A 57,671-nucleotide genomic window follows, 5' to 3' on the forward strand; every position below is an offset into this window, starting at 1 on the left:
CAGAATTAGCGCCTGATCCCCCCCCTATTTCCCTGTTTAAACACTGCCAGTTGTCGATAAAGTAGCCGTTGTGTTACAGATTGATTTCGCATCAAAAAAACCTATAAAAATTTATATAAAAGCACTCGCCACGCGGTCTGTAATCGGTTAACCTCAAACGCAATTGGTAAGTGTGCAGCATAAAATTCGGTTCCAGAGGCAACAAAAATGTGTGCATTAACACATTTTAGTAATTAAGGAATTGTCTTAGCGCGTCGCTCTTATTAATCTCAACCCGTTTTGTAATCTGGCTGGCGACATTTTGTCGTAAGGATTTCGAAGGAAAACACCCATAATGGTCAAGTCTCAACCAATACTGAGATACCTCAGGCGGATAATTCCCGCAGTAGCTTTAGCAGCACTCTTATCGGCATGTAGTAGTACCCATAACGGACAGAACGCGAATAACGAGAAACATGAAGTTAACAACCAGAATGGTTTTTTACTTCAGGCGTCTCAGGATGAATTCGAACAGATGGTGCGGAACGTGGATATCAAATCCCGCATCATGGAACAGTACGATGACTGGAAAGGCGTGCGTTACCGCTTAGGCGGCGAAACCAAGCGCGGCATCGATTGTTCTGCTTTTGTTCAGCGCACCTTTCGCGAGCAGTTTGGGTTAGAGCTTCCGCGTTCAACCTATGAGCAGGAAGACACCGGTAAACAGGTTTCACGCACCAAACTGCGTCCGGGTGATTTAGTGCTGTTCCGCGCCGGTTCCACCGGTCGCCATGTCGGCATCTATCTGGGCAATGATAATTTTGTCCACGCGTCCACCAGCAGTGGTGTGATGATTTCCAGCTTAAACGAGAGTTACTGGAAAGCGCGTTACCGTGAAGCACGACGTGTTTTAGGGCGAAATCCGAGCTAATCAATACCCTTTGAAGATCCTCTCAGCCAGAGAATCAGAAAACGCTGCCCCGGCAGCGTTTTTTTTCGTCTGTCGGTTTTTCTCCTAAGCTAAATTCATAAAAAGTAATTGAGAATCAAAAATATAACGAGACTTTTCTCGCGCTCTCGTTATATTCTCGTTTACTCACTTACCCTAACTAATTCAGGTTGAACCAGGGTGATAAACGCAGCAGCAACCTGAATGATGACGGGAAAACACCAGAAAGCAGTAGTGCGCAGTTAACATAATAAAATGGCAAGACAAGGGGAATTCACTCCATGCCACTGTCGGGGACGTTAAAACGTCATGCAGCCTATTCGCGCCGAATCGCCTGGAGCAGCGTGATTGTCGGTGCCGTGTTCTTTCTGTTGTTTGTCATTGTCCTGTTGACACTGACCTGGCAAAAAAGAGTACAGCAGCATGAACTGTTACTGACGCACAGTCGGGACGATTTACAACAGGTGATGACGACCCTGGTGGATACCCTTTATCCGCTCCAGCAATATACCCAGCTGGAGTGCAACAGCGTTGGCCGGGAACTCACCTCACGCGCCGCTTTTGCCGGTAACATTCGCGCCATTCTGCTGGTGCGCGACGGCAACGCCTATTGTTCTTCCGCCACCGGTTCCTTCCTGTTGCCGGTGGGTGATATTTCTCCTGAGTCTGAACTGGAACGCGACCGCGACCTGCGCCTGCTGGAAGGCACGCCGTTGCAACCCACCAAACCGGCCGTGGCGCTGTGGCTGAAAAATCCCGGTAAAGCTGAAACCGGCATTCTCACCACCATGAATCTCAGCCTTACCCCTTATCAGCTGCTGGCCTCCTATCACCCGGAGATCACTGGCATGGCGCTGATTGTCGGTAACCGGGCCTTATTAAGCGGTACCAATCAGGTGGTGCGCACCCGCGATTTGCCACCGGCACTGGCAACCACCACGCTCAACAACGGTATGATGCAGTTTGTGGTTTTCGGCTCCACACTCGCGCTGCGTGACTATCATCTGATTTTGCTCAGCGGCATTCTGTTCTCTCTGATGGTGGGCGGTGCCTGCTGGCTACTGCTGACCCTGCATCAGCACCCCGGCAAAGAGATTATGCAGGGCATCAAGCGTGGTCAGTTCCATGTGGAATATCAGCCGCTGGTGACCGCACATGACGGCCAACCCTATGGCGTGGAGGCCCTGCTACGCTGGACCCACCCCACCGAAGGAATGATCCCGCCCGATGCCTTTATCAACTACGCCGAAGCACAGAACCTGATTATCCCCCTTACCCGCCACCTGTTCTCGCTGGTGGCGCGTGATGCCCACGCAATGTGCGATCAGCTGCCACGCGGCACCCGCATGGGGCTGAATCTCTCGCCGCTGCACCTGGCCTCCGACAGTTTTCGCCGTGATGTGCAGAACTGGATCGCCGCAATGCCCGCCAACCACTTCAATTACGTGTTTGAAATTACTGAACGCACCATGGTGACGGAAAAAAATGCCGGTGAAATCTTTGCCTGGCTGCATGATAACAACATCAAAATTGCCATTGATGATTTTGGTACCGGGCACAGCGCGTTGATCTATCTGGAAAAATATCCCTTCGATTATCTGAAAATTGACCGCGGCTTTGTGCAAAGCATCGGCACCGAAACCGTCACCTCGCCGGTACTCGATGCCGTGCTGCTGCTGGCGAAGAAGCTGAACCTGAAAACCGTCGCCGAAGGGGTGGAAACCGGTGATCAGGCCGCCTGGCTGATTAACCGGGGCGTCACGCATTTGCAGGGCTACCTGTTCAGCCGCCCGCTAAAGCCAGAGAATCTGGTGAATTATTATCAACAGCAGCTGGCTGCCTCCGCTTAACGTCACGCAAACTTAATGAAACTGCTACCATAAGGTGCGGATAACGAAAGGAGAGCGTCCCTCTTATGCTGCTTCGTTTAGTCACAGCGTTGCTTATTGGCTGTGCAATGTCGCCATTGCATGCGGAAACCATCAACGAAAGCTATGCCTTTGCCAAACTGGGCGAGCCGAAATATGCGGTGGATTTCACCCATTACGATTATGCCAACCCGGCAGCCCCAAAAGGCGGCAGGATGACGCTGGCGGTGATCGGCACCTACGATAACTTCAACCGTTTTGCGTCACGCGGCAACCCCGGTGCAGCAACTAACACGCTGTATGACGGCCTGTTTACCACCTCTGACGACGAGCCAGCCAGTTACTATCCCCTGATTGCCGAATCGGCGCGCTATCCCAGCGATTATCACTGGATGGAAGTCTCGATTAACCCGCACGCGCAGTTTCAGGATGGCACGCCCATCACCGCGCAGGATGTCGCCTTCACCTTCCAGAAATTTATGACCGAAGGCGTACCACAGTTCCGCGTGGCGTTTCGTGGCGTGCAGGTCAGCGCGCTGAATCGCCTGACGGTGCGTATCGATATGCCCAGGCCGGATAAGGATTTGGTACTGAGTTGGCTGACGTTGCCGGTTCTGCCGCAAAAATTCTGGCAGGACAAAAAGTTTAACGAACCGCTTGGCTATCCGCCGCTGTCCAGCGGGCCTTACCGCATCACCGCCTATAAACCCGGCCAGTTTATTCAGTATGGTCGGGTAAAAAATTACTGGGCCGCTAACCTGCCGGTCAATCGCGGGCGCTTCAATTTCGACGTCATCCGTTATGACTATTACCTCGACGACAACGTGGCGTTTGAGGCATTCAAAGCCGGTGCTTTCGATTTACGTGAAGAAGGTTCCGCGAAGAAATGGGCGACGCAATATCGCGGCCGCAATTTCGACAGCCACGCCATCGTCAAAACGGAAACCCCGAACGATGTCTCCACCGACACGCAATGGCTGGCCTTCAACAATGAGAAACCGCTGTTTGCCGATCGCCGGGTGCGCCAGGCGCTAAGCCTCGCCTTTGATTTCGAATGGATGAACAAGGCGCTGTTTTATAACGCCTATAAGCGCAGCAGCAGCTATTTCCAGAACACCGTCTATGCCGCGCAGGGATATCCGGATGCCGCGCAGCTGATTTTACTGGCGCCGTACAAAGCCCAGCTGCCGCCGGAAGTATTTAATAATGCCTATGCCCCGCCCCACTCCGATGGCAGCGGATTCGATCGCGCCAACCTGTTGCAGGCGATGAGCCTGTTAAAAGCGGCGGGCTGGCAGATTAAAAACCAGCAGCTGGTGAATGACAAAACCGGCCAGCCATTCCGCTTTGAATTGTTAATGCGCAGTGGCACCAACAATGACTGGGCTTTGCCGTTCCAGCACAGCCTGGCGCGGCTGGGCATTCAGGTCTCGCTGCGTGAAGTCGATAGTTCGCAATATCTGCGGCGCCTGCGTCAGGGGGATTACGACATGATCCCGTCGCTTTATTACGCGATGCCGTGGCCATCTACCGATATGCAGTACACCTGGCAGTCGCAGTTTATCGAGTCATCGTGGAACACCGCGCGGGTGAAGGATCCTATCGTCGATCACTTTGTGCAGCAGATTGTCGCGCATCAGGGCGATCAACAGGCGCTGTTGCCGCTCGGTCAGGCGCTGGATCGCATCCTGCTGTGGAACGCCTATATGATTCCGATGTGGTATAACGCCGCGCAGCGCCTGGCCTACTGGGACAAGTTTTCCCATCCAGAGATCAAGCCCGCCTTTGCCACCGGGCTGGAAAACTGGTGGTACGATGTCAACAAAGCCGCGCGTTTGCCGGCGGCCCGACGCTGAGGAGTGTGGTTTGGGTGCTTATTTCCTGCGCAGATTACTGCTGATCATTCCCACGCTGTGGGCCATTATCACGCTCAACTTCTTTATCGTGCAGATTGCCCCCGGTGGTCCGGTGGATCAGGCGCTGGCGAATATTCAGTTCGGCCACAGCACCGGCATTCCCGGCACCAGCGATAGCGGCGGCGCACGCGGCGGCCTGAATCACGATAATCCCGGTGATAGCCAGTATCGCGGCGCGCGGGGACTCGATCCGGAAGTGATTGCCGAAATTAAAAAGCGCTACGGTTTTGATAAACCGCTGTGGCAACGTTACGTCGACATGCTGTGGAACTACGCACGCTTCGATTTTGGCGACAGCCTGTTTCGCAGCGCCTCGGTGCTCCAGCTGATTAAGGAGAGCCTGCCGGTATCCGTCAGCCTCGGGCTGTGGAGCACCCTGATTATCTACCTGGTGTCGATCCCGCTGGGCATTAAAAAAGCGGTGCGCAACGGCAGCGCGTTCGATATCTGGAGCAGCAGCTTTATCATCATCGGTTACTCGATCCCGGCGTTTCTGTTCGGCGTGATGCTGATTGTGTTGTTTGCCGGGGGCAGCTACCTCGACTGGTTCCCGCTGCGTGGTCTCACCTCACCGCAGTTCGACCAGCTGCCGTGGTACGGCAAAATCACCGATTATCTCTGGCATATCACGCTGCCGGTACTGGCAACGGTGATTGGCGGTTTCGCCACCCTGACGATGCTGACGAAAAACTCATTTCTCGATGAGATCCGTAAACAATATGTGGTCACCGCCCGCGCCAAGGGTCTGGATGAAAAACGCATTCTCTACGGTCACGTCTTTCGCAACGCCATGCTGCTGGTGATCGCGGGCTTCCCGGCCACCTTTATCAGCATGTTCTTCACCAGTTCGGTGCTGATTGAGGTGATGTTCTCGCTTAACGGCCTTGGTCTGCTGGGCTACGACGCCACCATTCAGCGCGATTACCCGGTGATGTTTGGCACGCTGTACATTTTTACGCTGATTGGCCTGCTGATGAATATTCTCAGCGATTTGACCTACACCCTGGTCGATCCGCGCATTGATTTCGAGGGTCGCTGATGCGCTTGTCTCCGTTAAACCAGCAGCGCTGGCAGCGCTTTCGTCACAACCGTCGTGGTTACTGGTCGTTGTGGATTTTTCTGGTGATTTTCCTGCTGTCGCTGGGGGCCGAGTTGCTGGCCAACGACAAGCCGCTGCTGGTGCATTATCAGCAGCGCTGGTATATGCCGCTGCTGTTTAACTACAGCGAAAGCGATTACGGCGGCGATTTCTCAACCCCGGCGGATTATCAGGACCCGTGGCTGAAACAGCGTATCGATCAGCAGGGCTGGGCCATCTGGGCGCCAATTCGCTTTAGCGACAGCACCATCAATTTTGCCACCAACGTCCCCTTCCCTTCGCCCCCTTCGGCGCAGAACTGGCTGGGTACGGATGCTAATGGCGGGGATGTGCTGGCCCGGCTGCTGTACGGTACGCGTATTTCGCTGCTGTTCGGCCTGTTGCTGACGCTGTTCTCCAGCGTGATCGGCATTGTGGTGGGCGCAGTACAGGGCTACTTCGGCGGGCGCGTTGATCTGGTCGGCCAGCGCCTGATTGAAGTGTGGTCCGGGATGCCGTCGTTGTTTCTGTTGATCCTGCTCTCCAGCGTGATTCAGCCCGGTTTCTGGTGGCTGCTGCTGGTGACGGTGGTGTTTGGCTGGATGAGTCTGGTGAGCGTGGTGCGCGCGGAGTTTCTGCGTACCCGCAATTTTGACTACATCCGCGCGGCGCGCGCCCTTGGCGTCAGCGACAGCCGCATCATGCTGCGCCATATGCTGCCGAATGCCATGGTCGCCACGCTAACTTTCCTGCCGTTTATCCTGTGCGGATCGATCACTACCCTGACCTCGCTCGATTTCCTTGGCTTTGGTCTGCCGGTTGGCTCGCCCTCGCTCGGTGAGCTGCTGTTGCAGGGTAAAAATAATTTGCAGGCGCCCTGGCTGGTGCTGTCGGGCTTTTTTGCGCTGGCGATTTTGTTGTCGCTGCTGATTTTTATTGGTGAGGCGGTGCGTGACGCCTACGACCCAAGCCGGGGGAGCTGAATGAGTAACTTACTGACCGTCAATCATCTCGCCGTCGCCTTCCGGCAACGCACCGTGGTGGAAGACATTTCGCTGCGGGTCGACGCCGGTGAAACCCTGGCGCTGGTGGGTGAATCCGGCTCCGGCAAAAGCGTTACCGCGCTGTCGATTATGCGCCTGCTGCCACAGCCGCCGGTGAGCTATCCGCAGGGCGAGATTCTGTTTAATGGTCAGAATCTGTTGCAGGCCAGCGAGCGTACCCTGCGGGGGCTGCGCGGCAACCAGATGGCGATGATTTTTCAGGAGCCAATGGTGTCGCTCAATCCGCTGCATAGCGTGGAAAAGCAGCTGTATGAAGTGTTGTCGCTGCACCGCGGCATGAGACGTGAAGCGGCGCGTGCGGAGATCCTCAGCTGCCTCGATCGCGTGGGCATTCGCCAGGCGGCAACGCGTTTGCAGGATTTTCCGCACCAGCTCTCCGGTGGTGAACGCCAGCGCGTGATGATCGCCATGGCGCTGCTGACTCAGCCTAAGCTGTTGATTGCCGATGAACCCACCACCGCGCTTGACGTCACGGTGCAGGCGCAGATCCTGCAACTGCTGCGCGAGCTGCAACGCGAGCTGAATATGGGGATGTTGTTTATCACCCATAACCTCAATATCGTGCGTCAGCTGGCCCATAACGTCACTGTGATGCGCAATGGTCGTGAAGTGGAACATAACCGCAGTGCCAGCCTGTTCAGTCAGCCTCAGCATCCTTACACCCGCGAACTGCTGGCCGCCGAGCCAGATGGCCGCCCCGCTCCGATCAGCGACAGCGCGCCGCTATTGCAGGTGAAAAATTTACAGGTGGGCTTTCCGATTCGACGCGGCCTGCTGAAACGCACCGTTGCCGAGAAGATGGCGGTGCAGGATCTGAGCTTCTCCCTGCGGCGCGGCGAAAGCCTCGGGCTGGTGGGAGAATCCGGCTCCGGTAAAAGCACGACCGGGCTGGCGCTACTGCGTTTGATCGCCGCACGCGGTGAAATCTGGTTCGACGGTCAACCGCTGCATCAGCTGTCAGCGAAGCAATTGCTGCCGCTGCGGGAAAAAATTCAGGTGGTGTTCCAGGATCCAAACTCGTCTCTCAATCCACGCATGACGGTGCAGCAGATCATTGCGGAAGGTCTGGCAGTACATCGTCCCACGCTGAGCGCCACAGAGCAGGAGGCGAAAGTGATCGCGGTGATGCAGGAAGTGGGACTGGATGCGGAGAGTCGATCACGCTATCCGGCGGAATTTTCCGGAGGCCAGCGTCAGCGTATCGCAATTGCGCGCGCGCTGATCCTCGAACCGCAATTGATGGTGCTGGATGAACCCACTTCCTCGCTGGATCGTTCGGTGCAGAAACAGATCCTCAATCTGCTGCGTCGCCTGCAACAGCAACATCAGCTGGCGTATCTGTTTATCAGTCATGATTTGCAGGTGGTGCGCGCCCTGTGCCACCAGCTGATTGTGCTGCGTCAGGGGGAAGTGGTGGAACAGGGTGAATGCGATACGCTGTTCAATGCGCCCACCCAGGCGTACACCCGCCAGCTGCTGGCTTCGGCCCAGGGTGAAAGCCTGATTTAGCGGCCGTCAAAGGTCTCGGCGATCGCCACACCCTGATTCTTCAGACAGCAGTTGGTGGCGCTTTCGTCGCCGCGCTGGATCAGCAAACAAGGCTGCCCCTCGCACTGCGCAATTTTGCACTCAACCTGAATCTGCGCCAGCGTGTCCTGCAACTGGCGCAAAATTTCCATAGCCGGGTGACCATCGTGGCTCAGCAGCCGCAGCGCGACCAGATCCTGGTCATTTTCAGCATCGGCAGTTTCCTGCCGTTCAATTTCACCAGCATGGTCAGGTGACCAGCGATAGTGTTGCGGCAGGCGATGCACAACGGAAAGTTGCAGCATAGATACGTAATCCCCAGAGACGTTAACTTCATTCACGACGAATGGCGCACGCTGTGAATCCCTTTTCCTGGCTAACTCAGAATACGGACGTCAAGGTTTGCCTTCTCGTTTTAAGCACAAAAGATGTAGCAGATTTATTTTTTGCGAGGATGCTCGCATTTGTCGCTATATTTACCGTGTTCAGCGGTAGTTAACAATCATTTTAGACGCAATATCGTTACTTTTTTACTTATTAATTTTCACAATATAGAAACATCAAGATCCGCAAATGATTCAGGTGTGGGGATTAGGGGGAATTTGGTGCGGATAAGTGCCTGGTCGGCATTAATGCCGACCCTACAAAATTAACAGCCAGATCAATATGGTAGGGCCGCCATTTATGGCGACCAGACGAAGCAGACACGATACCCGCAGGGCCGCCATTTATGGCGATTAGACGAATCAGACATGATACCCGTAGGGTCGCCATTTATGGCGACCAGGGTGAAGCAGGCACGATACCCGTAGGGTCGCCATTTATGGCGACCAGGGCAAATCAGACGTGATTATGACGCGGTCTTGAGGCGTAACTAAACAACACAATTGAAACCGTGGCACACAATGCAATGGTTGCCACCATCGGCCAGGCGCTGTTAACACTAATCAGCGACAGCAATGCCCCTACCAGCGCACCGACGCCAAACCGCAACGTACCGGCCAGCGATGACGCCGTGCCAGCCATATGCGGGAACTCATCCAGAATCACCGCCATCGCGTTGGACGAGACCGTGGAAACGCAGCCAATAAACATCGCCACCCCAAACACCAGCGGCAGAAAACCAAGATTGAGCGCGCTCACCACCAGCAGCCAGATGCCCATCGCGAACTGAATCACCAGGCCAATACGGAACATCGCCAGCGGACCAAAGCGGCGCACCGCGCGGCTGTTAATCAACGTCATCACAAACAGGAACACCACGTTGAGGCCGAAGTAGTAACCAAAATTCTGCGGCGAAACGTGATTAATCTCGATGTAAACGAAAGGACCGGCGTTGAGAAAGGTGAACAGACCGGCAAAGGAAAAACCACTTGCCAGCATATAACTGAAGGCGCGTTTATGACGCACCAGCGCGACAAAATTACCCAGCGTAGTGCGCAGATGAAAGCGCTGTCGCTGCTCGGGTTTAAGCGTCTCACGGATCTGCGTGACCACCAGCACCGTGGTGACGATCGCCGCGATCGCCAGCGTCCAGAAGATGGCGTGCCAGCTCCATAACAGCAGCAGCCAGCCACCGATAATCGGGGCCATCAGCGGCGCAATGGTGGTGATCAGCATGACGAACGACATCATGCGCGAGAAGTCCTCTTTCGAGTAGCTGTCGCGCATCAGGGCGTTAATCACCACGCTGGCCGCCGCCGCCGACAGGCCGTGCAGAAAACGCATGAAGATCAGTTGATCGATCGACTGCGACAGCGCACAGGCCGCTGCCGCACAGGCGAAGATCAGCGTACCAAGGGCAATCACCGGTTTACGGCCGTAGCTGTCAGCCAGCGGGCCATACACCAGCTGACCAATAGCAAAACCGAGAATGTAGAGGTTGAGCGTCATCTGCACGCTGCCGGACGAAACGGCAAACTCACGCGCGATTTGCGGCATCGCGGGCAGATACATATCGATGGAGAGCGGCATCAGCATGGCCAGCAATCCGAGAATAACCACTAAGCCAACCGGTGAATTCTTTTCCTTTGGCACCACAATCTCCCGCTATTTCTGCTGTTTTAATTCTTCAGGTAAGCCAATGCTGGCGACTTCTTCTGCTGTCAGCTCACGGTATTCGCCTTCCGCGAGGTCTGCATCAAGGGCAATCTCACCGATACGTTCGCGATGCAGGCTAACCACATGATTGCCCGCTGCGGCGAACATGCGTTTCACCTGGTGATAACGTCCTTCACTGATCGTCAGCAGCGCTTCCTGCGGGCCAACGATTTCCAGCGTAGCCGGTTTGGTCAGATCTTTTTCACCGTGCAGCTGCACCCCGGCGGCAAAGGTTTCCACCAGCGCCGCATCAATTGGCGCTTCCACGCCCACTCGATAGGTTTTTTCACAGTGATGACGCGGTGAGGTAATACGGTGCGACCACTGGCCGTCATCGGTCAGCAGCACCAGGCCGGTAGTATCGATATCCAGACGTCCCGCTGCGTGCAGCTTCCACGCCATAGGTTCTTCGATAAAGAACAGAATGGTTGGATGATCGGGATCGTCGGTGGAGCAGACATAGCCCTGCGGCTTGTTCAGCATGAAGTAACGCGGGCCGTGCTGCTGCACCAGCGGATTGCCGTCGTAGGCTACTTCGTCATCCGGCAGCACTTTGTAAGAGGTATCGCGCACCACTTCACCGTTGATGGTGATTTTCTTCGCGCGGATTTCACGTGCAGAGATGGCACGGCTGATTTCCAGTTGCTGAGATATGAATTTGTCGAGTCGCATGAATTCGCTTTGCCTGTTACTGCGGAGGGAAACTGAAACGGTGTTTTTATCCGTTGAAAAAGTGCGGGCAGTATAGCCTGAACCATCGGCGGCTAACAGAGCCTATCCTGCGTTTCAGGCGCTTTCATGGCATAATGCGCGCCCGTTCCAGAAAAAAGTTTTGTCCGATGTCTTTCACGCTGCGTCCCTATCAACAAGAAGCGGTCGATGCCACCGTTGCGCATTTTCGCCGACATGCCACGCCCGCGGTGATTGTTCTGCCCACCGGCGCGGGAAAAAGTCTGGTGATTGCCGAACTGGCCCGGCTGGCGCGCGGGCGGGTGCTGGTGCTGGCCCATGTGAAAGAACTGGTGGAACAGAACCACAGCAAATATCAGGCTTACGGCCTCGAAGCGGATATCTTCGCCGCCGGCTTACAACGCAAACAGAGCGAACGCAAAGTGGTGTTTGGCAGCGTACAGTCAGTGGCGCGCAATCTCGATCGCTTTGACAGCGCCTTTTCACTGGTGATCGTCGATGAATGCCATCGCATCAGCGACAACAGCGAGAGCCAGTATCAACAGCTGTTCGCCCATCTGCGGCAGCATAATCCACAGCTGCGTCTGCTCGGGCTGACCGCCACCCCGTTCCGCCTCGGCAAAGGCTGGATCTATCAGTTTCATTATCACGGCATGGTGCGCGGTGACCAGCACGCGTTATTCCGCGATTGTATTTATGAACTGCCGTTACGCTATATGATCAAACACGGCTTTCTGGTGCCGCCGGAACGGCTGGATATGCCGGTGGTGCAATACGATTTCAGCCGTCTGATCCCGCAGAACAACGGCCTGTTTAGCGAAGCCGATCTCAATCGCGAGCTAAAGCAGCAGCAACGCGTTACGCCGCATATCATCCAGCAGATTATTGAATTCGCGGAAGAACGGCGCGGCGTGATGATTTTTGCCGCCACCGTCGAACATGCCCGTGAGGTGCTGGCCCTGTTGCCGCCGGACAGTGCGCTGGTTTCGGCAGAAACGGCGGCAAAAGAGCGCGACCGGTTGATTCACGCCTTCAAAGCGCAGCAGCTGAAATTCCTGGTTAACGTCGCGGTGCTGACCACCGGTTTCGACGCCCCGCATGTGGATCTGATCGCCATCCTGCGCCCCACGGAATCCGTCAGCCTGTATCAGCAAATTGTCGGGCGCGGTCTGCGCCTCGCCCCCGGTAAAACCGACTGTCTGATCCTCGATTATGCCGGTAATCCACACGATCTTTTCACCCCGGAAGTGGGCGCGCCTAAAGGTGCCAGCGACAATCAGCCGGTGCAGGTGTTTTGTCCGGCCTGCGGCTTCGCCAATACTTTCTGGGGCAAAACCACCGCCGACGGCCATGTGATCGAACATTTTGGCCGCCGCTGCCAGGGCGTGCTGGAAGATGACGATGGCCTGCGCGAGCAGTGCGACTACCGTTTTCGTTTCAAAAGCTGCCCGGATTGTGGGGCAGAAAACGATATCGCCGCACGCCGTTGCCACCAGTGCGACAAGGTGCTGGTGGACCCTGACGATATGCTGAAAGCCGCGCTGAAGCTGAAAGATGCCCGCGTGCTGCGCTGCGGCGGCATGACGCTGGCCCACGGGCGTGATGAGAAAGGCGAATGGCTGAAAGCCACCTATTACGATGAAGATGGTCTGGACGTCAGCGAACGTTTTCGTCTGCACACGCCCGCTCAGCGCAAGGCGTTCGAACAGCTGTTTATGCGGCCGCACCAGCGCGCGCCCGGCGTGCCTTTAGGATGGCAGACCGCCGCTGATGTGATCGCGTTGCAGCCCCTGTTACGTCACCCCGATTTTGTCGTGGCGCGCGCCAAAGGACATTTCTGGCAGGTACGCGAGAAGGTGTTTGATTATCAGGGCCGTTTTCGCCGTGCCAATGAGCTGCGTTAGTCCACGGAATCATTTGCCCGCAGCGGGTATAGCGGCTATAATGCTGCCCGCTTTTGCATTCGCAATGGCGTTTGAATAATCGTTCTGTTGCTGGGTCGCCTGTAACAGGAATCAACGAAGAGACATTAAGATGTTCACTATCAACGCAGAAGTACGTAAAGAGCAGGGTAAGGGTGCGAGCCGCCGCCTGCGCCACGCTAACAAGTTCCCGGCCATCATCTATGGCGGAACTGAAGCACCGGTTTCTATCGAACTGGATCACGATTCAGTAATGAACCAACAGGCTAAAGAAGGCTTCTACACTGAAGTTCTGACTCTGGTTGTTGACGGTAAAGAAACCAAAGTAAAAGTTCAGGCTGTTCAGCGTCACCCGTTCAAGCCAAAACTGCACCACATCGACTTCGTTCGCGCTTAATCGCCTGACGAGTTGAAAAAAAACGCCGCATCTGCGGCGTTTTTTTATGGGCAAAAATCAGTTGCCGCCGGTGCGACGTTGCAGCTGATCGCGCAGATTGGGCGGCGTGCCCTTGATGGTCAGCGTGTCGGTTGCCGGGTCCCAGAAGATACGTTCGCCCAGCAGCATGGCATCGAAATTCAGGGTTAAGCCACCGCCGCTGCCGGTAAATTTGGTCAGCTGACGCAGCGTGCTGCGGTCGGCCGGAAAATGCTCTTCCAGCTCGTAGCCCTGCTCCTGAGTAAATGCCTGAAAAGTCTTCTCGCCGAGCGGCGGCAGTTCGCTGGAGAGATCTTCCAGCGCAATCTCCTCACCGGCCTGCAACTGATCGTTGCAGTAGCTGTAAACCTGCTGACGGTAATTCTGACGCTCGTTTTTATCCAGGCTGGATTCGGCGCAGTAATCATCCACCGCCTGGAGCAAACCCCGGTTCTGCGCTTTGGTATCCAGACCTACGCTGGCGCCGAGGAAATCCATAAAGAAGTCGGCGACTTTGCGCCCTACCCGTCCACGCAGGAACGTCAGATAGCGGGTCGATTCCGGGTTGGTTTCCCACTCGGTGAGATCAATACGCGCCACGATATCGGCATGGTTGATGTCGAGGTAATGGGTGCTGCTGATATCCAGCTGTTCATTGACGCGCATACTCGACTGGCTATTCAGCACCGCCACCAGCAGGTACTCCACCGCCAGATAGCGATAATGGATGAACAGCACGATGCCGCCTTCAGCAAACGGGTATTTGCCCAGCTCATCACGCAGACGACCGGTTGCCGCACGGCTGAAGGCCAGAAAGTCATCTTCCCCTTTGCGGCAATTACGCAACGCCGCCGCCAGTTCGCTCTCTTCATTGAACAACCCGTAGGCCTTGCTCTTGGCGCTGTACACCCGATGTAACTCTTCCGCCATCTCTTCAACCGCCTTAGTTGCAGGCAGCAGGGTGTCGCGCAGCACCAGTTCAAGCTGGTTTTCATCGCGTTTGATTAACTGATGCAGGGCAATCTGGTCGATATCCAGACTCATGGTAGACTCTCCTTTAGGCTGAGGCGCGTATTCAAACACCGCCCGCCGCGGCTTTCAACTCCATGCACAACATGAACGTTCTGCTTTCGATAAAATTGCGGAAAAAATCGCGTCGTTACGGTACTATACCGCCTTTTGATACTTGAATTAGTCGACGATATGCCACAATCATCCCGTTACAGTGACCAACGCGTGGAGCAGCTCCTCGCGCAACTGGCGCAAGTTCTTGAGAAAGACAAAGCGCCAACCGACCTTTCCCTGATGGTACTGGGAAATATGGTAACCAATTTGATCAACACCAGTGTGTCTCCGGCGCAGCGCCGAAGCCTGGCACGATCCTTTGCCGATGCGTTGCAAGCGTCGGTTCGCGATGATAACGCCCATTAATTTGCAGACCTGACCTCATAATATGGTAACCAACCGGCAGCGCTACCGTGAAAAAGTCTCCCAGATGATCAGCTGGGGGCACTGGTTTGCCCTGTTTAATATTATCTTCGCGTTAATTTTAGGCAGCCGCTACCTGTTGGTGGCCGACTGGCCCGCGTCGCTGGCCGGTCGTGTCTATGCCTACACCAGCTGGATTGGTCATTTTAGCTTCCTGGTGTTCGCCGGTTATCTGCTGATTCTCTTCCCGCTCACCTTTGTGGTGATGTCGCAACGGTTACTGCGAGTCCTGTCGGCGATCATCGCCACCGCCGGGCTGACGCTGATTATTGTCGATAGCGCGGTGTTCAACCGTTTCCACCTGCACCTGAATCCGGTGGTGTGGGAGCTGGTGATCAACCCCGATCAGAGCGAAATGGCTCGCGACTGGCAGCTGATGTTTATCAGCGTGCCGGTGATTTTCCTGGTGGAGATGCTGTTCGCCACCTGGAGCTGGCAGAAGCTACGCAGCCTGAACCGGCGTTCGTTCGGTAAACCGCTGGCGGCGCTGTTTATCTGCGCCTTCTTCGCCAGCCATCTGCTCTACATCTGGGCCGATGCCAATTTCTATCGCCCGATTACTATGCAGCGCGCCAACCTGCCGCTCTCCTATCCGATGACCGCACGACGTTTCCTTGAGCGTCACGGCCTGCTGGATGCGCAGGAGTATCAACGCCGTCTGGTGCAGCAGGGTGACCCGGAAGCCTTGTCGGTGCAATATCCGCTGAGCGACATCACCTTCCGCGACGGCGGCTCACGCCATAATCTGCTGGTGCTGACGGTGGAGGGCCTCAACAACGCCACGGTGGCGAAAGCCCTGCCGTCGCTTGATCAGTTTGCCAGCGAAAACGTGCGCTTTACGCAGCATTACAGTGCCGGTAACCAACCGGAAAAAGGGTTGTTTGGCCTGTTCTACGGTATCTCGTCCAGTTATATGGATGGCGTACTGTCCGCGCGTATGCCATCGGCACTGCTGAGCGCCCTGAACAGCCAGGGTTATCAGTTCGGTCTGTTCTCCTCGGATGGCTTTAATCAGCCGTTGTACCGGCAGGCGTTACTGGCGGATTACTCCCTGCCCTCAATGGACAGCCAGCCCAATAGCGCGACGGTCACACAGTGGCAGAACTGGCTGAATGGCCAGAAAGACAACAACGCGCCGTGGTTCTCATGGATAGCGCTGAACGGCGTAACCGTGACCGGTGACAGCGCCAAAGCGCAACAGCGCAGCTATCTGCGTCAGGCGCCCGGTGTTGACGCGCAAATTGCCGCGGTGCTGCAAACGCTGCAACAGCGTGATTTGCTGAAAAATACCGTCGTGGTGATCACCGCCCAGCGCGCCGTTCCGCTCGATGGCGGCGACGATAATCCGGGTAATCGCGCCACATTGCAGGTACCGCTGGTGGTGCACTGGCCGAATACGCCAGCCCAGACCATCGATCGTCTGACCGACCAGCAGGATGTGATGACCACGCTGATGCAGCGTCTGCTGCATGTGCGTACCAATGCGGGAAGTTATTCGCAGGGTGAAGATCTGTTTGCCGCCCAGCGCAGCCACGATTGGGTAGCGAGCAGCGAAGATGGCAGGCTGGTAGTGACCACGCCGCAGGTGACGCTGGTGCTGAACAACAACGGCAGCTATCGCGCCTATGATGCGCAGGGCAAACCGATTCGCGACCATAAGCCGCAGCTGGCGTTGCTGTTGCAGGTGCTGACGGAAGAGAAGCGTTTCATCGCAAACTGATTAATTATGAGGCAGTTAAATCCCGTGCATCTTGCAATCGCGCGCGGAAACGTTACTATATGCCTCCACGTTCGGCACGTAGCGCAGCCTGGTAGCGCACTGTCATGGGGTGTCAGGGGTCGGAGGTTCAAATCCTCTCGTGCCGACCAAAATTCCCAATAAAAAAGCAGCCTTTTGGCTGCTTTTTTGTTTTAGCGCGTCAAACCGCGCTGTGCCAGCCACTCATCACGGGTGATTTCCCAGTTGCCAGCCAGCATCTCGCCGCCGACAAAGGCTTTGCTGTAGGTGGCGATAAGCCGCATTCCGCTGCGTTCAGAGATGCGTTTTGATGCCTGATTATCCATCGCTTTCGGTACGCGTAAACGTGGCTGGTTGAGCGTCATAAACCAGAAATCCGTCACCCGATTGCTGGCTTCACTCATCAAACCCTGCCCCTGCCACTCCGGCACCAGCCAGAAACCGCGGTTATCTTCTTCACCGGCCCGCAGGGAGATCAGACCAATCAATTGCTCAGGCGCCGAGCGATGACGCAGACTCCAGTGCCAGGCCTGTTCGGCCGCCATCGCCGGTAACGCGATATCATTAATATAATGGCTGGCACCGTCCGGTGGGTACGGCCAGGGCACCAGGTTAGTCAGATGACGCACAATTTCCCAGTGCGGAAATATCTGCTGTACCTGTTCAGCATCGTGGCTTTGCAAAGGTTCGAGAATCAAACGTGACGTTTCAAATCGCGGGACTGTCATATCAACCTCCTGTTGCGTAACCGCTTAAGAAATATCAGATCATCGCCATAATTAACATTATTTTCACCAAACATTCAGTAAGTTACCGTACGCAACCAATTCTGCTGGCGATCACATTTTTGCCGAATTGTGACAGCAATTCATCTAACTGAAACAAAAATGTCACACACTTACCCTACCCTTAAGTCTCCTGTTTTTCGATGGAAAACCGTTATGGTCATCAAAGCAAAAAACCTGCAGGATGCTGAAGAACTCCTGCACTCTGGTATCAATAAAGTCGAGCTGGCTTACGATATCGGCAGCGACGATTTCTTCCGCCTCGCATCCCGCTGGTGCGATCGCGGTGCCCGCATCAGTAAAGGTCATCAGCACTTTGTCGTCTCCATCAAGAGTTTTGCCATTCCCCCTAATGATTAAAAACGGTAAGCGCTAAGCTTGCCCTCTCGCCGGCTGACTGATTTAATGCCCTTTTCCGTCAGCCGTGATAACTATGTTTACGCCTGCATCGCCGCTCACTCTCCCCGCATCCCCCTTTTTCACCGCTGCTGGCTTCACGCCCGGTTCGCCCCTGTTCGCCTGGTGTCAGTTTGATAAACAGCACTGGCAGGCTGATTTGTCTCAGCGCTGGCAATTGCCGCTGCCGCAGGCCCTGGAAAATGCCGTGCCCAAACGTAAATCCGAGCATCTGGCGAGCCGCTGGCTGGCGCGCGAAGTGATGGGGCAACTTGGTGTGAATGATTTTCTGTTGCTCAACGCGGCAGATCGCTCCCCCTGCTGGCCTGCCGGTGTGCAGGCGTCGCTATCGCATAGCCAGGATATGGCGGTGATTGCCGCCACGCGCACGCCGCTATGTCTGGGTGTCGATGTGGAGCACATCATGGCCGCTGAAACGGCGCTGGAGACGGCGGAGATGCTGATGAACTCACGCGAGCGCGCGCTGCTGCGCCAGCTGCCGCTGCCATTCGCACAGGCCGCGACGCTGCTGTTTTCGCTGAAGGAGAGTTTGTATAAAGCCTTGTGGCCGCAGTTGCGTCAGCCAATGGAGTTTTTGCAGGGGGAAGTGATCGCTATCCACCCCGACAGCGGGACTGCGCAGCTGCGCTTAAGCGAAGATTTTGGCGCAGGCTATAATCAGCACCTTATTTTATCCGCGCGTTTTCACTGTGAAGGTCAGCGGGTAGTTACGCTGGTCGCGCACCCTTTTCCCGGACAATAAAAAACCGGCTCAGAAATAACCAGAGCCGGTGGACAACACAAGACGACAGAAAGTGTTCCAGGGAGGCAGAAACCGGAGTATCTGCTGGATTAAACCTTACCTGGTCATCGCCTTTCTGCCCAATAACCCTTTTCGCTAAGCTTTGCCAGCTGACGTTAATGGCCGGTGTCGGTGCGTTTTACCGCATCCAGCGTCGCCATTTCGCGCTCGCTGCCAGTCAGTTCGCTCAGCTTACCGTCACGCATTTCCAGCAGACGATCGGCGTGAATAAAGTAGTGATCATCATGACTGATGGCGAACACGGTTTTACCCGACGCCTGCAACCACGGCAGCAGCTCGCGATAGAAGATACGGCGGAAGTGCGGATCCTGATCCGCCGCCCATTCGTCGAGCAGCAGAATGTCGCGCTCCTCAGCCGCCGCCAGCAGCAGCGCCAGACGCTTGCTCTGCCCTTTCGATAACTGAAGATTCAGCACCTTGTTGCCTTCCAGCTTCAGCTTGTCCTGCATCTTCAGACGTTCCAGCCACTGCTGCACCAGCCCTGGATTGGCAGGCTTACCGGCGCGGCTAATCAGCCGATCAAACAGATGGACATCGGTGAACACGGCGGAGAAATGCTGGCGATAAGCATCAAGGTTATGCCAGTCGACGGCTTTGCCATCCAGCAGCAGCGTGCCGGATTGCGGCTGATAGAGGCCCGTCAGCAGCATCGCCAGCGTTGATTTACCGCTGCCATTGCCGCCAATGAGAAATACCAGCTCGCCGCGACGCAACGTCAGGTTGATCGGCCCGACCTCGAAGCCATGCTCGCCATAATGGAAACAGACATCGCGCAGTTCGAGGGTTTGCCAGTCACTGACTGCGGGCAGCGTTTTGAAATCGGCTTCATACGGCGCCAGATCGAAGGTATTCAGCTTGCGAAACGCCACCTGGGCGCTAAGCAGTGTGGGCAACGCCCCTACCGCCGCCAGTAACGGGGTGCGCAGGAACAGCAGCGTCAGCGAGTAGGTTGCCGCCACGGCAGTGTTGGCCCAGCCAAGACCATTCGCCATCCAGAACACGATGCCAATGGCACCCAGCATCATGATATTTGACCAGTTCACCGCGCTCAGGTGGAAGGTGTCGGCGCGCACAATATGGTGGCGGTAGCTGCTGGCATTTTCCTGATAGACGTTGTGATAAATCTGCTGTGCGCGTTCACGGTTCAGCTGTAGCTCTTTACGCCCTTCAATAATGGTTTGATAGTCGCGATACAGGTCATCTTCCACTTCACGCAGTTTCGCCATATGCCGGTAGACGCGCGACACCAGCAGCCAGCCGCCAATCAGCGTCACCACCAGCCACAGCGAGGTCACCAGCAGCATTTTGGGTGACAGCCACGCCATATACAACGCGGAACCCAGGGTGATAATGATGCCCTGAATCAGCTCCGGCAGACGGACAAAAGCGATGGTAATGGCGCGAATGTCGCTGGTCAGGCCCGCCAGCAGCTGGGCGTTGCCAATCTGTTCGATGCGTTCAATGCGGGTATCGAGAATACGTTTGATAAATTCACCGCGCAGACGCCAGACAAACTGGTGACCGAGCAGCGTCAGCGCCAGCTGTGAACCCAGCGTCACCGCCATCAGCAAAAACAGCTGCATCAGAAAAGCCGGCAGCACGCCCGCCGAGGAGTTGAACGCCACGATCAGCTCATTATTGATATAGGCAATCATGCCAATGCCGAGCGCGGCGCTAAGTAAGGTAAGAAGGATGACGCCAATAAAAGGCCAGCGGTACTGGCGATAAACAACCTGAAGCAATGCCATCAAAAGGATCCAGCGGTAAACAAAGCAGCCTGCAGTTTAATGGCGCATCGGATGATAGCAAGAACAATTCTCATCCACCCCGCCCTTAATGGGCGCGGCGGAAAGTCAGGTTGTAGCGAAAGGCGCCAGCCTGCGGATGCACACCGGGTTTGAGCGGTAAAATCCCGTGATAACGCAGGCGCGACGGCCCGCCCCACACCACGATATCGCCATGTTCCAGCAGCACGCGCTGCGTGGCATCTCCGCGCTCGAAGCCGCCGAACTGAAACACCGCAGGCAGACCGAGCGAGACGGAAACGATCGGCTGTCGCAAATCCTTCTCGTCTTTATCCTGATGCAGCGTCAGTTTTGCACCCGGCTCATAACGGTTAATCAGACAGGCATCCGGGTTGAAAGCGCTAAACCCGGCTTCCAGCGCCGTCTGCTGCGCCAGCTCGCGGAACAGGGGCGGCATTGGCGGCCATTTGTGGCCGCTGTGGTTGTCCTGCTCGGTATATTGGTAGCCGCGCGAGTCGCTCGACCAGCCTAAATCGCCGCAGTTGGTCATGGCGACCGACATGCGGTGTCCACCCGGAGTGATGCGATGGGCGAATGGGTTTTGCGCGGCGATGGCGGCAATCTCCGCCAGCAACGCATCTGCCTGCTCGCGGGCGCGGCGACGCAAAATCACCGCCCCTTCCGCCAGCGGTTCCTGCCACGGCGCTTCATCACTAAACAGATCCAGCATCTGCGCCTCCGTAATTAGTTATCGTCCTGCGAAATCAGGAATGGTTTAAACTGCGGCGACATCCAGTGGCTGAAGCCGTCGCCCTGTTTGCTGATCAGATACACCGCCAGATGCTCCTTCAGCGCCAGCGCTTTAGCCCGTTCTGTACCCAGCACCATCAGCCCGGTATCCCAGCCATCCGCTTCCAGCGCGGTGGTGGCGATCACCGTCGCCGACACCAGTTTATGTTCGATAGGCCGTCCGGTGGCCGGATCGATGACGTGGGAAATCCGTTTGCCATCCAGTTCATAATAGTTGCGATAGCTGCCGGAGGTACTGATTCCGTGGCCCTGCAAATCCACCCGCGCTTCCACGGCATTTTCCCGGTCAGTCGGTTTCTGGATCGCCACCCGCCACGGCTGATTTTGCGCGTTCAGACCGCGACTGAGCACCGCCCCCCCCACGGAGACCAGATAATCGGTGATGCCCTGCTGCTCCATCAGGCGCGCCAGATGATCGGTGGCGTAACCTTCCCCCATGGTGGAGAGGTCAACATACAGGCCCGGCAGATCTTTTTGCAGCCATTGCCCCTCTGCCGCCTGAATTACCCGCAGATGCTGCAAGCCGGTAAGCGCTTTCGCTGCGTCGATTTGCGCCTGCGTCGGCGTTTGCGTGGGTTGCTTTGCGGGGCCAAATCCCCACAGATTGACCAGCGGGCCGACGGTGATATCCATTGCGCCAGCGGTTTTATTGCCGATGCGTAAAGCTGTAGTGACGATATCCGCCATATCAGCGCTGATCGGCTGCGGTGTCGTGCCCTGATACTGATTGAAGCGCGACAGCACCGAATCGCTTTTCCAGGTAGATAGCTCGCCATCATCGCGGTCGAGCTGCTGCTGGATCGCCTGCTGCAACGCCTCTTTACGTTGCGCATCTACCCCTGCCAGGCTCACGCGCCACACCGTGCCCATGGTTTTGCCTTCCAGCACCAGGCTTTGCCGACTGGCGTTTTGATCGCAGCCGCTCAGCCCCACGATCAGCAGGCCGGACAGCAGAATATTCTGATAACGCATCTTTTCCTCATCTGTAACGCTTTAAGTAAGCCTGTTACAAAGCATAACTCGCTTGTAAATCAGGCTAAAGCTGCTTGAAGTTGGCTGAAGGCTGGCACAGGATAACCCGTTCCTGCACAACCGCGAATACGGGAGCGTCAGATGATTTATATGATTCTTGTTGTGGCCGCTGGCCTGTTTTTCTACGGTAGCCTGAGATGCTGGCAACACTATCGCCAACGTCATCTCCGCCATTCTCATCCACGCGGACGTTAAATTCCTGCACCAGAAAAATCCACGTTGCACCGCTTCAGCGCTGGCGCAGTGTAACAAAGCCAGGGCAAAGCGCGTGGCGCTGAGAGCGGTGTTGTGGCATGAATTCTGCAATGTTTAAGCTGAGTTGAATATCAGTGAGGCAGCAGAATGGAAAAGTTAAAAACCGCAGGTGAAAAATGGCAGCAGTGGCTGAGCTTCTCAGCCTTTACGCTGGCGGGTGTTGCACTTGAAGGCAGCGTACCACCCGCTCAGCCCCAGCTACAGCAGGCGCCAAAAGCAAAAAAATGGCGCGGGCTGCAATAGTTATAACCCTAATTCACTCAGGCCCGGATGATCGTCCGGGCGTGTTCCCAAAGGCCAGTGGAACAGGCGTTGTTCCGCAGCGATCGGCAGATCGTTGATGCAGGCGTAACGGGCGATCATCAGTCCATCCGCGCCAAAGTGCCAGTTCTCGTTGCCGTAGCTGCGAAACCAGTTCCCGCTATCATCACGCCATTCATAGGCAAAGCGCACCGCCAGCCTGTCGTTATTCCATGCCCAGAGTTCTTTGATCAGGCGATACTCCAGCTCCTTCGCCCATTTGCGTTGCAGAAACGCCTCGACGTCGGCACGTCCATTGACAAATTCGCTGCGATTACGCCAGCGCGTATCTTCACTGTACACCTGCGCCACGCGCCGGGCATCGCGGCTATTCCAGGCATCTTCCGCCATACGGACTTTCTGCACAGCGCTTTGTTCATCAAACGGGGGGATCAGCATGGTTTTCTCCTGAATATGTAGACAGGTCTGTCTACTTGATTCATCCTGCCGTATGTAGACAATTCTGTCTACTCTATTTTTCTGGTGACGCTATGTTAGCTCCTTTGCCTTTCGATCCTCAGGCCGCCGCACGCGACCGTATTCTGAACACCGCTCAGCGGCTGTTTTATCAGCATGGCATCCGCGCCACCGGTATTGACAAGGTGATTGCGGAAGCAGGCGTCACCAAGGTGACCTTCTATCGCCACTTTCCGGCCAAAAACGCCCTGATTCTTGCCTTTCTGCAACAACGCCATCAGCGCTGGATGACGGCTTTTGCGACAGCGCTGGCGCAGCAGCCCGCGGTGGTGGATGCCCTTCCCGCAGCGCTGCTGAGCTGGTTTAGTGAAACGGATTTCCGCGGCTGCGCCTTTATTAATAGCGCGGCGGAACTGAGCGATACGCTGCCGGAAGCCAGTACGCTGATCCGCCAACACAAACGGGATATGGCCGCCGCTATCGCGGAAAAACTCACCGCGGCGCAGCAGGAAAAAATCAGTCAGATTGTGTTGCTGGTTGAAGGAGCGATTGTGCAGGTGCAGTTAGGCGAGGAGCGGCAGGCGATTATTGATGCGCTGCATAGCGCGTTGCAGACGTTGCTAAAAACCGAAGCGTGACCGTCAGGCCACGCTCCGGAACACATCTTAGAACTGGTAAACCAGACCCAGCGCCACGATGTCGTCGGTATTGATACCGGAAGCCTGGGTGAAGTTGTTGTCGTCCAGCAGGTTGATTTGGTAATCAACATAGGTCGACATGTTTTTGTTGAAGTAGTAAGTCGCGCCTACGTCGATGTATTTTTTCAGGTTCTGGTCGCCCCAGTTCTGCACGTTACCGCGTGAAGAGATGAAGGCCAGAGACGGACGCAGACCGAAGTCGAACTGGTACTGCGCAACCATTTCCCAGTTATCTGCGGTATCGGCATAACCGAATGCAGAGCTGTCGCTGGAACCGAAGCGGGTTGCGTTGATTGAGCGGGTGTACATCGCTGCCAGGTAGATGTTGTTGGCATCGTATTTCAGACCGCCGGTGTAGGCTTCTGCTTTATTACCACGACCCAGGATACCAGGGTAATCACCGTTCTGCGAGTTGGTGCGGTCAGACGACATCATCGCTGCACCGATACCGAAACCGGAACCGATATCATAGGTGGTGCTCAGACCGAAGCCGTCACCGTTCTCACCCAGCACATCACGGCCAGAAGAGGATTCAGTCGGGTTATCGTTTTTGCCCTGGTACTGGACAGCAAAGTTCCAGCCATCAACCAGGCCAAAGAAGTTGTTGTTACGATAAGTCGCCAGACCGTTGCTGCGCTGGAACATAAACTGGTCAGCGCCGTAGGTATCGCCACCGAACTCAGGCAGGACGTCAGTCCATGAACCGATGTCATACAGCACGCCATAGTTACGACCGTAGTCGAATGAACCGGCATCACCGAATTTCAGACCTGCGAAGCCCACACGCGTGTAGCTGTTCGCGGTACCCTGGGATTCAGCGGTGTTCAGAGCCGCCTGGTATTCCCACTGACCATAACCGGTCAGCTGGTCGGTCACCTGAGTTTCACCTTTGAAACCAAAACGCAGGTAAGACTGGTCACCGTCATCGCCAGAGTTGTCGGAGAAATAGTGCAGGCCGTCAACCTTGCCGAACAGATCTAATTTGTTGCCATCTTTATTGTAAATTTCAGCTGCGTTTGCAGCACCTGCAACGAGGAGCGCAGGAATCATCAGGGAGAGAACACGACGTTTCATTTTATTACCCTCTGTAATGTGCCTTATTTATGCCACTGCTAACTGAACGATTAAAAATTCAGCCGGCATGTCATTGTTATTTTATGTGGCGCAATAATCTATCACGAAAATGATACTAAATTTCCGAAAGTGTTTCATTGTATTTAATAAATATTTCAGGATATGAACAGAGGGGAACTAATAATCAGCACGCATCGGTAAAAAATATAGCACATATTGATAAACTGATTTTAAATCGTTCAAATTCATCATGTTACATTCAACAACTCTTCCGCACTGAATGATAAAACTTCTCAGCCATCAGAGAATACAATTACTCCCGCTATCATCATTTATTTCATTATTACCTTCATTCACCCCGAATGAGATGTTTACCCTAAATTCCCGCCGGACATGATTGTCCGGCATTTTTTTTGCCTGCGTTTTATTGCCCTTCATTGCCTTCAGTAAAGTTAATTGACTGGGTATAATTAAGCCAGTAGCTGAATCACATTATTTGTCTATTTCCGCACATTTTGTTCAATAACAAGACAGAAATTAACCATGTTAATTTCCGCCCGCAACAAAGAACAATGCAATTATTTGCGGATCGTAATATTCACGCTTCCACATTGCTTCTGCGGCTTTATTCAGCAGGTTACGCAGATACACCCTCACATAATTCCGGCCGTTTTTAGTTTCAATATTGTCGTATCGGAGAAAAGCGCACGCCTGACTTCAGCAGTTAATAGCTGCATTTCTGCGCATATATCAGCGCGAAACTTTCCTTCAGGGCCGACGGTTTTTCTTTTACCGCGTGATCAATATCACGTATTTTATCCCATCGCTGCGCAGCCTTTTAAGCTAACCTATTGAATGCACTTTAAATATTTGAGTTAAGTCACCTATTTCCCGCTGCATCCCGCCAGGAAAGTTCTGGAAAAAAAATGCAGTGGCTGAAAAGTCGGTAAAATGCCCTTTTTCGCTCCCTCATGGCACGGAATGGGCCTTTTAAAACCCTGCGGCCTCTGCTGCTGGCGTGGCTTGATGCTAAAATCGCCCTTTTAACGAGAAAGATAAAAACCTCATGACAGCACTGGATGCCGCACCACAACCGCGAGACGCTCGCCTTCTGCACTGGTCAACCCGTACCGTGTTTTTGGTCAATGGTCTCGGCATGTCAGCCTGGGCGCCGCTGGTGCCGTTTGCTCGCGATCGTCTGCAATTATCCGGCAGCATGTTGGGCGCCCTGCTGTTGTGTCTGGGAATTGGGTCGCTGGCTGCCATGCCGATCACCGGCAAACTGGTGGCGCGCTTTGGCTGCCGTCGCGTGATGCTCTGTTCCACCGTGCTGGTACTGGCGATGCTGCCGCTGCTGGCGACGCTCAGCCACACCTTATTAATGGCGCTGGCGTTGATGCTGTTTGGCGCCGGGCTGGGCACGCTGGACGTGGCGATGAATTATCAGGCGGTGGAGGTGGAAAAAGCCGCCCGCCGTCCGATGATGTCCGGCTTTCATGCCTTCTTTAGCCTGGGGGGCATTCTGGGCGCCGGTACGGTGAGCCTGCTGCTGAGCGCCGGTTTGTCGCCGCTCGCGGCCGTTGGCGTGGTTATGGCGGTGATGGTGTTGCTGCTGTTACGCAGCCAGCCAGGCATGATGACCGCGCGTTTGCATCAGCCCGATCAACCCTGGCTGGTACGCCCGCGCGGCTGGGTCGCCTTTCTCGGCCTGCTGTGCTTTATCCTGTTTCTCGCCGAAGGCGCGGTGCTCGACTGGGGTGCGTTGCTGCTGCTGCAAAGTCCGGTTATGCCCGTCACCTGGGCCGGACTCGGTTATGCGGTATTCTCCGTGGCGATGACCCTCGGACGTTTCACCGGCGATAAGACCATTCAGCGCTTTGGGCGTTATCCGGTGATGCTCGGTGGTGCGCTGGCGGCAGCGGCCGGTATGACGCTGGCCGTGATGATCCCCTGGCCGCTGGTGGCGTTGCTGGCGTTTCTGCTGGTGGGCTTTGGTCTGGCGAATACGGTGCCGATGTTGTTCAATGCGGCTGGAAATCAACACGATATGCCGTCAAATCTGGCGATTTCCGCCATGACAACCTTAGGCTATGCAGGTATCCTTTCCGGTCCGGCTTTAATCGGTTTGATATCCCAGTGGATCAGCCTGAGCGGAGCATTTCTGCTTATCGCTTTGCTGCTGCTGGCCGTGGCTGCCAGTGCCCGACTGGTTGCGCGATAATTTCAGGTGCCTGAGACGCTATGCTGCCTTACAAATTTCCTCTGACATCCGGCAATGTGACCCGCTTTTTTGTGGTGTTCAACCTGGTGCTGTTCCTGGCGCTGGGTGCGATGATCCACAACAGCGTCAATGCCTGGGTGACAGAAAAGCGCTACGCCATGACCGATCTGGCGCGTGCGGTGCAAAAACGCATCGATGCTTATCGTTTTGCCACCTGGCAGATTTATGAAAACCTGGCCACCAGTGCAGCAGGCTCCACCCCGAACAGCAGCTTGCAGGAAACCCGCCTGCGTCCGGATGTCTATTATCTGGAAAAAACCCGTCGTAAAACCGAAGCGCTGATTTTTGGCTCTCACGACAGCAGCACGCTGGACATGACCATGCGCATGTCAAACTACCTCGATACGCTGTGGGGCGCGGAAAATCCAACCTGGTCGATGTACTTCCTTAATGGTCAGGACAACAGCCTGATCATGATCTCCACCCTGCCGCTGAAAGATATGGCGACGCGTTATAAAGAGAGCGCGATTAATTCGCTGGTGGACAGCCGCCGCGCCGAGATGTTGCAGCAGGCCAATGCGCTGGACGAGCGCGAAAGTTTTTCACCGCTGCGCCACTTTGCCTGGCAGAACGATCATTACTTCACCCTGCGCACCACCTTTAATCAGCCGGGCCATCTGGCGACGGTGGTGGCCTTCGATTTGCCGGTGAACGATCTGATCCCGCGCAGTATGCCGCTGGAGAACTTCCAGCTGCGTCAGGACGCCACGCAATCCAGCACCAGCAGCGATGATGAATCCAGCGAAAATACCCATGTTTCGCTGGTCAATCCGAACCTGGAAATTGCCGCCTCGCTGCCCAGCACCTCGCTACAGCTGGTGTACCGCGTGCCGCTGACCAGCCTGGCGATTGATACCCTGCATAATCTGCTGTGGCCGTTGCTGATAAACCTGGTGCTGTTCCTGCTGTCGATTGCCGGCATTACCCTGCTGCGCCAGCAGTCGCTGCGTCCGAATGAGAACCAGAGCGCGGAACTGGATTCCCTGCGTATGCTGAATGAAGAGATCGTCGCCAGTCTGCCGGTCGGCCTGCTGGTGTACGATTTCGCCACCAACCGCACGCTGCTGAGCAACAAGATTGCCGAGCACCTGCTGCCGCATCTCAACCTGCAAAAGATCATCAATATGTCCGATCAGCATCAGGGCGTGTTGCAGGCCACCATCAACAACGAGGTGTATGAGATCCGCCACGCGCGCAGCGTGCTGTCGCCGCATACCCAGCTGTTTATGATGCGCGATCAGGACCGTGAACTGCTGGTCAATAAAAAGCTGCAAAAAGCCCAGCAGGTGCTGGATCGTAATCACCAGATGCGCCAGCAGCTGATGCATAACCTCGGCCACGCCCTGCACCGCCCGCTGGAAAGCATGGTGGCGCAGCTGGTGCAGCTCAGCCAGCGCGATGACGACGAAGAGGTGCTCGACCTGCTCGACGAGAGCCAGGGGCTGGCGCGGCTGGTGGATGACATCGTGCTGCTCAACCGTCTGGAAGCGCATGACTGGTCACCGGATGCTCACGTATTTAATTTGCAGGAGCTGCTGGACGAGATCGCGCTGGAAAGCCTGCCGTTGCTGCGCCGCAAGGGGTTAATGCTGGTGGTGAATAATCACCTCGCCAATGACGAAATTCGCTTTGGCGATCGCCGCGCGCTGCGCAAGGTGCTGACCACCCTGATGCATTACGCGTTGACCACCACGCAATGGGGCAAAATTACCCTCGATGTCAAAGCCAGCGAAGGCAAAGCCGATCGCGTACTGGTGCAGCTGGTGGATACCGGCTCTGGCCTGACGGTCGACGAACTGGCGAATGTCGATTTCCCGTTCCTCGGCGACACCACCCAGGACCGCTTTGGTCAGGCCTCCGGCATGGCCTTTTTCCTGTGCAAACAGCTGTGTAAACAGATGGGCGGCACGCTGGAGATCGTGGCGAAACCCGATATTGGCACCCGCTACAATATTCAGCTGCCGTTAGCGCTGGAACAGCAGACGGAGCAGGAAGAGAAGCTGCTGGAAGGCGTCAGCGTGCTGGTGGATATCGCGATGGAAGATGTGCATAAAATTGTTTGCCGCCACCTGGAGAACTGGGGGGCGAAATGCCTGACCTCTGACGAGCGTTTGTCAGGGCAGGAACATGATGTGCTGGTAACTGACGACCCTGCCCGACTGAACGGCTGGGCGTTGTTGCTGGCCGGTGACGAAATGGGTCATCATGCGCTTAACGATCAGCAATTCCGCGTTAACTTTAACCTCAGCAATGCGCTGCTCGATGCGCTGCTGGCACTGATCGAGAAGCAACTGGCCCATGATTTAATGGAGGAGAGTAGCGAAGATGAGGCTGCCACCCCGCTGTTAAGCGGAGGCTATTTTCAGCTGTTTACCGAGACAGTACCGCCTGATGTCAAGAGACTGTATACTGAGGCGGCGGAGAAGGATTACCCCTCGCTTGCTCAGACAGCACACCGCCTGAAAGGCGTATTTGCCATGCTAAATCTGGTTCCAGGTAAACAGCTTTGTGAAGAGTTAGAACAGCACATTAAAGTATGTGACGATTTAACCATTAAAAATACCACCAGTGATATTGACACTTATGTCAATCAACTGCTGCAGCAAGGTAACCCATAAGATGAATAACCTGAATGTAATTATTGCCGATGACCATCCAATTGTTCTGTTTGGTATCCGTAAGTCTCTGGAACAGATTGAATGGGTCAACGTTGTAGGTGAGTTCGAAGACTCAACAGCACTGATTAATAGCCTGTCCAAACTGGATGCCAATGTTCTGATCACCGATCTCTCCATGCCAGGTGAGAAGTATGGCGACGGCATTACCCTGATCAAATACATCAAACGCCACTATCCGGATCTCTCGATTATCGTTCTGACCATGAACAATAACCCGGCGATCCTGAGTGCGGTACTGGATCTGGATATCGAAGGGATCGTGCTGAAACAAGGCGCGCCGACCGACCTGCCTAAAGCGCTGGCGGCCCTGCAAAAAGGCAAGAAATATACGCCGGAAAGCGTGGCCAAGCTGCTGGAGAAAATCAGTGCGGGCGGTTACGGTGACAAACGTCTGTCACCGAAAGAGAGTGAAGTGCTGCGTCTGTTCGCTGAAGGTTTCCTGGTTACTGAAATCGCCAAGAAACTGAACCGCAGTATTAAAACCATCAGTAGCCAGAAGAAATCAGCGATGATGAAACTGGGCGTCGATAACGATATCGCGCTGCTGAACTATCTCTCTTCTGTTAGCGCTACCCAGGTAGAGAAAGAGTAATCCCTGACAGGCGGTGCCCGGCACCGCCTGTTGCTGCACTACCCTTCCCGACGTCCTTTCCTCACCCGCTCCGCATACAGCGCCAGCGTGGTTTTCAGTACATCCAGCGTCACCGGTTTTGACAGGCAATTATCCATGCCCGCTTCCATACAGCGTTGCTTCTCTTCCGCCAGCGCATTGGCCGTCACCCCGATCACCGGGAACGCATGTCCCAGCTGGCGCAGACGCTGCGTCAGGCGATAACCGTCCATATTCGGCATGTTAACGTCGCTAAGGACGATGTCGATATGGTTGCGGCTGATAACATTCAGCGCATCGACGCCATCCTGAGCAGTTTTCACCTGATACCCGAGCGTCCCGAGCTGCTCCGACAACAGCATACGGTTGATGGGATGGTCATCGACAATCAATATCATGATGTCTTCATAGCTGGCTTCCTGCGCCAGCTGCTCCGGCAGCGCCAGCGGCGTACTGGTTTCGCTGTCGATGGCGATGCGATAGATGCGGCCAAGCAGTACCGGTAAGTCATGCAGGGTGGCGCTGCTGTGCACCCACTGTCCCGGCGCACTCTCCTGCGGCATATCGATATGATCACCGCTGATGTGAATATGCGCCCGCACGCTTTGCTGCGGCGCTTCATGGTGATCGCTGATAATCACATCGTCGCTGCCCGCCTGCCCCTGATAACGCGCCACCTGCATCCCCTGCTCCAGCAGCAGGCGTAACAGGAAGCTGGCGAGATAATCATTACGCAGGTCGAGCCAGATGGCTTTCTCCTGCAAACCATCCAGCAATGGCGGCGCGGCCTGCTGCCCGGCGTAGATCGGGATACGCACCACAAACTGGCTGCCCATACCCGGTTCAGAATCCACCTCGATATCGCCATCCATCATGTTGATCAGCTTTTCACAGATCGCCAGGCCGAGGCCGGTGCCCTGGAAGTTACGCTGCACCCCCGACCCCACCTGGAAGAACGGGTCAAACAAACGGGTGACTTCTTTCGCCGGAATACCGACGCCGGTATCCCGCACGCGGAACGCCAGATAGCCCTCTTTCACATAGGCATGAAGGATGATGCAGCCGGCATGGGTGAATTTGATGGCGTTATTCAGCAGGTTGGAGATCACCTGTTGCAGACGCAGCGGATCGCCATCCAGCACCACTGGCACATCATTTTCGATAAGCACGTACAGTGCCAGGCGCTTGCGCACCACCAGCGATAAATAGTTGGCGACAATATGGTTGACCACTTCGCGCGGCGAGAACGGGCGTGGTTCGATTTTCAGCTGCTCAGACTCAATTTTCGAGAAATCGAGGATATCGCTGATGATTTTCAGCAGCAGGCTGGAGGAGTTGTTCATCGCCGTGACCAGCGAATCCACCCCTTTCGGCAGCGCTTTGGTCTGCAACAGATCGAGGTTGCCGATAATGCCGTACAGCGGCGTTCGCAGTTCATGGCTGACGGTGGCAAGGAACATCGATTTCGACGCACTCGCCTGCTCTGCCGCCTGCGCCATCTCCTGCAACGACTGCTCCATTCGCACGCGCGCTGAGACATCCACCAGCACGCAAATCGCCACGTTTTCATTACGATAGCGCGAATGCACAAAGCTGATTTGCAGGTTGGTGTTGCTGCCGGTCAGCACATCAACAAAATTCACCTGCTGGCCGCCGATGATCTCATTCAGGCGCTGGCGGTCTTCCTGCGTCAGTAGCGTCAGATAGTTGTGCGCCAGTTCATTGCTGAGAATATTGGTGCCATCGCTGGTGCGCAGAATACAGATGCCAACCGGTGCCGAGGCGACGATTTTACGGTTGAACTGCTCATGTTCTTCCAGCCGATGGGCGTTATCTTCCGCTGGCAGGAACATGCGCCGTTCGAAGATCCATGCCAGAGTAAACAGCAGCAGCGCGCTGAGGATATTCAGCAGCAGGGCGTTAATCAGCATCAGTTTCAGCTGATCCACCAGCACGTCGGTAGAGAGTGACCAGACCACGTTAAGATCGGACGGCGGCAACGGCTTTTTCAGCACCAGCTGGCGATAACCGTCAAGGTAGCCGAACCAGGTTTTGTCATCCGGCAGATCGTCGAGTGAGTAGCCTGGGCCGCCACGGCGCGAAGTCAGCAGCGGACGGTAGTTTTCATCAGTGATGGTCGCCACCAGCGGCAAGCCGCCTGGCTGAATAAACTCATCCAGACGGATATTTTGTTCAACCCCCAGCAGCGCCTGCAACTTGTTCGCCACGTAGACCGGCATCACCATATAGAAACTGCCGACCCCCGGCTGGGTACTTGGGGTGATCCAGTACATCGGGTTGCGTCGTTCTTCTTCATTGCTGTTGCGATAATGCAGCACGCGCTCGCGCAGCGCTTTCAGGCTGCGTTCACGATCCACCGTATTGCTGCCGATGGCAAAATCGGCCAGGCACTGATTTTCCCCGCCGATAAAGAACACCCGATTCAGTTCATAGGCCGAAGCGAAGTTACTTTTCCAGTAGTTGATGTAATAACTCAGCGAATCGAGCGAATTGCGCCAGGTGCTGCTCATCGAAGTGCAGTCACCGTCGGAAAACAGCGGGGTAAATTGCGGCAGGGTGCCTTTGCCGGTAGGCATACCGTTGAGTACATCCAGGCCACTGGCGCTGCTGGTGAGACGATTTTCGGTGATGTATTTCAGCTCGCGCATTACATCCGCCGAATGGCGCACATACCATTCCGCCTGACCGTAGTTGGTGGCGAACTCCTGGCGAACCGCGTTCTCTTTCTCGTGCAGCACGTTGATGATGTAGAAGGTGGTCAGCAACGCACCCAGCGACCAGAGCAGCAGCGCCAGCGCGCGAAACAAATAGCGCGAGATGCGGAGCGTAGTGCGAAAGGAGACGAGATATTTCAAAAGCGGCTCACTACGGCAAGAAGTTATCGGGATGTTGAAGATTGCACATACACTAGCTTTATCGATGCTAAAAAGCCAGACAGCGCGCCTGCTTAGGCGAAAACTCAGATAAAGAAACGGCAGGTCGGTTGCCCTGACCTGCCGTGATTAATCACCGTGGCGGATTACTCTTCTTCGTCCGCTTCCGGTGCGTCGTCATCGCTGTCCACTTCTGGCGCGATGTCGTCTTCGCCTTCAGCCACGCTACCGTCGATGGCGTCGAGTTCTTCCTCTTCCACCGGCTCAGCAACGCGTTGCAGACCAACCACGTTTTCATCGTCCGCAGTACGGATCAGAATCACGCCCTGGGTGTTACGACCCACCACGCTGACTTCCGACACGCGAGTACGCACCAGCGTACCGGCATCGGTGATCATCATGATCTGATCGCTATCGACCACCTGCACCGCACCGACGACCGGTCCGTTGCGCTCGGTGACCTTAATGGAGATCACACCCTGCGTCGCACGGGATTTGGTCGGGTATTCGCTGTTGGCGGTACGTTTACCGTAGCCGTTCTGCGTCACGGTGAGGATGGCACCATCTTCACGCGGCACAATCAACGAGACCACGCGATCGCCCTGCGCCAGTTTGATGCCGCGAACACCGGATGCGGTACGGCCCATTGCGCGCACCGCGCTCTCGGCAAAGCGCACCACTTTACCCGCCGCCGAGAACAGCATGGCTTCATCGCTACCGTTGGTCAGCGCGACGCCAATCAGCTCGTCGTCATCGCGCAGGTTAAGCGCGATGATGCCAGCGCTACGCGGACGACTGAACTCCTGCAACGCGGTTTTCTTCACGGTACCGCTGGCGGTAGCCATAAAGATGTTGAAGCCTTCGGTGTACTCACGTACCGGCAGAATGGCGGTGATACGTTCGTTGGCTTCCAGCGGCAGCAGGTTGACGATCGGACGACCACGCGCACCACGGCTGGCTTCCGGCAGCTGGTAGACTTTCATCCAGTAGAGACGGCCACGGCTGGAGAAGCACAGAATCGTGTCGTGGGTGTTGGCCACCAGCAGACGATCGATAAAGTCTTCTTCTTTAATACGTGCCGCGGATTTGCCTTTCCCGCCACGACGCTGGGCTTCATAGTCGCTCAGCGGCTGATACTTCACATAACCCTGATGCGACAGCGTTACCACCACATCTTCCTGATTGATCAGGTCTTCGATGTTGATATCGGCGCTGTTCGCGGTAATTTCCGTACGGCGATCGTCACCGAACTGGTCACGCATCAGTTCCAGCTCTTCACGGATCACTTCCATCAAACGCTCAGCGCTTTGCAGGATGTGGATCAGTTCAGCAATCTGGTCGAGCAGTTCTTTGTATTCGTCGAGCAGTTTTTCGTGCTCAAGGCCGGTCAGTTTCTGCAAACGCAAATCGAGGATGGCCTGCGCCTGCTGCTCGGTCAGGTAGTATTGACCGTCGCGGATACCGAACTGCGCTTCCAGCCATTCCGGACGCGCGGCGTCATCACCGGCACGCTCCAGCATCGCGGCGACGTTACCCAGCTCCCACGACTGCGCGATCAACCCGCTTTTCGCTTCCGCCGGGGTTGGCGCACGACGAATCAGCTCGATAATTGGGTCGATGTTCGCCAGCGCAATCGCCAGACCTTCAAGGATATGCGCGCGATCGCGTGCTTTGCGCAGTTCGAAAATGGTACGACGCGTCACCACTTCACGACGATGGCGAACGAAGGCTTCCAGAATCTCCTTCAGCGCCATAATCTTCGGCTGGCCCTGATGCAGCGCCACCATGTTGATACCGAAGGAGACCTGCAACTGCGTCAGCGAATAGAGGTTATTGAGCACCACTTCGCCCACGGCATCGCGTTTGATCTCAATCACGATGCGCATACCGTCTTTGTCAGACTCATCGCGCAGAGCGCTGATGCCTTCGACACGCTTCTCTTTCACCAGCTCGGCGATCTTTTCGATCAGGCGCGCTTTGTTCACCTGATACGGCAGCTCGTGAATGATGATGGTTTCACGGCCGGTTTTGGCGTCGGCTTCCACCTCGCCACGGGCGCGGATATAGATCTTGCCGCGACCGGTGCGATAGGCTTCTTCAATGCCACGGCGGCCATTGATGATGGCGGCAGTCGGGAAATCCGGCCCTGGGATGTGTTCCATCAGCCCTTCAATGCTGATGTTTTCATCATCAATGTAAGCCAGGCAGCCGTTAATCACTTCACGCAGGTTATGCGGTGGAATGTTGGTTGCCATACCCACGGCGATACCGGATGAACCGTTTACCAGCAGGTTAGGAATTTTGGTCGGCAGAACTTCAGGGATCTGTTCGGTACCGTCATAGTTCGGAACGAAATCGACGGTCTCTTTTTCCAGGTCGGCTAACAGATCGTGGGCGATTTTCGACATACGCACTTCGGTGTAACGCATCGCTGCGGCGGAGTCGCCGTCGATGGAGCCGAAGTTGCCTTGTCCGTCCACCAGCATATAACGCAGGGAAAAAGGCTGGGCCATACGGACGATGGTGTCGTATACGGCGGAATCACCATGGGGGTGATATTTACCGATAACGTCACCGACCACACGGGCGGATTTTTTATAGGGTTTGTTCCAGTCGTTACCCAGTTCGCTCATGGCAAAAAGCACACGGCGGTGCACTGGCTTCAGGCCATCACGTACATCGGGTAAGGCTCGGCCAACGATGACCGACATGGCGTAATCGAGATATGAGTTCTTCAACTCTTCTTCGATATTGACCGGTGTAATTTCTCTCGCAAGGTCGCTCATGGAGCCGCTATCCCTCTACATAATCCCGGATTTCAAAGGTGCGAAAGTATATCACATCGCTTACATGGGGTGAATGTTAAGCGCGGTTTAATACGGCTTTTCCTTCGTCGTGAGAGGTGCGCGGGTCGCGCTTAAGCGTTTATACTGAGGCCACATTTTGTCAGGAGTCATGATTCAATGAATGAACAACCGCAGGAAAGCCGCCAGAACGTCGATCACGCTGAAATTGCCAAGTTTGAGGCAGTCGCATCGCGCTGGTGGGATTTAGAGGGTGAATTTAAGCCATTACACCGCATCAACCCCCTGCGTCTTGGCTGGATTGCCCAGCACAGCAACGGTTTGTTTGGTAAGAAAGTGCTGGATGTTGGCTGCGGCGGCGGCATTCTGGCGGAAAGCATGGCGCGCGAAGGCGCGAACGTTACCGGATTAGATATGGGCGCGGAGCCGCTGGAAGTGGCGCGCCTTCATGCGCTGGAAAGTGGTATCAGCGTCGATTACGTGCAGCAGACGGTGGAAGATCACGCTGCCAGCCACGCCGGTCAATATGATGTCGTCACCTGTATGGAGATGCTGGAGCACGTTCCCGATCCGCGCTCGGTGGTGCTGGCGTGCGCGCAGCTGGTGAAACCCGGCGGTGAGGTGTTCTTCTCCACCATCAACCGCAACCCGAAGGCCTGGCTGCTGGCGGTCTTTGGTGCCGAATACGTCATGCGTATGGTGCCGCGCGGCACCCACGACGTGAAGAAATTTATCCGTCCGGCGGAATTGCTCAACTGGGTGGACGAAACCCCGCTGCGTGAGCAGGGAATGATTGGCCTGCACTACAATCCGCTGACCAATCAGTTCCGCCTCGGCCGCGGCGTGGATGTGAACTATATGGTGCATACCCACCGTCAGGCGTAACCCGTGCAGGGGAGGCATTGATGCCTCCCTCATCAATGCGCGGCGCTATTCCGGAAATACGCCGTTAAACACCGTTTTCTTTCTTGGCCCGGTCATCAGCGCCTCCAGCGCGTCGACACAGGCGAGATAGTGCGGTGTTTTTTTATGGGCCAGCACCGCGGCTTCATCCGCGTAGGCTTCATAGATAAAAAAACGCGTCGGCACCTCGCGGTCCTGCAAGACATCGAAGCGCAGATTACCTGGCTCCTGCACCGCGCCTAAATGATTGGCCTTAAATACCCGCAGAAATTCGTCGATACAGTCAGACTTTACATTGATTTCCACCAGCGTGACTTCCATCCGCTCTCTCCTTAAAAATCGTAGTTGTCGATGTTGTCTTTGGTAAACACCACGCGTTCCGGCAGCAGCACGATGCCGTTCCCTTTGGCTTCGTAATTGTAGCCCTGCACGCTATTGCTGGAGACGGTGACTTTACCCACGTCAGGCACCTGTAAGCTGTCGCCAGGATTGAGATCGCCCTTCAGCAGCTGACTGGCCACCGCAATCGAAATCCGCCCCTGCTTCACCACGTCCCACAGGCCAAACTGCTGCACCGTGCCGCGTTTAACGTAGGGCCGCATCACGTTGGGCGTGCTGAAGCCAACAATCGCAACATTCTTACGGCCAAGGTTTTCTGCGGCCTGAGCCGCCGCCGGCAACGCGTTGGCATCCGGAGCGATAATCGCATCCAGATCCGTCCAGGATTTCAGTATCCCTTCTGCGGTCTGCAACGATTTGGTGGCATCGTTATAGCCATACTGGGTGGTGACAATTTCCCAGTTGGGATGATCTTTGGCGATTTTCGCTTTCGCTTCTTTCACCCATTGGTTCTGGTCAGTCACCGTCGGACTGGAATAGAAGAACGCCACCTTCGCTTTGTCCTTTTTCACCTGGCTGGCCGCCATGTCCACCAGCATACCGCCCAGCTGCGTCGGAGTGCCCTGGTTGATATAAATCGAGCGGCATTCCGGTTTGGTGTCCGAATCCCAGGTCAGCACCTTAACCCCGCGCTGCATCGCACGCTTCAGCGCCGGGCAGAGTCCGTCCGGTGAGACGGCAGCCACCACAATGGCGTTGTAACCCTGGTTGACGAAGTTATTGATCATCTGCACCTGGCCGGAAACGCTTGGCTCAGTCGGGCCGTCATAAGTCACATCCACGCCGAGCGCTTTGCCCGCATCGGTCGCCCCTTTGCCGCCGCTGGTGAAGTAACCCACGCCCACCAGCTTAGGGATAAAGGCGATACGTTCGGCGGCCTGCGCGCTCAGACTGACGCCGAGCGCGCAACACAGCGCCAGAGATAACCTCTGCATTTTCATAATTTTACTCCTGGTAAGATGCGGGACGTCGCATGAGTCGCGCACGCAAGCGCCGGCTAAGCTGGCGCACAATGCCTGGATTCAGGCTCCAGGAGCGACCGATCACCGCAAGGATCAGCAGCGCGCCCGATAGCGCATTACTGACCTGACTCGACACTCCCACCATTTGTAACCCCTGCTGCAAAAAGCCGATCAGCAGCGTCGCCAGCGCGGTGCCCAGCACCGAACCCGCCCCGCCGTAGATATTTGCGCCCCCCAGCACCACGGCGGTGATGGCGGGCATCAGCAGCGGCGCGCCGAGATCGGCACGCGCCGACCCGAAATAGGCGCTCATCACCGCCGCCGCGATCGCCGAAGCCAGTCCGACCAGGCTATAGAGCAGCAGCAGCGTACGGTTCACCGGCAGCGCGCCGTAGCGCGCCGCACGCAAATTTTGCCCAAGCAGGAATACGTAGCGCCCGGTGCGGGTGCGGTGCATCAGCAGCCAGAACAGCAGGCAGAGCAGCATAAACAGCAGCAGCGGCATAGGGATGCCGAGGGGCGTGAGGTTGGCTAAGTCGGTGAAGGCGGAGGGGAAGTTGCCAATCCCTTCAAAACCGGTGGCTCCGGCCAGCCCCGACAGCAGCAGCGCGCCGCCGCCGTACAGATACAGGGTGCCAAGGGTGATCACCAGCGGGTTTACCCCGGTCCAGAGGATCAGCGCGCCATTAAGTAATCCGCACAGGCTGCCCAACAGCAGCGTGCACAGCAAGGCGACCGGCAACGACCACTGGCTTTGCAGCATAATGCCCAATGCGATGGCGCATAAACCGGTCACCGCCGCAAACGAGATATCAATGCCCCCGGCAACGATCACCAGCGTCAGCGGCAAGGCCACAATGCCGACGGTGATAAAATCGCTGGTGCTGAACAACAAGGTATCGATATTCAGCATCCGCGGATTAGCCCAGCCAAACAGCAGGATCTCCAGCACCAGCAGCAACGCCAGCGCCCCTTCCCAGTTCAGATAACCTTTCATTCGGTGGCTCCCCGGCGCGAAGCGGACGGCGGTTCAGCGCGTGTTTTTTTTCGCGCCGCTGGCGTTAAAAAACGCGCATATTTCTGGCGATGTAAGCGCCGCGTCAGCGCCTGGCGTAAGCGGCCATCAATCACCAGCACCGCCAGCAGCACCAGCCCGGAGATAAAATCGTTCCACCATGCTGGCAGTCGCAACAGCACCAGCACGCTGTCGATTTGGGTTAAGAACCACGCGCCCAGCACCGCGCCCAACAGGGTGCCGGAACCGCCCAGCAGGCTGACGCCGCCCAGCACGCAGGCGGCAATCGCTTTCATCTCCATGCCTGTACCGGTCTGATTCGGCACAAAGCCGATTTGCGCGGCAAATACGATGCCAGCCAGCGCTGCCAGCGCGCCATTGGCGGTAAAGGCCAGCAAACGCACCTGATGCACCGGCACCCCCAGCTGGCGCGCGCCTTGCAGATTGTCGCCGGTGGCGTAAAAGTTGCGTCCGGCGGCGGTACGCGCGAGGAACAGCATCATCGCCACGCCCAGCAGCAGAATCATCATGCCCAGTGGCGACAGGCCGCCGATCGCCGGTGCCGCGAGGCTCTTGAGTTGTTCCGGTAGCCCCTCAATCCATTTACCGCCGGTCAGCAGCAGCATCAGGCCGCGATACAATCCGAGGGTGCCAAGGGTGGCGACAATCGCCGGGATACGCAGTCCGGCCACCAGCACGCCGTTAAATAGCCCGGCTAACATACCGGCGGCCAGCGTCGCCCCACAGGCAACGGGCAGCGATAGCCCCTGATTAAGCAGCACGCCAAGCACCGCGGCACAGAGTCCCATCGTAGAACCGCAGGAGACGTCGATATTGCGCGTCAGCAGCACCAGCGTCGCGCCCATCGCCAGCAGGATGGCGATCTGCGCGCTGCCAAAAATCATCCCCACCAGTTGCAGGCTGGCGCTCTGGCGATCCAGCAGCCACGGCAGCAGAAACAGCACCACAATCGCCAGCAGCGTGCTCAGCTCGCGGTGGGTTTGCAGGTATCTCAGCATCAATGTTCTCCTGCCGCCTGAGCACTACGCCCCCAGGCCATATGGATGATATTTTCGACATTCACCGCCGCCTGGGCTAACTCGCCCACCAGCTCGCCGTGATGCATCACCACCACGCGATCCGCCAGCTGCGCGATTTCATCCAGGTCTGAGGAGATGATGATCAACCCCACCTGCTGCGCCACGACCGAGCGCAGCAGGTGATAAATATCGGCACGCGCGCCCACATCCACGCCACGCGTAGGCTCATCGACGATCAACACTTTTGGCAGCGCTTCGAGGCAATTCGCCAGCAGCAGTTTTTGCTGATTCCCCCCGGAGAGCGTACGGGCCAGCTGGTTGCTGTGGCTGAATTTAATGCCGAGCGCGCGCTGGTAACGCGTCAGCACCGCCCGCTCCTGCTGCGGTCGCAGCCACCAGCTACGCCGTTGCAGGGTTAACGCGGTAACGTTCCACGCCAGCGGAGCGTCGGGATAGAGGCCGGAGCTTTGCCGATCTTCCGGCAGATAGACCAGCCCCGCCCGCAGACGATCCGCTGTCGGGAGCGCCAGCAGCGACTGATGCTGCAAACGCGCGCTGCCGCTGCTGGCGGGGCGTAAGCCGTATAGCGTCTCGGCCAGTTCGGTACGTCCTGCGCCAACAATCCCTGCCAGCCCAAGGATCTCCCCGGCCTTTACCTGCAACGAAATCTGGCGAAAGCCTTCGCCGCTCAGCGCATCAACCTGCAATACGATCTCGCCCTGGCGCGTCGCTGACGTGGCGCCGGCCTGTAACCACAGCTGCTGTTCTGCACTCAGCGGCGGTGGCGGCTCCTGCGGCAGCATTGCCGCCACCAGGGCATCATCATCGTAGCGGGCGATGCTGCCATGCAGCACCACGCAGCCGTCGCGCATCACGCTGACCTGATGCGCCAGCGCACGCATTTCCGGCAACTTATGGGAAATAAACACCACGCCGACGCCCTTCCCGGCCAGCTGGCGTATCAGCAGAAACAGCCGCTCGGTTTCCACCGGCGTTAATGAGGCGGTGGGTTCGTCAAAAATCACCACCCGCGCATCGCGCATCAGGCCGCGCAGGATCTCAACCTGCTGCTGATCAGCGACCGCCAGGGTGCCCGCCAGCGCGTCCAGCGGCAGCGTGCTGCCCATTTGCGTCAGCAGGGTCTGTAATTTGTGGTTATCCGCCTGCGCGCGCGTCAGGCGAAACAGGATATTTTCCCGTACCGTCAGGCTGGGAAACAGCAGCGGCTCCTGCGGCACCAGGTAGATGCCGCACTGGTGCGCTTTGGCAGGCGTCATCAGGGTCAGCGGCTGTCCGGCAAGGGCGATGGTGCCGCTATCCGGTTGTTCGATACCGGCGATGATTTTCATCAGCGTCGATTTGCCCGCCCCGTTGCCACCGAGCAGCGCGTGGATCTGCCCGGCACGCAGCTGAAAATCGATACCGCGCAACACCGGCACCCCGGAGAAGGCTTTACTGATGCCGGTGATCTGCAACAGCACGCTGGGCTGCCCGTTAATCTGTTCCTGCGCCATCGCCGCTCCCGTTACGAACAAATGATTTTTTAAATACATTATGTTCACAATCCTGGTAAAGCTTTTACGATAAAACTCTCGCAGCGGTCACAGATTGTTCTTTCGCGCCTTTGCGGCGTATGATTGCGGATGACTTGTTGTGCGAACTGCCAGCAAGGTCACATTTTCTTTAACACCCAAAACGAACAATTGATCTAACTTTTATAAAGTGTTCATTATGAAAAACGATCTTAACCCGGCAACGGGCCTCACTGTGGACAACAGTATGGGCGAAGAAGAACTGCTGGCGCGCACCGCCTGGTTCTATTACCACGACGGCCTGACGCAGAACGAAATCGGCGAGCGGCTGGGGCTGACGCGCCTGAAAGTGTCACGTCTGCTGGAGAAAGGACGTCAGTCCGGCGTGATTCGCGTACAGATTAATTCGCGCTATGAGGGCTGTCTGACGCTGGAACATGCGCTGCTCGAACATTTCCCGCTGAAACAGGTGCGGGTACTGCCGCAGCTGGCGGGTGCCAGCCTCAGCCAGCGGCTGGGAGTGGGCGCGGCGCAGATGCTGATGTCGGTGCTTCAGCCGCAGCAGCTGCTGGCGGTGGGATTTGGCGCCACCACCATGAATACCCTGCAACATCTGAGCGGCTTTATCGCCTCGCAGCAGATTCGGATGGTGACGCTCTCCGGCGGTGTCGGCCCGTATATGACCGGCATCGGCCAGCTCGACCCGGCGTGCGCTATCAGCATTATCCCCGCGCCGCTGCGCGCTTCCAGTGCCAGCGTGGCGCAGATCCTGCGCCAGGAGCGCAGCGTGCAAGATGTGATGCTGGCGGCCTGTGCCGCCGATGTGGCGGTTGTCGGCATCGGCGCGCTGAATCAGAAACAGCAGGCCACCATTTTGCGCTCAGGTTATATCAGCGAAGGCGAGCAGCTGATGTATGCACGTAAAGGCGCCGTCGGCGACATCCTTGGCTATTTTATGTGCGCAGACGGGCAGCTTGCCGCCGCCATGCCGATCCATGATGAACTGATTGCCGTCAGCCCCGGCGAACTGGCAATTATCCCCACCGTGGTCGGTGTTGCGGGGGGAACCGAGAAAGCCGAGGCGATTGTTGCAGCGCTGAAAGGCGCGCGTATTAATGCCCTGGTGACGGAAGAGGAAACGGCCCGCGTGATGCTGGCTTTATTGTAGTCGCCTGAGCGGTGGGATCGGTCCGATCAGGTTTTCCGTTGGAGAAGCAGAGATGACACTATCCCACGCCCCGCATTTAATGGCGCTCGACGCCGGCACCGGCAGCATTCGCGCGGTGATTTTTAATCAGCAAGGCCAGCAGGTGGCGGTGGCACAGGCGGAATGGCAGCACCTCGCCCTGCCCGATGTGCCCGGCTCGATGGAGTTTGATCTGACAAAGAACTGGCAGCTGGCCTGCCAGTGCATCCGTCAGGTGTTGCAGCAGGCGCAGCTGCCCGCCAGCGCGATACGCGGCGTGGCCTGTTGTTCGATGCGTGAAGGCATCGTGTTGTATAACAAAGCCGGTGAGGCTATCTGGGCCTGCGCCAACGTCGACGCCCGCGCCAGCCGCGAAGTCAGCGAACTGAAAGAGATCCATCACGGCGCGTTTGAACGCGAAATTTATCAATGCTCGGGGCAAACCCTGGCGCTCGGGGCGATGCCGCGTTTGCTGTGGCTGGCGCATCATCGGCCCGATATTTATCGTCAGGCCGCTACCCTGACGATGATCAGTGACTGGCTGGCGAAATGCCTCAGCGGCGAGCTGGCCGTCGATCCTTCCAACGCGGGCACCACCGGGCTGCTCGATCTCAGCACCCGCAACTGGCGACCCGATCTGCTGGAGATGGCGGGTTTGCGCGGCGATATGCTGTCGCCCGTGGCGGAGACGGGTACGCTGCTGGGGCACGTCACCGCCAGTGCGGCTGAGGCCAGCGGGCTGCTGCAAGGGACGGTGGTGGCGATGGGCGGCGGCGATGTGCAACTGGGCACGCTGGGACTCGGGGTGGTCAACGCCGGGGAAACCGCAGTGCTGGGCGGCACCTTCTGGCAGCAGGTGGTGAACCTGCCGCAGCCGCAGGTCGATCCGGCGATGAACATTCGCGTCAATCCGCATGTGATCCCCGGCATGGCACAGGCGGAAGCCATCAGCTTTTTTACCGGCCTGACCATGCGCTGGTTCCGCGATGCGTTTTGCAGCGAGGAAAAACTGCTGGCGCAGCGGCTGGGGGTTGATTGCTACAGCCTGCTGGAAGAGATGGCCGCGCGCGTTCCGGCTGGCGCCTGGGGCGTGATGCCGGTGTTCTCCGATGCGATGCATTTCAGCAAGTGGTATCACGCCGCGCCCTCCTTTATTAACCTCTCCATCGATCCCGAACGTTGTAATAAGCAGACGCTGTTCCGCGCGCTGGAGGAGAATGCCGCCATCGTCTCCGCCTGCAACCTCGACCAGGTTGCCGCCTTTTCCGGCGTCCGTGCGCCGCATCTGGTGTTTGCCGGGGGCGGTGCGAAGGGAAAACTGTGGAGCCAGATTCTGAGTGATGTCACCGGCCTGCCGGTGAAGGTGCCGCAGGTGAAAGAAGCGACCGCGCTGGGTTGTGCGATTGCGGCTGGCGTGGGTGCCGGGCTGTACACCAGCCTGGCCGATACCGGCCGTGATTTGGTGCGCTGGGAGCGGGAGTTTCAGCCCGATGCTGAACATCATGCGCTTTATCAACAACAGAAAACGGTCTGGCAGCAAGTCTATGCCGATCAGCTGACGCTGGTGGATAGCGGGCTGACCACCTCGATGTGGAAAGCGCCGGGCTTATAAATTGCGTTTGCCGGGTCGGCTGACATGCCGATCCGGCGTCTTAACGGCCTGGCGTCATAAAAAATTCATAACGAATCCCGGATAAATCCGGATGGGCCTGGCCTGGTCCGCCATTTTTTCACCAGAAATTTGGCTTGCCGGAGAGGATTGAATAAGAAATACGCGCTCGATCAACTTCTGAAAAAAATCTCCATTCTGGTTGACACGAGGTGGAGCCTTATAAGACAAGGCCTAAGAAATTTCGCAAAAATTACAACCCCCGGAAACATCATTTTTTCCTCTTGTTAACCCGCAGTAAAATACTAAAATATGCCTCCATATTGTTATGGTTTTTCCCCTCACCCCCAAGATGTAGTGTTTATCCACAACATTATTCACAATGAATATGCTGTGTATAAACCGGGATTTCTTTTAATTTTTGGATACTCACGCAAAGGTAAAAACGCGACATGAACCAAAGTCTGCTCGTTACTAAACGCGATGGCCGCCAGGAGCGCATTGATCTCGACAAAATTCACCGTGTACTGGACTGGGCTGCCGAAGGGCTGAACAACGTCTCAGTTTCACAGGTTGAACTGCGTTCTCACATCCAGTTCTATGATGGCATCAGAACCTCTGATATCCATGAGACCATCATCAAGGCCGCTGCAGACCTCATCTCTCGCGATGCCCCGGATTACCAGTACCTCGCTGCGCGTCTGGCGATTTTCCATCTGCGTAAAAAAGCCTACGGTCAGTTCGAACCCCCTAAGCTGTACGACCAGGTTACGCGCATGGTCGATATGGGCAAATACGATCGCCATCTGCTGGAAGACTACAGCAAAGAAGAGTTCGAGCAGATGGACGGCTTTATTGACCACTGGCGCGATATGAACTTCTCCTATGCGGCGGTGAAGCAGCTGGAAGGCAAATATCTGGCGCAAAACCGCGTCACCGGCGAAATCTACGAAAGCGCGCAGTTCCTGTACATTCTGGTCGCCGCCTGCCTGTTCTCCGGCTATCCGCGTGATACCCGTATGGATTACGTTAAGCGTTTCTATGATGCGGTCTCCACCTTCAAGATCTCGCTGCCGACGCCGATCATGTCTGGCGTGCGTACCCCGACCCGTCAGTTCAGCTCCTGCGTACTGATCGAGTGCGGCGACAGCCTGGATTCCATCAACGCCACCTCCAGCGCCATCGTGAAATACGTTTCCCAGCGCGCCGGTATCGGTATTAACGCCGGTCGCATCCGCGCACTGGGCAGCCCGATCCGTGGCGGTGAAGCCTTCCATACCGGCTGTATCCCGTTCTACAAACATTTCCAGACGGCGGTGAAGTCCTGTTCCCAGGGCGGCGTGCGTGGCGGTGCAGCCACCCTGTTCTACCCGATGTGGCATCTGGAAGTGGAAAGCCTGCTGGTGTTGAAAAACAACCGTGGCGTGGAAGGCAACCGCGTGCGTCATATGGACTACGGCGTGCAGCTTAACAAGCTGATGTATCAACGCCTGCTGAAAGGTGAAGATATCACCCTGTTCAGCCCGTCTGACGTGCCAGGCCTGTACGACGCGTTCTTCGCCAATCAGGACGAATTTGAACGTCTGTACACCAAATACGAACAGGACGACAGCATCCGCAAACAGCGTGTTAAAGCGGTCGATCTGTTCTCGCTGATGATGCAGGAACGCGCCTCAACCGGCCGTATCTACATCCAGAACGTTGACCACTGCAACACCCACAGCCCGTTTGATCCGGCTATCGCGCCGGTGCGCCAGTCTAACCTGTGCCTGGAAATCGCGCTGCCGACCAAGCCGCTGGAAGACGTCAACGACGAAAACGGTGAAATCGCCCTGTGTACGCTCTCCGCGTTCAACCTCGGTGCGATCGACAGCCTCGACGATCTGGAAGAGCTGGCGATTCTGGCAGTGCGCGCCCTTGATGCGCTGCTCGACTATCAGGATTACCCGATCCCGGCCGCTCAGCGCGGTGCTATGGGTCGTCGTACCCTGGGTATTGGCGTGATCAACTTCGCTTACTACCTGGCGAAAAACGGCGTACGTTACTCCGATGGCAGCGCCAACAATCTGACGCACAAAACCTTTGAAGCCATCCAGTATTACCTGCTGAAGGCCTCAAACGAGCTGGCGAAAGAGCAAGGCGCCTGCCCGTGGTTCAACGAAACCACCTATGCAGCGGGCATTCTGCCTATCGATACCTATAAAAAGGATCTCGATACCATCTGCAACGAAGCGCTGCACCTCGACTGGGAAGCGCTGCGTGAGTCGATTAAAACGCACGGCCTGCGTAACTCGACGCTGTCTGCCCTGATGCCGTCTGAGACCTCTTCGCAGATCTCCAACGCCACCAACGGTATTGAGCCGCCGCGCGGTCACATCAGCATCAAAGCCTCGAAAGACGGCATTCTGCGTCAGGTGGTGCCGGAGTATGAGCGTCTGAAAGATCAGTACGAACTGCTGTGGGAAATGCCGTCGAACGATGGTTACCTGCAACTGGTTGGCGTGATGCAGAAGTTTATCGACCAGGCGATTTCGTCGAACACCAACTACGATCCGAGCCGCTTTGCTAACGGTAAAGTACCGATGAAGCAGCTGCTGAAAGACCTGCTGACCGCTTACAAGTTTGGCGTGAAAACCCTGTACTACCAAAACACCCGTGACGGTGCTGAGGATGCGCAGGACGATCTGGCGCCGTCCATTCAGGACGACGGCTGCGAAAGCGGCGCTTGTAAGATTTAATTAAAGGGTGGAGCCGCGGCTCCGCCCTCCGGTTTTCGGGGTCGACAGCTGTCGGCCCGTTCACATTTGGACATCCCTATGGCTTACACCACATTCTCGCAAACCAAGAATGACCAGCTGAAAGAGCCGATGTTTTTCGGCCAGTCGGTTAACGTTGCCCGTTTCGACCAGCAGAAATATGACATCTTCGAAAAGCTGATCGAGAAGCAGCTCTCCTTCTTCTGGCGTCCGGAAGAAGTGGACGTTTCCCGCGATCGCATCGACTATCAGGCGCTGCCGGAACACGAAAAACACATTTTTATCAGCAACCTGAAGTATCAGACGCTGCTGGATTCCATCCAGGGCCGTAGCCCGAACGTGGCGCTGCTGCCGCTGATTTCGATCCCGGAACTGGAAACCTGGATTGAAACCTGGGCGTTCTCCGAGACCATCCACTCGCGTTCTTATACCCACATCATCCGCAACATCGTTAACGATCCGTCGCTGGTGTTTGATGATATCGTCACCAATGAGCAGATCCTCGCGCGTGCGCAGGATATCTCTAAGTACTACGACGATCTGATCGAGATGACCAACTACTGGCATCTGCTGGGTGAAGGTACCCACCAGGTGGCGGGTAAAAGCGTCACCGTATCGCTGCGCGCGCTGAAAAAGCAGCTGTATATCTGCCTGATGAGCGTGAATGCGCTGGAAGCCATCCGCTTCTACGTCAGCTTCGCCTGCTCATTTGCCTTCGCCGAGCGCGAGCTGATGGAAGGGAATGCCAAGATTATCCGTCTGATCGCCCGTGACGAAGCGCTGCACCTGACCGGGACGCAGCATATGCTGAACCTGATGCGTACCGGTGAAGACGATCCGGAGATGAAAGAGATCGCCGCAGAATGCCGCGACGAATGCTACGACCTGTTTAAGAAAGCAGCCGAGCAGGAAAAAGAGTGGGCGGAGTATCTGTTCAGCGGCGGTTCGATGATTGGCCTGAATAAAGACATTCTGTGCCAGTACATTGAGTACATCACCAACATCCGTATGCAGGCGGTTGGTCTCGATCTGCCCTTCCAGACGCGTTCGAACCCGATTCCGTGGATCAACAGCTGGCTGGTCTCTGACAACGTGCAGGTGGCGCCGCAGGAAGTTGAAGTCAGCTCGTACCTGGTGGGTCAGATTGACTCTGAAGTGGGCGAAGACGACTTTAACGATTTCCAGCTGTAAGGATGAGTCGTTCCGTCGTGATTCTGCGCAGCTCCGGCACCCGGCTGGAGTGCGCAGAAGATCATCCCAATCTGCTGACGACGCTGGAAGCGCATAATGTGTGCGTTGAGTTTCAGTGCCGTGAAGGCTATTGCGGCTCCTGCCGGATGCGCCTGCTGAAGGGTGAAGTGCAGTACGCCGAGACGCCGCTGGCGTTTATTCAGCAGGGCGAGTTTTTGCCCTGCTGCTGTAAAGCCAAAGGCGAGATTGAGATCGAGCTGTAATGACCAGGTCGGCATCAATGCCGACCCTACATTCGATGGCGCGTATTCATTGCGCCAGGTCGGCATCAGATAATTGTAGGGTGCGCATTTATGCGCACCTGGTAACCGCTAAATCTTCACCGTCTCCAGCACATCAACCCAGCCGTGCCCGGTGCTGACTTCGCTGCCGTGCAGCCAGCGGCGCAGCATATTCATCGCCATCATCGCCACCACCTTCTGCCGCGTTTCCACGTTATGACGCCCGTGCGTAAACTTCACGCGCTGGCCCCAGCTGGCTTCCGGCGTATGCAGCGCCACCGACACTTCGCCGTCATCGAGATGACCAACAGACAATGCCAGGGCGCTTCCCTGCTGTGCCGCCAGGGCGCGGGTACGTCCGACCTGGCTCTCAAGATCTTCAGACTGCGCCGGCAAAATTTCGGCGGCGCTCAGCGGAACCCCGGCTGACGCCAGCTGCCAGTGCAGTAAACCGGCGGTGTAACGCTCGCTGGTCGCCAGACGCAACCCCCGTTCGGTTAACTGACGCGCCAGCAGACCTGGCAGCCCTTCGGTGCCCTCGAAGATGGTACATTCCGCCAGTTGCAGCCTGACCTGCTGCCACACCTGCTCCATCGCCACACGCTGGCTGGCTGGCCCGGTCAGTTTGATTTCAATAATCGGCATTGAGGAGCGATAACCCATCACCACGCCGTCGGGCAGCGGTAACGGCTCCAGCTCCGCCGCCAGATCGCTTTCGCCACGACCAAAGGTGGTCAGACGCAGGCACAGCGGCGGCTCCGGCAGTTCAAAGCGCGCCTTGAGGCGCGGCAGAATCTCCTGTTCCACCATCACCTTAAATTCCGACGGTACGCCGGGGGTGAAGAAGATCCAGCAGCGATTGAGTTGCAGCGCAAAGCCACAGGCGGTGCCCACCGGGTTATCGATCAATTCGGCATTTGCCGGGATTTCGGCCTGCTTGCGGTTGCCCGGCGCCATCACCCGTCCGCGGCTGGCAAACCAGGCTTCCATTTTCTCCAGCCACGCCTGTTGCAGCACCAGGCCGGTGCCGCTGGCTGTGGCGGCCGCCTGAGCGCTAAGGTCGTCGCTGGTTGGCCCAAGGCCACCATTCACAATCAGCACGTCGGCGACCTGGCTGCGGCTTTGCAGCGCCTCCACCAGCGAGGTCATGGCATCGCCCACCGTGCTGCGGCTGGTCATCGGCAGCCCATGCTGGAACAGCACATCGGCCAGCCAGGCGGCGTTGGTATCGACAATCTGTCCATGCAACACTTCATCGCCCGTTGAGAGCATTTCAACTCGTATCACGTTTTATTCTCCTTATCCCTGTCGCCTTACTGTAGGAAGTGCGTGACAGAAACACAATCGCCGTGGATGCGGAAGCGGAGGATTTCAGGCGGAGAGAGAGGCGGGAAAGGATGGGCGCGAGAGGTTCGCGCCCGGTAAACCATTAACGGCGAGCCAGCAACAGGCCGACAAACAGGCCGGCAGCCGCGCCGATACCTATCCCCTGCCAGGGTTTTTCATGCACATAATCATCGGCGCGGTAAGCGGCTTTTTTCGCCCGATAATAGTAGCTGTCAGAGGCCTGACTGACGCGTGATTTCACATCTTCCAGCGCCTGCTCGGCTTTGCTTTTCAGTTCAATGTATTTCTGATCGGCCGGATCGCCTGACGAACGCAACACTTCTTCCAGCGTTTCGGTCAGCAAGGCCAGATCGTCATCAAGGCGGGTTTCAAATTGATCTGTAGATGACACTATGCAGTTCCTCCATGTATTTAACTTACCTGTGGGTTAACTATAGTCACTAAACGCCGGTTAGGGGCGCGCAGCGGCCAGGAATCCCCCGAGTTTTACCGGCAAAGCGCAAAGTTATGCCATCTGAGCGGGGCAGCGCTGAAATCTGCTTCGTTTCTTTGATTAATCTGATAAATTTTCTTCGGACTGAATTTTTCAACTCCAAGGCTGTCGTAACCCCCTGTAGCCTGACGCTATCAGGTCTGAAAGGCGTGCATCATGCACGACAGTCACATTAAACCCGAGCAGCTAAGGATTAGATTTCTGGCATGAATCGTAGAAAGTTTATGAAAGCGTCAATGGCCCTCTCCGCCCTGAGCGGTGTGACGGGCTTGTCCACGCTGTTTGCACAGTCCGCCTGGGCAGAGGATGGCATCGCAGACGGTACCGCGGTTCGCTTCGATTTCGATGCATTGAAAAAGAAAGCCGCCGCACTGGCAAAACAGCCCTGGGGCGGCGCACCAGGTCCGCTGCCTGACACCCTGGCCAATCTGACCCCGCAGGCCTATAACGAAATTCAGTACGACGCCAATCACTCGCTGTGGAACAACATCCCGAATCGCGAACTGGACGTGCAATTTTTCCACGTCGGTATGGGCTTCAAACGCCGTATCCGTATGTTCTCCGTGGATGCCGACAGCCGTGAAGCGCGTGAAATTCACTTCCGCCCCGAATTGTTCAACTACAATAACGCCAACGTTGATACCAAACAGCTGGTCGGCAAAACCGATCTCGGTTTTGCCGGTTTCCGCGCGTTTAAAAAACCGGAACTGGCGCGCCGCGATATCGTTTCTTTCCTTGGCGCGAGCTACTTCCGCGCGGTAGATGATACCTACCAGTATGGCCTTTCGGCGCGCGGCGTGGCGGTTAATACCTTCAGCAACGGCCATGAAGAGTTTCCGGACTTCACCGCCTTCTGGTTTGAAACCCCGAAAGCCGAAGACACCACTTTTGTGGTCTACGCCCTGCTGGATGGCGCCAGCGTCACCGGCGCGTACAAATTCACCATCCACTGTGAAGCGGAACGCGTGGTGATGGAGGTGGAAAACCACCTGTTCGCCCGTAACGAGATCCGTCAGTTGGGTATCGCCCCGATGACCAGTATGTTCAGCTGCGGCACCAACGAGCGCCGGATGTGCAATACCTATCATCCGCAGATCCACGACTCCGATCGTCTGGCGATGTGGACCGGTAACGGTGAATGGATTGCCCGCCCGCTGAACAACCCGCAGCGTCTGCAATTTAATGCCTATCAGGATGAAAACCCGCGCGGTTTCGGCCTGTTGCAGCTGAATCATGACTTTAAAGATTATCAGGATGTGATTGGCTGGTATGACAAACGCCCGAGCCTGTGGGTGGAGCCAATTGGCAAATGGGGTAAAGGGGCCATCAACCTGATGGAGATCCCGACCACCGGCGAAACGCTGGATAACGTGGTCTGCTTCTGGCAGCCCGCCACGCCGGTAAAAGCCGGTAGCGAGTTCAGCTTCCAGTACAAACTTTACTGGAGCAGCCTGCCGCCGGTACGTAGCGGTCTGGCGCGTGTTGATGCCACCCGCACCGGCATTGGCGGCTTCCCGGAAGGCTGGGCGCCAGGCGAACACTTCCCGGAACAATGGAGCCGTCGCTTTGCGATTGATTTCGTGGGTGGCGATCTGAAGGCCGCTGCGCCGAAGGGTATCGAGCCGGTGATCACCGTATCAGCCGGTACCATCAAACAGGTCGAGATTCTGTTTGTCGAGCCGCTGAATGGCTACCGCATTCTGTTTGACTGGTACCCCAACAGCGACTCCACCAAACCGGTGGATATGCGTCTGTTCCTGCGTACCAAAGACGAAACCCTGAGCGAAACCTGGCTGTATCAGTACTTCCCGCCGCCGCCGGACCAGCGTAAATACGTTGACGATCGGCAGATGACGCCGGGTTAATTAATCACGGCGAGACGATTCTCGCCGTTTTTTTTTGCCCTGACCGGGTCGTTGCAGCAACGCAAAACCGGTAAAGAACGCGCACAGCAGCGCCGCCAGCCAGGGTAATCCGTGTAAGGTCAGCGACATCGCCGCCCCGCCCAATGCCGGTCCAGCCACCGCCCCCAGCCCCCACGCCACCGACAATGCGGCATAGGCGCCCGCTAATTCCGTCCCCTGAAAACGCTGCCCAATCAGGGTGATGATCACCGTGTAGATGCCGACAAACACCCCACCCCAGCAGAACAACAGCACCCGCGCCAGCCACAGCGATTGCAGCGCCAGCGGCCATACCAGCGCGCCGAGGGTCGATAACGCCGCCAGCACCACCACCAGATGATGGCGATCAACGCGATCGGCCAGCCAGCCGATCGGCAGCTGCCAGACAATCGCGCCCACCATCAGAAGGGTAATCAGCGAGGTGGCCTGCGCTTCTGACCAGCCAAGATTGATGGCGTAAATCGCCAGCAGATTCATCCCGGCGGCTTCCAGCGCCGCATTGAGGAGGGTCGCCGCCAGCGCCAGCGGCAATAACCGCAGCCAGCGTGACAGCCTGCGCGGCTCGCTGGCGTCGGCGCTGAGACGCAGCGCACCCGAGCCGCACAGGGTGATCGCTGCCAGCAGCGCGAACAGCGCGCCGGTGATAAACGCCCCGCCCCCGCTGCCCTGTAACGTCAGAATAAACGGCCCCAGCGCAAATCCCAGCGACAGCATCGCGGTGTAAGTCGCCAGCATCTTTGCCCGATTACGATCTTCACTTTGCTGGTTGAGCCAGGTTTCGGTGACCACCAGAATCACTTCAGTCGCCATTCCCAGCAGCAGGCGCAGGATAAAGCTGCTCCACAGCGGCAGCAGCGGAAACGCGGCAAGCAACAGCGCCGCCATTATCAGCGCGCCGATAAGCAGGATTTTCGCTGAAAAGCGGCGGCACAGCGCAGGCAGCCACGGCGCGATAAGTAACACGCCAACCGCGTGCATCGCCGCATTGATGCCGATCTGCGCCTCGCTGTAACCAGCGGCCGCCAGGCGCAGCGCAATCAGCGGCGCGCTTAAACCGTAGGTCAGGCCAAAAATGGAAACGGCCAGCAGCACCACTGCGCGGTTGCGTGTCATTTGATGATGCTGCGCGAAGGGGCGCGTTTCTGCTGCCACAGGGCATAACGCAGCCGCACGCCCTGCCACAAGCGTGCCAGCCAAAAGGTGCTGGGTTGCGGCTCAATCACGCGTTTCAGCAGGCGGACATAATCCAGTACCAGTCCGGGCGTCCAGGTCATCTCTTCCGCCCGGCCGCGCACCACCCCTAATAACCAGAAATTGGGATCGCTGAATAATTTCAGCCCGGCGTAGGGTTGCTGCGCCAGGATGCCCTCAAGTGCCACATCTAAGGCCTGAATCACCGCCGATGAACAGTTGCGCGCCGTCAGATTGTAGGTGCTGTCGGCGCTGTAGCTGCGCCAGTAATTTTGCAGCGCTTGCTGGTTGTAATGCGGGAAGCGGATCTGCTGATCCGGCGCGCACCAGTCGGCAATTTCAGTCGCCAGCGAAGGCAGAAAACGCCCCGCCACATCATTGTGCTCGCCCGCGCGCAGCACGGCGCGGAAGTTGCTGCTGTCGCGGTCAATTTCGTCGCGTGGATAATGGCTGATATACAGATCGTCACCCGCCTCTATCGCCGCATGGCCGGTTGAGACCACGCCATTGTGATCCACCGCGGCAATATAGCGACCCACCAGCCGGTAACGCTCGCGCAGCCCGCCGGAACCCAGTGGCGTCCAGATATAGACCGTCAACGGCAGCGACGGCGCATGGGCGGGAAACGGCGGATGCGCGTAGCGGCTGCTGTGCCATTGCCGCAATCCTCCCGCCCGGAACAGCGGCAGTGTGGTCACGGTGCTGTTGTCGGTGAGCAAATGCGCCTGTCGCGCCATCTGCAACAGGGTGGTGCCAATGCTGAGCAGCAGCAAGGCGAAGCATAATGGCACGGCGATATGGTGGTGAAACGGCCAGTCACTGAGGATCAGAATGCTGATAAACCACTCCATCACCCCGGTGAGGCACTGCTTACGCCAGCGCACCCCGCGCAGCACGATGGCTGCGACAAAGCGGAACAGGCCATCGATCAGAAAAGCGATGCCAAACAGCACGGCGGAGACATCGTTGTTATCTTGCGGAATATTGAGGATCAGAAAGCCGACGAAGAAAAATCCCAGCGCTTTCAGCACAGTCAGCCCGGCGATGCGCATCTCCCTGAGCAGCGCCAGCGCCAGCTGCACCACCCCTTCGATAATGAACAGGATGGCGAGCATATCCAGCGGCACAGAAAGCAAACCATCGCTGCCGATGTCATAGAGGATCAGGGCGGAGAGCAGCAGCAGAGCCGCGCCTCCGCAAGCCAGCCAATACCAGCGCCTGCGCAGCACCTGAGCGCCGGTAAGCAGGAAGATCAACTTGATCACAGGACCTCTGCGCTTTGCTCCAAACACTGCTTAAAAATTAGCAACCGGCGGCAGGATTGTCAGATTACGGGCAAAAAAAATCAGGCCCGAAGGCCTGATTTATCTGTATCCATGCTGCTTACATCAGCGGCTGGGCCATTTGCACCAGGGTGATGAGCGGCTGCGGATAGACACCGAGCAGCAGCACCAGAATGGCGGAAATCAGCACTACCACACCGCCTGCGGTAAACGCCCAGTTGGCTGGGGTATCGCGGGTGTGCAGCTCAGGCGGGCTGAGGTACAGACTGACGGTGACGCGCAGATAGTAGTACAGACCGATGGCGCTACCCGCCACCACTGCGCCCGTCAGCCACCACAGGTGGGCGTGCACACCGGACGCGATCACGTAGAACTTACCAATAAAGCCCAGCGTCATCGGGATACCCGCCAGTGACAACATCATGATGGTCATTACCGCCGACAGAATCGGACGGTGCCAGAACAGACCACGATAGGAGTACAGGGTATCGGCATCAGGACCCCGGTACGGGCTGGACATCAGGCTGACCACGCCGAACGCGCCCAGGCTGCTGAACAGGTAACCCGCCAGGTAGACCCCGGTGGTTTCCAGCGACAGCTGATGGGTTTTCACCGTAATCAACGCCACCAGCAGATAACCAAGGTGCGCGATGGAGGAGTAACCCAGCAGACGTTTGATGTTGCTCTGCGAAATCGCCATCAGGTTACCGAACAGGATGGAGACGAAGGCAATCACGCCCAGCACGGTACGTACCGCTTCGCTATCGGTCACCGGCGCGTACATAAACAGACGCATGATGACCGCGAAGATGGCGATTTTGCTGGCGGTAGCGAGGAAGGTCGATACCGGCGCAGGCGCGCCCTGGTAAACATCCGGCGTCCACAGATGGAACGGCACCAGCGACAGTTTGAAGCCGAGGCCGATAATCATCATGCCAAGGCCCACCAACAGCAGTGGCTGCTGAATCATGCTGTCATTCAGGCTTTTGCCCAGCTGGATAAAGCTCAGGCTGCCGGAGTCAGCATAAATCAGCGCGATACCAAACAGCAGGAACGATGACGCCGCCGCCGACAGGATGGTGTATTTCAGTGCCGCTTCCAGCGAACGTTTCTGGCGGAAGGCGTAACCAATCAGACCAAACAGCGGCAGGGACAGCAGTTCAATACCGATAAACAGCGATGCCAGATGGTTAGCGCTGGCCAGCACGATCCCACCCAATGCAGCAATCAGCACCAGCAGATAGAACTCATCTTTGTTGTCCGGAAAACCGGCCAGCCACGGATAAGCAAAGGTGCAGGTCGCCAGACTCGCCAGCATCACCAGCCCGGTATAAAAGGTTGAGTAACCATCAGAGCGCAGCAGCGGCGTGACATCCATCGCCCCCAGGTGGCCGACAAACCACAGGGAAAGCAGCGCCAGGTTAAGTCCAATGACCGTCAGCGTGGCATTAACAAAGTGGTTGCGTCGCCAGGCAATGGACAGCATCACAACCACCACCGTCAATCCGACGATCAACAGTGGCAGTAACGCGATCAATTGTTGAGGAGTTATTGTCATGGCGAATTACGGCCTTGTAGTTGAAATTGAAGCGGTAAACCACTGCTGAATATTGCTCATTGCAGCATGGGAGGTGTCGAGGATCGGCTGAGGATAAACACCCAGCAGCACCAGCAGCACCACCAAAACCATGATCATAATGAACTCACGCGGTGACATCCCTGGCAACGGTGCCTGCGATTTCGCTTCACCGTAGTAAGCCCGTTGCATCATGATGAGTGAGTACACCGACGCGAACACCAGACCAAAAGTCGCAATCACAATGATGACCGGCACCACCTGGAAGCTGCCGGTGAGAATCATAAATTCTCCGGCAAAGTTACCGGTGCCCGGCATCCCCAGATTCGCCACCGCAAAGAACAGCGACAGACCCGGAATCCATTTGATACGTGACCACAAACCCCCCATCTGACGCATGTCACGGGTATGCAGACGTTCATACAGCTGGCCGCACAGGATGAAGAGTGCCGCGGCGGACAGGCCGTGGGCAATCATCTGAATGACCGCGCCCTGGAACGCCAGCTGGCTGCCGGTGTAGATAGCAATCAGCACGAAGCCCATATGTGAAATGGAGGTGTAGGCAATCAGGCGTTTGATATCGGTTTGGGCGAACGCCATCCAGGCACCGTAGAAGATACCGATAATGCCCAGCCACATGGCGATTGGCGCGAACTCAGCCGAAGCA

General features: G+C 56.6%; 47 protein-coding genes and 1 tRNA gene (1 of these 48 only partly in view). 25 read left to right on the forward strand and 23 right to left on the reverse strand.

Translation table 11 applies throughout. From position 1 onward, the window contains the following. Window positions 1-334: 334 nt before the first annotated feature. The 6 genes from mepS to yejF all read left to right on the forward strand — a co-directional run bounded on the left by mepS (window position 335) and on the right by yejF (window position 8,363). Window positions 335-910 carry a bifunctional murein DD-endopeptidase/murein LD-carboxypeptidase gene (mepS, locus tag AC6I8V_RS13650; protein WP_497842793.1) on the forward strand — a complete coding sequence of 192 codons (576 nt, stop codon included), beginning with the start codon at window positions 335-337 and terminating at the stop codon, window positions 908-910. 299 nt (window positions 911-1,209) lie between these two features. Further along, window positions 1,210-2,778 (forward strand): cyclic di-3',5'-guanosine monophosphate phosphodiesterase PdeN, encoded by a 1,569-nt coding sequence (pdeN, locus tag AC6I8V_RS13655; RefSeq protein WP_497842794.1) that lies wholly within the window; start codon window positions 1,210-1,212, stop codon window positions 2,776-2,778. A gap of 65 nt (window positions 2,779-2,843) precedes the next feature. Continuing rightward, window positions 2,844-4,652 (forward strand): extracellular solute-binding protein, encoded by a 1,809-nt coding sequence (locus AC6I8V_RS13660; protein ID WP_497842796.1) that lies wholly within the window; start codon window positions 2,844-2,846, stop codon window positions 4,650-4,652. A 10-nt stretch (window positions 4,653-4,662) separates the two neighbouring features. After that, entirely contained in the window at window positions 4,663-5,751 is a 1,089-nt protein-coding gene (locus AC6I8V_RS13665) for a microcin C ABC transporter permease YejB (RefSeq protein WP_497842797.1), read from the forward strand. Beyond that, entirely contained in the window at window positions 5,751-6,773 is a 1,023-nt protein-coding gene (locus tag AC6I8V_RS13670) for an ABC transporter permease (protein WP_497842798.1), read from the forward strand. Before AC6I8V_RS13665 ends, AC6I8V_RS13670 begins: the two co-directional genes overlap by 1 nt. After that, complete coding sequence (gene yejF / locus AC6I8V_RS13675; protein WP_497842799.1) at window positions 6,774-8,363, forward strand: microcin C ABC transporter ATP-binding protein YejF; 1,590 nt, start codon at window positions 6,774-6,776, stop codon at window positions 8,361-8,363. Here the strand turns inward: yejF and AC6I8V_RS13680 are convergent. The 3 genes from AC6I8V_RS13680 to rsuA all read right to left on the reverse strand — a co-directional run bounded on the left by AC6I8V_RS13680 (window position 8,360) and on the right by rsuA (window position 11,153). Further along, window positions 8,360-8,686: a YejG family protein gene (locus tag AC6I8V_RS13680; protein WP_497842800.1), complete on the reverse strand. Its 327-nt coding sequence runs from the start codon at window positions 8,684-8,686 to the stop codon at window positions 8,360-8,362. The genes yejF and AC6I8V_RS13680 overlap by 4 nt on opposite strands. Before the next feature lie 535 nt (window positions 8,687-9,221). Beyond that, window positions 9,222-10,418 (reverse strand): Bcr/CflA family multidrug efflux MFS transporter, encoded by a 1,197-nt coding sequence (locus AC6I8V_RS13685; protein WP_497842801.1) that lies wholly within the window; start codon window positions 10,416-10,418, stop codon window positions 9,222-9,224. Between the two features lie 12 nt (window positions 10,419-10,430). Further along, window positions 10,431-11,153: a 16S rRNA pseudouridine(516) synthase RsuA gene (gene rsuA / locus AC6I8V_RS13690; protein ID WP_497842802.1), complete on the reverse strand. Its 723-nt coding sequence runs from the start codon at window positions 11,151-11,153 to the stop codon at window positions 10,431-10,433. A gap of 167 nt (window positions 11,154-11,320) precedes the next feature. Here rsuA and radD point away from each other — a divergent pair, with 167 nt between their 5' ends. After that, window positions 11,321-13,075, forward strand: a complete 1,755-nt coding sequence (gene radD / locus AC6I8V_RS13695; protein WP_497842803.1) for a DNA repair helicase RadD — start codon at window positions 11,321-11,323, stop codon at window positions 13,073-13,075. 130 nt (window positions 13,076-13,205) lie between these two features. Beyond that, on the forward strand, window positions 13,206-13,490 hold the full coding sequence (rplY, locus tag AC6I8V_RS13700) for a 50S ribosomal protein L25 (RefSeq protein ID WP_497842804.1): 285 nt from the start codon (window positions 13,206-13,208) through the stop codon (window positions 13,488-13,490). 57 nt (window positions 13,491-13,547) lie between these two features. Here the strand turns inward: rplY and yejK are convergent, their stop codons facing one another. Next, complete coding sequence (gene yejK, locus AC6I8V_RS13705; RefSeq protein ID WP_497842805.1) at window positions 13,548-14,552, reverse strand: nucleoid-associated protein YejK; 1,005 nt, start codon at window positions 14,550-14,552, stop codon at window positions 13,548-13,550. Window positions 14,553-14,711: 159 nt separating this feature from the next. Here yejK and AC6I8V_RS13710 point away from each other — a divergent pair, with 159 nt between their 5' ends. From AC6I8V_RS13710 to AC6I8V_RS13720, 3 genes are all read left to right on the forward strand, one after another. After that, window positions 14,712-14,939 (forward strand): YejL family protein, encoded by a 228-nt coding sequence (locus AC6I8V_RS13710; protein ID WP_497842806.1) that lies wholly within the window; start codon window positions 14,712-14,714, stop codon window positions 14,937-14,939. A gap of 22 nt (window positions 14,940-14,961) precedes the next feature. Next, window positions 14,962-16,716 (forward strand): LPS biosynthesis-modulating metalloenzyme YejM, encoded by a 1,755-nt coding sequence (gene yejM / locus AC6I8V_RS13715; protein WP_497842807.1) that lies wholly within the window; start codon window positions 14,962-14,964, stop codon window positions 16,714-16,716. 72 nt (window positions 16,717-16,788) lie between these two features. Next, window positions 16,789-16,865 (forward strand) — tRNA-Pro (locus AC6I8V_RS13720). 42 nt (window positions 16,866-16,907) lie between these two features. Here the strand turns inward: AC6I8V_RS13720 and AC6I8V_RS13725 are convergent. Further along, window positions 16,908-17,462 (reverse strand): GNAT family N-acetyltransferase, encoded by a 555-nt coding sequence (locus AC6I8V_RS13725; RefSeq protein ID WP_497842808.1) that lies wholly within the window; start codon window positions 17,460-17,462, stop codon window positions 16,908-16,910. Window positions 17,463-17,675: 213 nt separating this feature from the next. Between AC6I8V_RS13725 and AC6I8V_RS13730 the strand changes: the two genes are divergently transcribed. Continuing rightward, window positions 17,676-17,879: a hypothetical protein gene (locus tag AC6I8V_RS13730; RefSeq protein ID WP_497842809.1), complete on the forward strand. Its 204-nt coding sequence runs from the start codon at window positions 17,676-17,678 to the stop codon at window positions 17,877-17,879. A 73-nt stretch (window positions 17,880-17,952) separates the two neighbouring features. Next, a complete protein-coding gene (locus AC6I8V_RS13735) occupies window positions 17,953-18,678 on the forward strand; it encodes a 4'-phosphopantetheinyl transferase family protein (RefSeq protein ID WP_497842811.1) in 726 nt (241 codons plus the stop codon). A gap of 155 nt (window positions 18,679-18,833) precedes the next feature. Here AC6I8V_RS13735 and AC6I8V_RS13740 read toward each other — a convergent pair whose 3' ends face one another. The 3 genes from AC6I8V_RS13740 to apbE form a co-directional block, all read right to left on the reverse strand. Further along, window positions 18,834-20,486: a multidrug ABC transporter permease/ATP-binding protein gene (locus AC6I8V_RS13740; protein ID WP_497842813.1), complete on the reverse strand. Its 1,653-nt coding sequence runs from the start codon at window positions 20,484-20,486 to the stop codon at window positions 18,834-18,836. Between the two features lie 85 nt (window positions 20,487-20,571). After that, on the reverse strand, window positions 20,572-21,213 hold the full coding sequence (gene alkB, locus AC6I8V_RS13745; protein ID WP_497842814.1) for a DNA oxidative demethylase AlkB: 642 nt from the start codon (window positions 21,211-21,213) through the stop codon (window positions 20,572-20,574). Between the two features lie 14 nt (window positions 21,214-21,227). Further along, complete coding sequence (gene apbE, locus AC6I8V_RS13750; RefSeq protein WP_497842815.1) at window positions 21,228-22,265, reverse strand: FAD:protein FMN transferase ApbE; 1,038 nt, start codon at window positions 22,263-22,265, stop codon at window positions 21,228-21,230. A 402-nt stretch (window positions 22,266-22,667) separates the two neighbouring features. Between apbE and AC6I8V_RS13755 the strand changes: the two genes are divergently transcribed. After that, window positions 22,668-22,823 (forward strand): hypothetical protein, encoded by a 156-nt coding sequence (locus AC6I8V_RS13755; protein WP_497842817.1) that lies wholly within the window; start codon window positions 22,668-22,670, stop codon window positions 22,821-22,823. On the opposite strand, the gene AC6I8V_RS13760 is transcribed toward AC6I8V_RS13755, so the two are convergent. Beyond that, window positions 22,824-23,279, reverse strand: coding sequence for a nuclear transport factor 2 family protein (locus AC6I8V_RS13760; RefSeq protein ID WP_497842818.1), 456 nt, complete (start codon window positions 23,277-23,279; stop codon window positions 22,824-22,826). A gap of 92 nt (window positions 23,280-23,371) precedes the next feature. Between AC6I8V_RS13760 and AC6I8V_RS13765 the strand changes: the two genes are divergently transcribed. Continuing rightward, complete coding sequence (locus AC6I8V_RS13765) at window positions 23,372-23,935, forward strand: TetR/AcrR family transcriptional regulator (RefSeq protein ID WP_497842820.1); 564 nt, start codon at window positions 23,372-23,374, stop codon at window positions 23,933-23,935. A 27-nt stretch (window positions 23,936-23,962) separates the two neighbouring features. Here the strand turns inward: AC6I8V_RS13765 and ompC are convergent, their stop codons facing one another. Continuing rightward, window positions 23,963-25,069 carry a porin OmpC gene (gene ompC, locus AC6I8V_RS13770; protein ID WP_497842821.1) on the reverse strand — a complete coding sequence of 369 codons (1,107 nt, stop codon included), beginning with the start codon at window positions 25,067-25,069 and terminating at the stop codon, window positions 23,963-23,965. Between the two features lie 1,066 nt (window positions 25,070-26,135). Here ompC and AC6I8V_RS13775 point away from each other — a divergent pair. From AC6I8V_RS13775 to rcsB, 3 genes are read left to right on the forward strand one after another with little or no spacing between them, the layout of a single operon-like run. Then, window positions 26,136-27,290 (forward strand): MFS transporter, encoded by a 1,155-nt coding sequence (locus AC6I8V_RS13775; RefSeq protein WP_497842822.1) that lies wholly within the window; start codon window positions 26,136-26,138, stop codon window positions 27,288-27,290. 23 nt (window positions 27,291-27,313) lie between these two features. Beyond that, complete coding sequence (gene rcsD, locus AC6I8V_RS13780; protein ID WP_497845843.1) at window positions 27,314-29,968, forward strand: phosphotransferase RcsD; 2,655 nt, start codon at window positions 27,314-27,316, stop codon at window positions 29,966-29,968. A 1-nt stretch (window position 29,969) separates the two neighbouring features. Next, entirely contained in the window at window positions 29,970-30,620 is a 651-nt protein-coding gene (gene rcsB, locus AC6I8V_RS13785) for a response regulator transcription factor RcsB (protein WP_128602942.1), read from the forward strand. Window positions 30,621-30,658: 38 nt separating this feature from the next. On the opposite strand, the gene rcsC is transcribed toward rcsB, so the two are convergent. Both rcsC and gyrA read right to left on the reverse strand, forming a co-directional pair. Continuing rightward, window positions 30,659-33,514 (reverse strand): two-component system sensor histidine kinase RcsC, encoded by a 2,856-nt coding sequence (rcsC, locus tag AC6I8V_RS13790; RefSeq protein ID WP_497842823.1) that lies wholly within the window; start codon window positions 33,512-33,514, stop codon window positions 30,659-30,661. Window positions 33,515-33,678: 164 nt separating this feature from the next. Continuing rightward, a complete protein-coding gene (gene gyrA / locus AC6I8V_RS13795; RefSeq protein ID WP_497842824.1) occupies window positions 33,679-36,318 on the reverse strand; it encodes a DNA topoisomerase (ATP-hydrolyzing) subunit A in 2,640 nt (879 codons plus the stop codon). Between the two features lie 177 nt (window positions 36,319-36,495). Between gyrA and ubiG the strand changes: the two genes are divergently transcribed. After that, entirely contained in the window at window positions 36,496-37,221 is a 726-nt protein-coding gene (ubiG, locus tag AC6I8V_RS13800) for a bifunctional 2-polyprenyl-6-hydroxyphenol methylase/3-demethylubiquinol 3-O-methyltransferase UbiG (protein ID WP_497842825.1), read from the forward strand. 45 nt (window positions 37,222-37,266) lie between these two features. Here ubiG and lsrG read toward each other — a convergent pair whose 3' ends face one another. The 5 genes from lsrG to lsrA are packed head-to-tail and all read right to left on the reverse strand — an operon-like array spanning window position 37,267 to window position 42,169. Further along, window positions 37,267-37,560: a (4S)-4-hydroxy-5-phosphonooxypentane-2,3-dione isomerase gene (gene lsrG / locus AC6I8V_RS13805; RefSeq protein WP_497842826.1), complete on the reverse strand. Its 294-nt coding sequence runs from the start codon at window positions 37,558-37,560 to the stop codon at window positions 37,267-37,269. An 11-nt stretch (window positions 37,561-37,571) separates the two neighbouring features. Next, the gene (gene lsrB, locus AC6I8V_RS13810; protein ID WP_497842827.1) at window positions 37,572-38,579 is read right to left on the reverse strand and encodes an autoinducer 2 ABC transporter substrate-binding protein LsrB; all 1,008 of its coding nucleotides are present in this window, start codon (window positions 38,577-38,579) and stop codon (window positions 37,572-37,574) included. Window positions 38,580-38,583: 4 nt separating this feature from the next. Beyond that, entirely contained in the window at window positions 38,584-39,597 is a 1,014-nt protein-coding gene (gene lsrD / locus AC6I8V_RS13815; protein WP_497842828.1) for an autoinducer 2 ABC transporter permease LsrD, read from the reverse strand. Beyond that, window positions 39,594-40,634, reverse strand: a complete 1,041-nt coding sequence (gene lsrC, locus AC6I8V_RS13820; protein WP_497842829.1) for an autoinducer 2 ABC transporter permease LsrC — start codon at window positions 40,632-40,634, stop codon at window positions 39,594-39,596. The genes lsrD and lsrC overlap by 4 nt, the downstream gene beginning before the upstream one ends. Then, window positions 40,634-42,169, reverse strand: coding sequence for an autoinducer 2 ABC transporter ATP-binding protein LsrA (lsrA, locus tag AC6I8V_RS13825; RefSeq protein ID WP_497842830.1), 1,536 nt, complete (start codon window positions 42,167-42,169; stop codon window positions 40,634-40,636). Before lsrA ends, lsrC begins: the two co-directional genes overlap by 1 nt. A 217-nt stretch (window positions 42,170-42,386) precedes the next feature. Here lsrA and lsrR point away from each other — a divergent pair, with 217 nt between their 5' ends. From lsrR to yfaE, 5 genes are all read left to right on the forward strand, one after another. Further along, entirely contained in the window at window positions 42,387-43,355 is a 969-nt protein-coding gene (lsrR, locus tag AC6I8V_RS13830) for a transcriptional regulator LsrR (RefSeq protein WP_497842831.1), read from the forward strand. 52 nt (window positions 43,356-43,407) lie between these two features. Continuing rightward, window positions 43,408-44,985 (forward strand): autoinducer-2 kinase, encoded by a 1,578-nt coding sequence (gene lsrK / locus AC6I8V_RS13835; protein WP_497842832.1) that lies wholly within the window; start codon window positions 43,408-43,410, stop codon window positions 44,983-44,985. Between the two features lie 449 nt (window positions 44,986-45,434). After that, window positions 45,435-47,720, forward strand: a complete 2,286-nt coding sequence (gene nrdA / locus AC6I8V_RS13840; RefSeq protein WP_497842833.1) for a class 1a ribonucleoside-diphosphate reductase subunit alpha — start codon at window positions 45,435-45,437, stop codon at window positions 47,718-47,720. A 78-nt stretch (window positions 47,721-47,798) separates the two neighbouring features. Continuing rightward, window positions 47,799-48,929, forward strand: coding sequence for a class Ia ribonucleoside-diphosphate reductase subunit beta (gene nrdB, locus AC6I8V_RS13845; protein WP_497842834.1), 1,131 nt, complete (start codon window positions 47,799-47,801; stop codon window positions 48,927-48,929). 2 nt (window positions 48,930-48,931) lie between these two features. Next, window positions 48,932-49,192: a class I ribonucleotide reductase maintenance protein YfaE gene (gene yfaE, locus AC6I8V_RS13850; protein WP_497842835.1), complete on the forward strand. Its 261-nt coding sequence runs from the start codon at window positions 48,932-48,934 to the stop codon at window positions 49,190-49,192. 108 nt (window positions 49,193-49,300) lie between these two features. On the opposite strand, the gene AC6I8V_RS13855 is transcribed toward yfaE, so the two are convergent. Both AC6I8V_RS13855 and elaB read right to left on the reverse strand, forming a co-directional pair. Then, window positions 49,301-50,497 carry a nicotinamide mononucleotide deamidase-related protein YfaY gene (locus tag AC6I8V_RS13855; protein WP_497842836.1) on the reverse strand — a complete coding sequence of 399 codons (1,197 nt, stop codon included), beginning with the start codon at window positions 50,495-50,497 and terminating at the stop codon, window positions 49,301-49,303. 142 nt (window positions 50,498-50,639) lie between these two features. Continuing rightward, complete coding sequence (gene elaB, locus AC6I8V_RS13860) at window positions 50,640-50,948, reverse strand: stress response protein ElaB (RefSeq protein ID WP_497842838.1); 309 nt, start codon at window positions 50,946-50,948, stop codon at window positions 50,640-50,642. 308 nt (window positions 50,949-51,256) lie between these two features. Here elaB and AC6I8V_RS13865 point away from each other — a divergent pair, with 308 nt between their 5' ends. After that, the gene (locus AC6I8V_RS13865) at window positions 51,257-52,915 is read left to right on the forward strand and encodes a glucan biosynthesis protein D (protein ID WP_497842839.1); all 1,659 of its coding nucleotides are present in this window, start codon (window positions 51,257-51,259) and stop codon (window positions 52,913-52,915) included. On the opposite strand, the gene AC6I8V_RS13870 is transcribed toward AC6I8V_RS13865, so the two are convergent. From AC6I8V_RS13870 to nuoM, 4 genes are all read right to left on the reverse strand, one after another. Continuing rightward, window positions 52,916-54,067: an MFS transporter gene (locus AC6I8V_RS13870; protein ID WP_497842840.1), complete on the reverse strand. Its 1,152-nt coding sequence runs from the start codon at window positions 54,065-54,067 to the stop codon at window positions 52,916-52,918. Then, the gene (locus AC6I8V_RS13875) at window positions 54,064-55,410 is read right to left on the reverse strand and encodes an HdeD family acid-resistance protein (protein WP_497842841.1); all 1,347 of its coding nucleotides are present in this window, start codon (window positions 55,408-55,410) and stop codon (window positions 54,064-54,066) included. Before AC6I8V_RS13875 ends, AC6I8V_RS13870 begins: the two co-directional genes overlap by 4 nt. A 118-nt stretch (window positions 55,411-55,528) precedes the next feature. After that, the gene (nuoN, locus tag AC6I8V_RS13880) at window positions 55,529-56,986 is read right to left on the reverse strand and encodes an NADH-quinone oxidoreductase subunit NuoN (protein WP_497842842.1); all 1,458 of its coding nucleotides are present in this window, start codon (window positions 56,984-56,986) and stop codon (window positions 55,529-55,531) included. A 6-nt stretch (window positions 56,987-56,992) separates the two neighbouring features. Further along, a protein-coding gene (gene nuoM / locus AC6I8V_RS13885; RefSeq protein ID WP_497842843.1) for an NADH-quinone oxidoreductase subunit M crosses the window boundary here: on the reverse strand, window positions 56,993-57,671 show its end. Its footprint extends 842 nt past the window's final position; the window shows 679 of its 1,521 coding nt (coding positions 843-1,521); the start codon falls outside the window, past its right edge — the gene reads right to left on this strand; its stop codon occupies window positions 56,993-56,995.

Source organism: Pantoea sp. X-Soil-TKNS-1207, from assembly GCF_059730485.1.

Excerpts from the sequence above, each read along its gene's own strand:
- mepS (WP_497842793.1), top strand. The coding sequence starts at position 335 with ATGGTCAAGTCTCAACCAATACTGAGATACCTCAGGCGGATAATTCCC.
- pdeN (WP_497842794.1), top strand. The coding sequence starts at position 1,210 with ATGCCACTGTCGGGGACGTTAAAACGTCATGCAGCCTATTCGCGCCGA.
- AC6I8V_RS13660 (WP_497842796.1), top strand. The coding sequence starts at position 2,844 with ATGCTGCTTCGTTTAGTCACAGCGTTGCTTATTGGCTGTGCAATGTCG.
- AC6I8V_RS13670 (WP_497842798.1), top strand. The coding sequence starts at position 5,751 with ATGCGCTTGTCTCCGTTAAACCAGCAGCGCTGGCAGCGCTTTCGTCAC.
- yejF (WP_497842799.1), top strand. The coding sequence starts at position 6,774 with ATGAGTAACTTACTGACCGTCAATCATCTCGCCGTCGCCTTCCGGCAA.
- AC6I8V_RS13680 (WP_497842800.1), bottom strand. The coding sequence starts at position 8,686 with ATGCTGCAACTTTCCGTTGTGCATCGCCTGCCGCAACACTATCGCTGG.
- rsuA (WP_497842802.1), bottom strand. The coding sequence starts at position 11,153 with ATGCGACTCGACAAATTCATATCTCAGCAACTGGAAATCAGCCGTGCC.
- radD (WP_497842803.1), top strand. The coding sequence starts at position 11,321 with ATGTCTTTCACGCTGCGTCCCTATCAACAAGAAGCGGTCGATGCCACC.
- rplY (WP_497842804.1), top strand. The coding sequence starts at position 13,206 with ATGTTCACTATCAACGCAGAAGTACGTAAAGAGCAGGGTAAGGGTGCG.
- yejK (WP_497842805.1), bottom strand. The coding sequence starts at position 14,552 with ATGAGTCTGGATATCGACCAGATTGCCCTGCATCAGTTAATCAAACGC.
- AC6I8V_RS13710 (WP_497842806.1), top strand. The coding sequence starts at position 14,712 with ATGCCACAATCATCCCGTTACAGTGACCAACGCGTGGAGCAGCTCCTC.
- yejM (WP_497842807.1), top strand. The coding sequence starts at position 14,962 with ATGGTAACCAACCGGCAGCGCTACCGTGAAAAAGTCTCCCAGATGATC.
- AC6I8V_RS13725 (WP_497842808.1), bottom strand. The coding sequence starts at position 17,462 with ATGACAGTCCCGCGATTTGAAACGTCACGTTTGATTCTCGAACCTTTG.
- AC6I8V_RS13730 (WP_497842809.1), top strand. The coding sequence starts at position 17,676 with ATGGTCATCAAAGCAAAAAACCTGCAGGATGCTGAAGAACTCCTGCAC.
- AC6I8V_RS13735 (WP_497842811.1), top strand. The coding sequence starts at position 17,953 with ATGTTTACGCCTGCATCGCCGCTCACTCTCCCCGCATCCCCCTTTTTC.
- AC6I8V_RS13740 (WP_497842813.1), bottom strand. The coding sequence starts at position 20,486 with ATGGCATTGCTTCAGGTTGTTTATCGCCAGTACCGCTGGCCTTTTATT.
- alkB (WP_497842814.1), bottom strand. The coding sequence starts at position 21,213 with ATGCTGGATCTGTTTAGTGATGAAGCGCCGTGGCAGGAACCGCTGGCG.
- apbE (WP_497842815.1), bottom strand. The coding sequence starts at position 22,265 with ATGCGTTATCAGAATATTCTGCTGTCCGGCCTGCTGATCGTGGGGCTG.
- AC6I8V_RS13755 (WP_497842817.1), top strand. The coding sequence starts at position 22,668 with ATGGAAAAGTTAAAAACCGCAGGTGAAAAATGGCAGCAGTGGCTGAGC.
- AC6I8V_RS13760 (WP_497842818.1), bottom strand. The coding sequence starts at position 23,279 with ATGCTGATCCCCCCGTTTGATGAACAAAGCGCTGTGCAGAAAGTCCGT.
- AC6I8V_RS13765 (WP_497842820.1), top strand. The coding sequence starts at position 23,372 with ATGTTAGCTCCTTTGCCTTTCGATCCTCAGGCCGCCGCACGCGACCGT.
- ompC (WP_497842821.1), bottom strand. The coding sequence starts at position 25,069 with ATGAAACGTCGTGTTCTCTCCCTGATGATTCCTGCGCTCCTCGTTGCA.
- AC6I8V_RS13775 (WP_497842822.1), top strand. The coding sequence starts at position 26,136 with ATGACAGCACTGGATGCCGCACCACAACCGCGAGACGCTCGCCTTCTG.
- rcsB (WP_128602942.1), top strand. The coding sequence starts at position 29,970 with ATGAATAACCTGAATGTAATTATTGCCGATGACCATCCAATTGTTCTG.
- gyrA (WP_497842824.1), bottom strand. The coding sequence starts at position 36,318 with ATGAGCGACCTTGCGAGAGAAATTACACCGGTCAATATCGAAGAAGAG.
- ubiG (WP_497842825.1), top strand. The coding sequence starts at position 36,496 with ATGAATGAACAACCGCAGGAAAGCCGCCAGAACGTCGATCACGCTGAA.
- lsrG (WP_497842826.1), bottom strand. The coding sequence starts at position 37,560 with ATGGAAGTCACGCTGGTGGAAATCAATGTAAAGTCTGACTGTATCGAC.
- lsrB (WP_497842827.1), bottom strand. The coding sequence starts at position 38,579 with ATGAAAATGCAGAGGTTATCTCTGGCGCTGTGTTGCGCGCTCGGCGTC.
- lsrD (WP_497842828.1), bottom strand. The coding sequence starts at position 39,597 with ATGAAAGGTTATCTGAACTGGGAAGGGGCGCTGGCGTTGCTGCTGGTG.
- lsrC (WP_497842829.1), bottom strand. The coding sequence starts at position 40,634 with ATGCTGAGATACCTGCAAACCCACCGCGAGCTGAGCACGCTGCTGGCG.
- lsrA (WP_497842830.1), bottom strand. The coding sequence starts at position 42,169 with ATGGCGCAGGAACAGATTAACGGGCAGCCCAGCGTGCTGTTGCAGATC.
- lsrR (WP_497842831.1), top strand. The coding sequence starts at position 42,387 with ATGAAAAACGATCTTAACCCGGCAACGGGCCTCACTGTGGACAACAGT.
- lsrK (WP_497842832.1), top strand. The coding sequence starts at position 43,408 with ATGACACTATCCCACGCCCCGCATTTAATGGCGCTCGACGCCGGCACC.
- nrdA (WP_497842833.1), top strand. The coding sequence starts at position 45,435 with ATGAACCAAAGTCTGCTCGTTACTAAACGCGATGGCCGCCAGGAGCGC.
- nrdB (WP_497842834.1), top strand. The coding sequence starts at position 47,799 with ATGGCTTACACCACATTCTCGCAAACCAAGAATGACCAGCTGAAAGAG.
- yfaE (WP_497842835.1), top strand. The coding sequence starts at position 48,932 with ATGAGTCGTTCCGTCGTGATTCTGCGCAGCTCCGGCACCCGGCTGGAG.
- AC6I8V_RS13865 (WP_497842839.1), top strand. The coding sequence starts at position 51,257 with ATGAATCGTAGAAAGTTTATGAAAGCGTCAATGGCCCTCTCCGCCCTG.
- AC6I8V_RS13870 (WP_497842840.1), bottom strand. The coding sequence starts at position 54,067 with ATGACACGCAACCGCGCAGTGGTGCTGCTGGCCGTTTCCATTTTTGGC.
- nuoN (WP_497842842.1), bottom strand. The coding sequence starts at position 56,986 with ATGACAATAACTCCTCAACAATTGATCGCGTTACTGCCACTGTTGATC.